This window comes from Pseudomonas sp. C32, from assembly GCF_030417915.1.
Taxonomy (GTDB): Bacteria; Pseudomonadota; Gammaproteobacteria; order Pseudomonadales; family Pseudomonadaceae; genus Aquipseudomonas.
This window is the reverse complement of sequence record NZ_JAUHUK010000015.1, coordinates 1-57,671: the sequence shown is the minus strand read 5'-3', so window position 1 is coordinate 57,671 and position 57,671 is coordinate 1. Positions and strand designations below refer to the sequence as shown.

General features: G+C 53.5%; 45 protein-coding genes and 3 pseudogenes (1 of these 48 running past the window's edge). 37 read left to right on the top strand and 11 right to left on the bottom strand.

Features of this window, described 5'->3' with window-relative positions; translation table 11 throughout:
- Together QYH43_RS18000 and QYH43_RS17995 are read left to right on the top strand one after the other, a co-directional pair.
- On the top strand, window positions 1–98 hold the 3' end of the coding sequence (locus QYH43_RS18000; protein ID WP_301157719.1) for a hypothetical protein. It extends 388 nt beyond the left edge of the window; the window shows 98 of its 486 coding nt (coding positions 389–486); the start codon falls outside the window, past its left edge; it ends in the stop codon at window positions 96–98.
- 8 nt (window positions 99–106) lie between these two features.
- The gene (locus QYH43_RS17995; RefSeq protein ID WP_301157718.1) at window positions 107–991 is read left to right on the top strand and encodes a hypothetical protein; all 885 of its coding nucleotides are present in this window, start codon (window positions 107–109) and stop codon (window positions 989–991) included.
- Between the two features lie 180 nt (window positions 992–1,171).
- Here the strand turns inward: QYH43_RS17995 and QYH43_RS17990 are convergent.
- From QYH43_RS17990 to QYH43_RS17980, 3 genes and pseudogenes are all read right to left on the bottom strand, one after another.
- Window positions 1,172–1,485 (bottom strand): annotated as a pseudogene (locus QYH43_RS17990) (JAB domain-containing protein); the annotation flags it as partial.
- A 15-nt stretch (window positions 1,486–1,500) separates the two neighbouring features.
- Window positions 1,501–1,704, bottom strand: a pseudogene (locus tag QYH43_RS17985) (integrase); the annotation flags it as partial.
- An 896-nt stretch (window positions 1,705–2,600) separates the two neighbouring features.
- Entirely contained in the window at window positions 2,601–4,286 is a 1,686-nt protein-coding gene (locus QYH43_RS17980) for a YfjI family protein (RefSeq protein ID WP_301157717.1), read from the bottom strand.
- Between the two features lie 235 nt (window positions 4,287–4,521).
- On the opposite strand from QYH43_RS17980, the gene QYH43_RS17975 reads away from it, so the two are divergent.
- Complete coding sequence (locus tag QYH43_RS17975) at window positions 4,522–4,734, top strand: AlpA family transcriptional regulator (RefSeq protein ID WP_301157716.1); 213 nt, start codon at window positions 4,522–4,524, stop codon at window positions 4,732–4,734.
- 361 nt (window positions 4,735–5,095) lie between these two features.
- Entirely contained in the window at window positions 5,096–6,055 is a 960-nt protein-coding gene (locus tag QYH43_RS17970; protein ID WP_301157715.1) for an inovirus-type Gp2 protein, read from the top strand.
- 224 nt (window positions 6,056–6,279) lie between these two features.
- Here QYH43_RS17970 and QYH43_RS17965 read toward each other — a convergent pair whose 3' ends face one another.
- Window positions 6,280–6,837: an amidohydrolase family protein gene (locus tag QYH43_RS17965; RefSeq protein ID WP_301157755.1), complete on the bottom strand. Its 558-nt coding sequence runs from the start codon at window positions 6,835–6,837 to the stop codon at window positions 6,280–6,282.
- A gap of 721 nt (window positions 6,838–7,558) precedes the next feature.
- Between QYH43_RS17965 and QYH43_RS17960 the strand changes: the two genes are divergently transcribed.
- From QYH43_RS17960 to feaR, 10 genes are all read left to right on the top strand, one after another.
- A complete protein-coding gene (locus QYH43_RS17960; RefSeq protein ID WP_301157714.1) occupies window positions 7,559–8,314 on the top strand; it encodes an HpcH/HpaI aldolase/citrate lyase family protein in 756 nt (251 codons plus the stop codon).
- Between the two features lie 52 nt (window positions 8,315–8,366).
- Window positions 8,367–9,731, top strand: a complete 1,365-nt coding sequence (locus QYH43_RS17955; RefSeq protein ID WP_301157713.1) for an MFS transporter — start codon at window positions 8,367–8,369, stop codon at window positions 9,729–9,731.
- 48 nt (window positions 9,732–9,779) lie between these two features.
- The gene (locus QYH43_RS17950; protein WP_301157712.1) at window positions 9,780–10,604 is read left to right on the top strand and encodes a carbon-nitrogen hydrolase family protein; all 825 of its coding nucleotides are present in this window, start codon (window positions 9,780–9,782) and stop codon (window positions 10,602–10,604) included.
- Window positions 10,605–10,617: 13 nt separating this feature from the next.
- Window positions 10,618–11,283: an RraA family protein gene (locus tag QYH43_RS17945; protein WP_367316903.1), complete on the top strand. Its 666-nt coding sequence runs from the start codon at window positions 10,618–10,620 to the stop codon at window positions 11,281–11,283.
- Between the two features lie 152 nt (window positions 11,284–11,435).
- Window positions 11,436–13,106, top strand: a complete 1,671-nt coding sequence (locus tag QYH43_RS17940) for a DUF1302 domain-containing protein (protein WP_301157711.1) — start codon at window positions 11,436–11,438, stop codon at window positions 13,104–13,106.
- A gap of 15 nt (window positions 13,107–13,121) precedes the next feature.
- The gene (locus QYH43_RS17935) at window positions 13,122–14,462 is read left to right on the top strand and encodes a DUF1329 domain-containing protein (RefSeq protein WP_301157710.1); all 1,341 of its coding nucleotides are present in this window, start codon (window positions 13,122–13,124) and stop codon (window positions 14,460–14,462) included.
- Between the two features lie 75 nt (window positions 14,463–14,537).
- On the top strand, window positions 14,538–15,563 hold the full coding sequence (locus QYH43_RS17930; RefSeq protein WP_301157709.1) for a YCF48-related protein: 1,026 nt from the start codon (window positions 14,538–14,540) through the stop codon (window positions 15,561–15,563).
- Between the two features lie 55 nt (window positions 15,564–15,618).
- The gene (locus tag QYH43_RS17925) at window positions 15,619–18,012 is read left to right on the top strand and encodes an MMPL family transporter (protein ID WP_301157753.1); all 2,394 of its coding nucleotides are present in this window, start codon (window positions 15,619–15,621) and stop codon (window positions 18,010–18,012) included.
- Between the two features lie 162 nt (window positions 18,013–18,174).
- Window positions 18,175–18,828, top strand: a complete 654-nt coding sequence (locus QYH43_RS17920) for a GntR family transcriptional regulator (protein WP_301157708.1) — start codon at window positions 18,175–18,177, stop codon at window positions 18,826–18,828.
- Between the two features lie 337 nt (window positions 18,829–19,165).
- Window positions 19,166–20,077, top strand: a complete 912-nt coding sequence (feaR, locus tag QYH43_RS17915; RefSeq protein WP_301157707.1) for a transcriptional regulator FeaR — start codon at window positions 19,166–19,168, stop codon at window positions 20,075–20,077.
- Between the two features lie 519 nt (window positions 20,078–20,596).
- Here the strand turns inward: feaR and QYH43_RS17910 are convergent.
- The 4 genes and pseudogenes from QYH43_RS17910 to QYH43_RS17895 all read right to left on the bottom strand — a co-directional run bounded on the left by QYH43_RS17910 (window position 20,597) and on the right by QYH43_RS17895 (window position 25,024).
- Window positions 20,597–20,929: a DUF6388 family protein gene (locus QYH43_RS17910; protein WP_301157706.1), complete on the bottom strand. Its 333-nt coding sequence runs from the start codon at window positions 20,927–20,929 to the stop codon at window positions 20,597–20,599.
- Window positions 20,930–21,208: 279 nt separating this feature from the next.
- Window positions 21,209–21,793 (bottom strand): annotated as a pseudogene (locus QYH43_RS17905) (transposase); the annotation flags it as partial.
- Window positions 21,794–22,550: 757 nt separating this feature from the next.
- The gene (locus QYH43_RS17900; protein ID WP_301157705.1) at window positions 22,551–24,029 is read right to left on the bottom strand and encodes a DASS family sodium-coupled anion symporter; all 1,479 of its coding nucleotides are present in this window, start codon (window positions 24,027–24,029) and stop codon (window positions 22,551–22,553) included.
- 47 nt (window positions 24,030–24,076) lie between these two features.
- Window positions 24,077–25,024: a lactate dehydrogenase gene (locus QYH43_RS17895; RefSeq protein ID WP_301157704.1), complete on the bottom strand. Its 948-nt coding sequence runs from the start codon at window positions 25,022–25,024 to the stop codon at window positions 24,077–24,079.
- A 1,119-nt stretch (window positions 25,025–26,143) separates the two neighbouring features.
- On the opposite strand from QYH43_RS17895, the gene QYH43_RS17890 reads away from it, so the two are divergent.
- From QYH43_RS17890 to QYH43_RS17880, 3 genes are all read left to right on the top strand, one after another.
- The gene (locus tag QYH43_RS17890) at window positions 26,144–27,067 is read left to right on the top strand and encodes a hypothetical protein (protein ID WP_301157703.1); all 924 of its coding nucleotides are present in this window, start codon (window positions 26,144–26,146) and stop codon (window positions 27,065–27,067) included.
- A gap of 53 nt (window positions 27,068–27,120) precedes the next feature.
- The gene (locus QYH43_RS17885; RefSeq protein ID WP_301157702.1) at window positions 27,121–27,348 is read left to right on the top strand and encodes an AlpA family transcriptional regulator; all 228 of its coding nucleotides are present in this window, start codon (window positions 27,121–27,123) and stop codon (window positions 27,346–27,348) included.
- Window positions 27,349–27,849: 501 nt separating this feature from the next.
- Window positions 27,850–28,551, top strand: a complete 702-nt coding sequence (locus QYH43_RS17880; RefSeq protein ID WP_301157701.1) for an inovirus Gp2 family protein — start codon at window positions 27,850–27,852, stop codon at window positions 28,549–28,551.
- Between the two features lie 347 nt (window positions 28,552–28,898).
- Here QYH43_RS17880 and QYH43_RS17875 read toward each other — a convergent pair whose 3' ends face one another.
- The 3 genes from QYH43_RS17875 to QYH43_RS17865 form a co-directional block, all read right to left on the bottom strand.
- Entirely contained in the window at window positions 28,899–29,972 is a 1,074-nt protein-coding gene (locus QYH43_RS17875) for an aromatic ring-hydroxylating dioxygenase subunit alpha (protein ID WP_301157700.1), read from the bottom strand.
- 74 nt (window positions 29,973–30,046) lie between these two features.
- The gene (locus QYH43_RS17870; RefSeq protein ID WP_301157699.1) at window positions 30,047–31,000 is read right to left on the bottom strand and encodes a PDR/VanB family oxidoreductase; all 954 of its coding nucleotides are present in this window, start codon (window positions 30,998–31,000) and stop codon (window positions 30,047–30,049) included.
- 556 nt (window positions 31,001–31,556) lie between these two features.
- Window positions 31,557–32,459, bottom strand: coding sequence for a LysR family transcriptional regulator (locus tag QYH43_RS17865; RefSeq protein WP_301157698.1), 903 nt, complete (start codon window positions 32,457–32,459; stop codon window positions 31,557–31,559).
- Window positions 32,460–32,709: 250 nt separating this feature from the next.
- Here QYH43_RS17865 and QYH43_RS17860 point away from each other — a divergent pair, with 250 nt between their 5' ends.
- The 20 genes from QYH43_RS17860 to QYH43_RS17765 all read left to right on the top strand — a co-directional run bounded on the left by QYH43_RS17860 (window position 32,710) and on the right by QYH43_RS17765 (window position 57,462).
- A complete protein-coding gene (locus QYH43_RS17860) occupies window positions 32,710–33,687 on the top strand; it encodes a fumarylacetoacetate hydrolase family protein (RefSeq protein ID WP_301157697.1) in 978 nt (325 codons plus the stop codon).
- Window positions 33,684–34,682, top strand: a complete 999-nt coding sequence (locus tag QYH43_RS17855) for a VOC family protein (RefSeq protein WP_301157696.1) — start codon at window positions 33,684–33,686, stop codon at window positions 34,680–34,682. Before QYH43_RS17860 ends, QYH43_RS17855 begins: the two co-directional genes overlap by 4 nt.
- Before the next feature lie 137 nt (window positions 34,683–34,819).
- Complete coding sequence (locus QYH43_RS17850; protein ID WP_301157695.1) at window positions 34,820–35,836, top strand: fumarylacetoacetate hydrolase family protein; 1,017 nt, start codon at window positions 34,820–34,822, stop codon at window positions 35,834–35,836.
- Window positions 35,837–35,865: 29 nt separating this feature from the next.
- Complete coding sequence (locus QYH43_RS17845; protein ID WP_301157694.1) at window positions 35,866–36,843, top strand: C-terminal binding protein; 978 nt, start codon at window positions 35,866–35,868, stop codon at window positions 36,841–36,843.
- Between the two features lie 29 nt (window positions 36,844–36,872).
- Window positions 36,873–38,168 carry a phosphopyruvate hydratase gene (gene eno, locus QYH43_RS17840; protein ID WP_301157693.1) on the top strand — a complete coding sequence of 432 codons (1,296 nt, stop codon included), beginning with the start codon at window positions 36,873–36,875 and terminating at the stop codon, window positions 38,166–38,168.
- Window positions 38,169–38,180: 12 nt separating this feature from the next.
- Window positions 38,181–39,194 carry a phosphotransferase gene (locus QYH43_RS17835; RefSeq protein ID WP_301157692.1) on the top strand — a complete coding sequence of 338 codons (1,014 nt, stop codon included), beginning with the start codon at window positions 38,181–38,183 and terminating at the stop codon, window positions 39,192–39,194.
- A gap of 29 nt (window positions 39,195–39,223) precedes the next feature.
- Window positions 39,224–40,357, top strand: a complete 1,134-nt coding sequence (locus tag QYH43_RS17830; protein ID WP_301157691.1) for an FAD-dependent oxidoreductase — start codon at window positions 39,224–39,226, stop codon at window positions 40,355–40,357.
- A gap of 152 nt (window positions 40,358–40,509) precedes the next feature.
- Entirely contained in the window at window positions 40,510–40,935 is a 426-nt protein-coding gene (locus tag QYH43_RS17825) for a nuclear transport factor 2 family protein (RefSeq protein WP_301157690.1), read from the top strand.
- A 49-nt stretch (window positions 40,936–40,984) separates the two neighbouring features.
- On the top strand, window positions 40,985–43,624 hold the full coding sequence (gene ppc / locus QYH43_RS17820; protein WP_301157752.1) for a phosphoenolpyruvate carboxylase: 2,640 nt from the start codon (window positions 40,985–40,987) through the stop codon (window positions 43,622–43,624).
- A gap of 50 nt (window positions 43,625–43,674) precedes the next feature.
- Window positions 43,675–44,874, top strand: coding sequence for a formaldehyde dehydrogenase, glutathione-independent (fdhA, locus tag QYH43_RS17815; RefSeq protein ID WP_301157689.1), 1,200 nt, complete (start codon window positions 43,675–43,677; stop codon window positions 44,872–44,874).
- A gap of 748 nt (window positions 44,875–45,622) precedes the next feature.
- Window positions 45,623–45,898 (top strand): hypothetical protein, encoded by a 276-nt coding sequence (locus QYH43_RS17810; protein ID WP_301157688.1) that lies wholly within the window; start codon window positions 45,623–45,625, stop codon window positions 45,896–45,898.
- Between the two features lie 148 nt (window positions 45,899–46,046).
- Complete coding sequence (locus QYH43_RS17805; RefSeq protein WP_301157687.1) at window positions 46,047–47,726, top strand: DUF1302 domain-containing protein; 1,680 nt, start codon at window positions 46,047–46,049, stop codon at window positions 47,724–47,726.
- A 12-nt stretch (window positions 47,727–47,738) separates the two neighbouring features.
- Window positions 47,739–49,127, top strand: coding sequence for a DUF1329 domain-containing protein (locus QYH43_RS17800; protein WP_301157751.1), 1,389 nt, complete (start codon window positions 47,739–47,741; stop codon window positions 49,125–49,127).
- 125 nt (window positions 49,128–49,252) lie between these two features.
- Window positions 49,253–50,341, top strand: coding sequence for a YCF48-related protein (locus QYH43_RS17795; RefSeq protein WP_301157686.1), 1,089 nt, complete (start codon window positions 49,253–49,255; stop codon window positions 50,339–50,341).
- Window positions 50,342–50,345: 4 nt separating this feature from the next.
- On the top strand, window positions 50,346–52,847 hold the full coding sequence (locus tag QYH43_RS17790; RefSeq protein WP_301157685.1) for an MMPL family transporter: 2,502 nt from the start codon (window positions 50,346–50,348) through the stop codon (window positions 52,845–52,847).
- A 283-nt stretch (window positions 52,848–53,130) separates the two neighbouring features.
- The gene (locus QYH43_RS17785) at window positions 53,131–53,721 is read left to right on the top strand and encodes a malonic semialdehyde reductase (protein WP_301157684.1); all 591 of its coding nucleotides are present in this window, start codon (window positions 53,131–53,133) and stop codon (window positions 53,719–53,721) included.
- Window positions 53,722–53,830: 109 nt separating this feature from the next.
- Complete coding sequence (locus QYH43_RS17780; protein ID WP_301157683.1) at window positions 53,831–54,814, top strand: fumarylacetoacetate hydrolase family protein; 984 nt, start codon at window positions 53,831–53,833, stop codon at window positions 54,812–54,814.
- Window positions 54,815–54,823: 9 nt separating this feature from the next.
- Window positions 54,824–55,834 carry an NAD-dependent epimerase/dehydratase family protein gene (locus QYH43_RS17775; protein ID WP_301157682.1) on the top strand — a complete coding sequence of 337 codons (1,011 nt, stop codon included), beginning with the start codon at window positions 54,824–54,826 and terminating at the stop codon, window positions 55,832–55,834.
- Window positions 55,821–56,606 carry a cyclase family protein gene (locus QYH43_RS17770; RefSeq protein ID WP_301157681.1) on the top strand — a complete coding sequence of 262 codons (786 nt, stop codon included), beginning with the start codon at window positions 55,821–55,823 and terminating at the stop codon, window positions 56,604–56,606. Before QYH43_RS17775 ends, QYH43_RS17770 begins: the two co-directional genes overlap by 14 nt.
- 121 nt (window positions 56,607–56,727) lie before the next feature.
- Window positions 56,728–57,462 carry a glutathione S-transferase family protein gene (locus tag QYH43_RS17765; RefSeq protein ID WP_301157680.1) on the top strand — a complete coding sequence of 245 codons (735 nt, stop codon included), beginning with the start codon at window positions 56,728–56,730 and terminating at the stop codon, window positions 57,460–57,462.
- Window positions 57,463–57,671 lie beyond the last annotated feature (209 nt).

Here is a 57,671-nt window from a genome sequence, read left to right as displayed (position 1 = left end):
GTGAACCTTATATCGCAGCATCGCAGTTGGCTAGGAAGTTCTTCGAGCTGATTCAATCGATTTTTCTATCCATCAAAGAATACTTTGCTGCGCCCTAGGAGACGTTATGGGGATTGATTCTTATCTGGCGCGGTTGAAGCGTGCCAAACAGACCGTTCAGGAGCGCATTGAAGCTGAGATTCCCCGCGCCAAAGAGTTGCTGGAGAAATCGGTATCAGCGTCGGCGGCGATAACGACAAAAGCTGCGGGTACCATTTCTGAGGGATGCTCCAACGCCACCGTAAGGGCGAAAGAGTTCATTGAAAGTGAGGAGGTTAAAGTCGCAAGCACGAAGATAAAGGACGCTGGCCAGCGTGCAAATCACTTATTGGCTGACACTGGAACTAAGGCCTTGGGTTACTTGAGGAAACCTACTTCCGCATCCAACAACTCTGCAGAATTTCCAGAAGCTGAACGGGACACCCGTCTGGCAATAGATAAGTTAAGTGCCCTAGATAAAGTCGGTGTCACTGGTGAAGGTCTTGCAACGCTTGGCGGTGCGGCTGCGGGAGTAGCTGCGGCGGGAACTATTGCGGGGGTGGCAGGTGCGACTACGCTTCTCGGCTCAACTACACTCGCCAGTGTTTTTGGTGGACTGTTCCTGACGACGACCCCTGTAGGTTGGGTGATAGGCTCGGCAGTGCTTGCGGGTGCTGCGGGCTATGGTATTGCCAAGATGGTTCGTTCCGGCAGTGAACAGGACCAGGTTCGCCGGGAAGTCATCCAGCGCCTGACCGGTCGACTTGCGGCTCTTCAAACAGATGCGATCACTACTGATACCAAGGCTGAACTGAATCAACTCCTTGCTTTAGTTGTTGGAACAGAGGCGATTACTGAAGAGGCTGCAGTCAGGATGGTGGGGCTAGTGGAAAACGGCTCTTTGAGACCTGAGCTTGCGTTGGAGAGAATCAAAGCAATCGCAGTGGCTAAGGAGGTGATTGAGGTGCTCTGATGGGGGATGACCTCCCTCTAGGCTTTTTTTCGGGCAGGTTTCAGCATTGCAGGGAAAAATGGCACTGGATCGTTGATTGCTATTCGTACAAGAAGCCGTGGCGATGAAAAACGTAGGACTCCAATGGCGATGACCGCACTCAGCCTGAGCCAGGGGTGACCATCAGCTTCATGTAGTTATCTATGAGAGTTCGATCAGCTGGTCGAGCGGGCATTTACCGGCAATGTTGAGGGCGTTCTGGAGGAGGGTAATGTCCGATCGCCTGGCTGGGCTCTGGGTCGCCGCAGAGATGGTTATGAGCCAGGCTTACGGCCGCCGCGTTGTGTTCCAAGGCGATCTCACCACTTTCCGAGGATGCACGCGTGCACCATCCAACGTGCCTCTGAACAGTTCTCTGAAACCAATCAGCCGGTGCTCGCAATCGATCAACAGCAAAGCAAAGACTTCGTGCTAGTGGTACTGCAGCGTGTTTGCAGGTAGATGAATACCTGCTTCGATACAAACAGTTTGATAAAGGCAAGGCTTTTCTTGGGCCAAGAACCTAGTGCTTGGTCGCGCTTGGCGCCATTCAACTTGAACTCATAACGAAGCAGAACAGTGATGCCCCGTTGCCCGACGCGAGCGCGCCCGACAATTCCGCCATCTTCTTGCAGTGTCAGGCCGCCATCATCAGCGGTAAGCGCTTCCAATTGCTTGACTTGGATTTTTGCCATGCCTCTCCAGTCTTTATATTTTTACCCCACTTTTACCCCACCAAAAACGCTGGCTTGTATTGCTGCGTTCTGGGCGGTGTTGGGCGGTAGATTTGCCTGAAGGTGTTGTATTTGTTAGGGTGTTCTGGATTTATTTGGTTTTATTAGCGTCCAGTGGAATCCGATCTATAATGGCATGGGGTGCTAGGGGTCGAGTGTTCGAATCACTCCGTCCCGACCATAATTTTCAATGACTTAGCCCAATCTGAAAAGATTGGGCTTTTTCATGTCAGCGATTTGGTCATTCTGGTAGTGAATTGGTAGTGAATTGATATTGTCTTGTGTGCATGTATGCACCTGGAGGTTGGTGCCTCAATCATCAAGATGCAACTCTATCAGTCCGGTAGGCTCGCAATATGGAAAGCAGGCAGTGCTGGAAGGCGCAGTGAGGAGGTTTTGCGTCTAGACATCGTAAGTGAGTGGAGCGTTGCTGTTGTGTCCTCAGCTGGGTTTACGGATATCGATACGTGTAGATGTGGCTCGGCATTGCGTGATTTCTTCTGAAACCTATCTCGGTCAACCTGTCTGATCGAAGGAGTCACTTTAGGTTCGTGTTGTTGCGCGCTACTGAGCAGGCGTTTTCCGGAAGGTGGATCGCCTCAGTTGGCTCATAATCCCCAATGATGTCCGAGAGCGTTCAAGTTCGGTCGTGCCGTCGATTTGGTAAGCTCCTTCGGTTGCTTCATTTACCTCGACCTGTTTCGGTGAATGCTGCCCGGTCGTCAGCGAGCTAAGTATTTATAGCGCTGTCGGCTGCCTGTACGGCTATGTTATATCATTGCGGTACCGTTTGACGATTTTTTAACCTGTGCTATTAGGCAGCGTTTTATTGCCTTCGAATTTTCCTCGATTGTCAGCTACGTTCGGATTTTTATGAAGTAGCCCGACACGTCTACCCATCTGTCGCGCCGCTCAGGCTTCCAATATTCCTGTTCACTGAACAGAGGTAACTCTTTAATTGTGAGAATTTCGCCGTTCTTAACTTCAGGTTCTCGGTTGAGCAAAACGGTTTCCTGAAAGTGATAGCGGCTTCCTTCCTTGACGATGTGCCCGAGCTGGATCAACAGCTTAATCGTCGCCTCGAGACGCTCGGCACTGGCTCGGCCTCTTAGGGTGCTGGGGCCGTATTGTTTTACTTGCGTCAATGTGAAATGCGTTTTTACCCCCGGCTTCAGGTCGCGAGGTCGTGGCGTATTAGCGGAGCCTCTGGCAGGGCTGGCGTCATTTTCGCGTACGGTTCTCCTTTCCTGTTCCACGGGGGATTCTTTGATGGCTTTTTGCAGCAGATAGTGCGCGAGATTATTGGCATCTGTAACGAGTTGCGGCTCGTTGGCCAGATGTTCGATGAAGTGTTTTGAGCAAATTTGCGCGAGCTTCCAGCAAAACTGCAGGGTCAGGTGATCAATCTCAGTATCGCTGTCCAGATCTCGCTCGAACGTATGCAGAATGGCTGCCAGGCGGCTGGTGTTTTCGAGCAGCTTAGAGGCGTGATCCTTCAGGTAGTAGTAGAGACCGTTCTCTTGCATCTGCTGTTCGAGGCCTCGGCTGTACTGGAGCCAGAGGTCCGCGGCTGATTCCGAAAAGCGCAGTATTTGACGGTCAGGCTTAACGGCGGAGGTCAGACGTTCGTGAATGCGAGCATTGAATGCCTGTTGCCGCGGCAATGCAGATAGTTTGACCGGGCTGCGTTGACCGGCCATTTGGCGCGGTTTGACGACGAGGAAGCGAGCGAGGAATCCCGTGCCCCGGGCTTCCTCGCCGCGTTTGCCCATGAAGCGGGCTATCACGCTCGGCTGCGCCATCAGCGAGAGTGTGAGTCGGGCATTTTGGAGGATAAAACCAGCTCTTGAGACGCGATCAACGATCACGTTACCGCCATCCCAGAGGGTGTTGAGTTTGTCGAGCTCGCCCAGGGCCTTACCACTAAAGATACTGTTGGCTTCGCTGGTCAGCAGGCAACCGTTCGGCGTGTTTTCATAGAGCATTTGTACGAGTGCTTGTGGGGTGGTGTCCTCGTAGAGAAATTTGCCCGAGCGCTCAGGTTGCGGTTCAGTCCTGACATGTTCGGCGACAGCATCCCGGGCAGCGAGCGTTACGGAGTCGTCTTGTTGAGAGGCACACTTGCTATAGGTGCGCTCCAATTGGCGTTTAAGCGTACCCCAGAGATGGTGCTGAACCTTGTACTCGGCTAAGGCTTCATGGTTCGCCTTATACGCAACATCGTTTTGCACGTTGATGGCTTTGAAGAAGTAATTCTGCGTCGTGGTCTTCCGCTCACCTGAATCTGCAATAGTCAACAGCATGAGTGAAGTCGGTACTTTATGCCCGGTGGGCATCTCGACATCAACATGCCCTTGGCAGGCAGTGGTCATGGCCCCGAAGGCGCACATTATCGCCATCTCTCGGTGAACCTGCAGCTCTCGCACTGCCTCTCTCACCGCCGCTTCCAGCAAGCTTTTTTCATGGAAACTCGGCCAAATGTCCTGCGAGACATCTGGGTCGCTTTCAATGTTGGTAGTAATTTCAGCATCAGTCGCATTCATTTCTATCTGCTATATCCGCTATTTATAGCGACAATAGCAGGCGAAATGAACAAAACCACTGTTTGTTATTGAATAATCGACGACGCAGCTCTGGAGCTCGCGTTGTCTTCGAGCCGGGCAGGTTTATGCGTTTTAGGTGGGGGAAGCTGCCTCAACGAAGTAGGTGCAGGAGCTCTGGGGGAGTCATTTTTTACTAGCTCCGCCATTCCTCTGAGCCATACAGAGGAGCCCGCTCATGCGAATCATCCGCCTGAAACAAGTCATAGATTCGACTGGCCTGGCACGGTCGACCATCTACAAATACGTCGCGGAAGGTACCTTCCCGAAACCGGTATCACTCGGCGACCGCTGCGTCGGCTGGGTAGAAAGCGAAATACACGAATGGATCCTGGCAAGAATCGAGGAGCGTGATCTGGCTAGAAAATGGCCACCCGAGTTAGTCGCCTGAGTATGGGCCGGCTAGGAATCACCATAGGCGCCATGACCGGTTGGTAGCGGGTCATGGCGTTTATGCCGCTTGGAGAGGCGTGCATTCTCAGCCAACTCCCGCAGGATCCCAATGAGTAAATCTCTCGGCAGGGGCGGTGATATTGATCTGCCTCACTCTGTTCGGCCGGGACAATCTGACTGGGTCATGGTTGGTTTTATTTATATAGGCTATGGGCTGCCTGTACCCATACCTATCTATTATCAATCAGTACCCCATGCCAAGTGGATACCAACTACTACGAGACCAAACAAGGCATGTGGTCAGTTAAAAAAGTCCACATCCCGTATCTGGTATGTCTTAACCAACCAGGTACATCCTCATGAGCAAGCGCGCTCCCCACACCAGTCTGTCCCAGTCCGATATCGCCATCCAGATTGAGCGGCTCGTACAAGCGATTGAAGATACGAACATCCCGGAGTTCAGGATCACTCGACTCAGACCTGGGCAAGTGCGTGTACAGACGACCAGGCTCTCAGCGTATTTCGACCACATCCAGCAGATGGTGGGTCTGTTCGAGGGCCGGCATCCTTACGACTATAGCGAACATCTACAGGTGTTCTGGCAAGCGGCTCAGGACATCGGCTTGGAGCTGAGTCCGGTAGGGCTGACATGCTTTCATGAAGTCGAGGTCCGATACCTCAGTACCGACGAGACGCTCAATATACTGACTGATCGCATCCGTCGGCTGACAGGTGCAAAACGGTATCAGCGTGGGAAGGTAGATCGTCGTTACCAGGCCAAGGAAAAACAGGCCAAGATCACCGAATACATTGATCGAGTGCTTAACCGTTACTCCCGTACCGTAGTGGTGCGGATCGACCTGCATTACCTCTCTGTGGTGCACGCTCGGTTGCGTGTCGAGGAGGTATTTGCAGATCAGGCTAGGCTGGCCAGGGAAATTGAACGCAATTCAATCTTTGACCATCTGACCGGATACATCTGTAGCGTCGAGCAAGGGGAGGAGAGGGGGTATCACATCCATGCTGCCTTCTTCTTTAACGGCGCAGATGTGCGCAGTGACTTTGCTAAGGCCCGACAGATTGGTCAGCTATGGGAGCGCATCACCCGAGGTCAGGGGTATTACCACAGCTGTAACGATGACAAGGATAGTTACGGTGATGGACTGGGTATCGGTGTCATTCGGCGGGATGATATGGGTATTCGGCCGAAAGTCCATTACGCGATGCGCTACCTGGGCAAAGACACTCAGCATCTTCGGCTCAAGCCCATGGGGGCGAAGTGTTTGCGCAAAGGTACGTTGCGCAGGCTATCTGTTTGAGATCAGTACAGGTATCAGCCTGCACCTGCGGTGGATCAGTTGAATCGGTACGGCCCCCACCTTGACCATCGCCGCTGTATGAGGGGGCTGGTTGCACGGATCCGCCAGATATACACGCGCCGTAGCGACGTGGTGACAATTCCTCTGTTCAAGGATTGCTTGCCGGCTGAATGACTGGTTTGCCTTATAACACTGAGCGTGGCTTTACCACCTTGTAATCCTGCTCAATCACGATGCTTATCGTCGAGCGACGCGAAGTTGTTCGCGCCGTAGGCCACGCGTCCTCCGACCATGGTCAGGTCGGAGGTGAGGACAGAAATTGCGTCCTCGAGCACCGTGAAGTAGTCGCTGCTCGGCACAATCAGGTCGGCGAACTGACCTGCCTGGATACGCCCCCGTTTGCCTTCGTCGTTGGAGAACCAGGCGGCGTTCTCGGTCCACATACGCAATGCCGTCTCTTGGTCGAGCAGATTGCGCTGCGGATAAAGGTGCAGTCCGGCCACCGTCTTGCCTGGCATGCTCCGGGACAGCGACACCCAAGGGTTGTAAGAGGCCAGCGGGTGGCGTCGGTACAGGCGAAGACCTTCACGCCTTTCTCCAGCATGCGCTTGATCGGCGGGGGGGGCGTAGCGCTCGACGAAGTATTCGCCCCGGTAGGCCATACGGTGCTGCACGGCGAGGCCGCCGCCGAGCGCCGCTATACGGTCGATGGACTTCTCCGAGATAGTTTCGGCGTGATCGAAGAACCAGTTGATTTCCTGCGGCGGGATGTCCTGGTTGATCTTCTCGAATACGTCCAGGACGCGCGTGATGGTTTCGTCGTAGGTCGCGTGCAGTCGTCACGTTAGCGCGTGACGTTGGCAGCCCGAGCAGAAAAAAGAGGAGATCCAAGGAAAAAAATAATGGAACGCTGCAGGGTGAATCGAGTTGGTGTGAAGGATCTCATAGCGTTCTCTGATCATTATTTATAGATACAAAAAATGAATCAAATTATTAGAATACGTATCATTTTGTGGGGGCTGTCATTGATGGATTTTCCTTTTCCGAACGATATCAGCAGCATGCTGACAGATCCAATGGCCAATGATGTTCTCGGCCGTTGATTGCTAAGCTTTTGCATTTCGGCCCTATCGACTCGAGTTTCTATCAATTTCGGCTCCGATTTTGATCAATCAAGCTCCCTTGAGATGCAGGGTAACAAAGCAACTGCATGAGAAATTCTGTGGTAGTGGCTGAGCAAAGCGCCGGAGATGAGCATCCCTCGGGGCACTCACAATGGATGGGTTCGAGGTACTTCCTGGGGCAAAAAAGCTGGCGATGGATTGTGGCGATGAGTTGAATGTGCTCGCCTAGAACGTGATACAAGCCAATAAAATAATCGGTTAAAACAGTTTCCTAATGATTAGAAATCGTCCTTGACGCCCTCCAGACTAGTCGATAGCATTCGTCATGCATACAGCACGTATACATGACGTATAGATGGAATTCAGAGGAGAGGAACAATTGACTAAACGCTTAGGTGCTGAGGATCTCGGGCTCTGGTTTACCGGGCCAAACATCGGGATGGCCGAGATTGCAAAGATGATTGGCTACCGGGTTGCAATCTTGGATGTCGAGCACGGGATATTTGATCTCGCTGCGTTGGACAGCTTCATTCCGTTTCTGAAGGCCCTTGGGTTCGAAGTGTTCGTCAAGACCCTCGGTCCAACTCGGGAAGCAGTACAGCAGGCTCTGGATTTTGGGGCGGATGCGGTGGTTATTCCGCACGTCAATAGCGTGGCAGAAGCACAGCGTGTCTGTGGTTACGCCAAGTTACCGCCGCTGGGTGATCGCAGTCTTGCCGGCGGTCGCACCACTCAATTCGCCTATCCAGCGGACGAGTGGATTGACCTGCAGAACGTCAATACTCGTTGCTATCCGATCATCGAAGACGCGCAGGCTCTCGAAGAGATCGACGCCATTCTCGCACTACCTGTTGTAGATGGAGTTTTCATCGGCCCTACTGACCTTTCTATCCGTCGCAACCGGGGTATCTATAAGAAGCAGCCAGGTGATTGGGAAGACATCACGACGATTGTCACGGCAGCTAAATCCGCCGGGAAGCCGTGGATTTTTCCCGCTTGGAGTCCGGAAGAAAAGGCCTTCGCATGCCAGCATGGCGCAGATCGCATCTTCGTCGCCATGGAGCAGTTCGCATTGGCTGCCGGGTTGCGTCAACTTTGGGATAGCTCCGTAAAGCTGTTGCACGAGCAGGGTTGAATCCAGGTGGGCGGACAAGCGTAACCGAATCATTCGCACAGGAGGCCCTGACGTGGCCGTTATTAACACGAAGGCAGCCAAAGCCCCTACATACACTTGGGCTTGGATCACGACAGGCATTCTTGCCATCGCGATGGTCATTTCCTTTATCGATCGATTCGCGCTCTCGCTACTAGTGGAGCCGATCAAGTCTAGCTTGGCCATCAGTGACACCCAAATCGGCCTGCTGCATGGCCTCGCATTTGGTTTGTTCTACTCGATTCTGGGAATTCCGTGTGGTTGGTTGGCGGATAAGTGGTCTCGCACAGGGACAATACTGCTGGGTATGTTGGTGTGGTGTCTGACCACAGCGGCCTGTGGCCTGGCCGGTAGTTTTGCCGGTTTGCTGTTCGCTCGGATGCTGGTCGGAGCAGGAGAGGCCGCATTGGCACCGGCTGCCTATGCACTGATTTACGAGCGGTTTCCCAAGGCAATCCTCAATAGGGCGCTGACCCTGTTCCAGGCTGGCGCTGTCGTTGGCGCGGGAACTGCTTTTTATATCGTTGGAGATATCTACGATTGGCTTGAGCCCATAGGAGTCATCGACTTCGGCTTCCTCGGAAAGCGTGATCCTTGGCAAACGACGTTCTTGATCGTTGCTGTGCCTGGGCTGGTGCTTCTCCCGATACTTTGGTGGGTGTTGAATCGTCCCATTGATACCGCACTCAGCACGCCTTCAGAGCCCTCAGAACCCGTTGTTGATTCAAGCCGTATCGGTATGAAAGTTATCCCGTATCTGATCGAAGATCGGGCCTGCATCGCTGCTGTTTTCTTCGGAATGTCTGGGCTGCTCACCATGAGCTATGCCCTGCTTACCTGGATACCGGCCATATTCGTGCGAGAGTTCCAATGGGCGCCTGGTGAGATCGGCCGCATCTATGGAGCCGTAGTACTGTTTTCAAGCATTGGCGGCATGTTTGTCGCCGCCTGGATCGCAGATCGAATTGCGAATCGTGTGGGCTCAGTCTTCTCATCTTTGCGCGTGCCGCTCTTCGCAGGAGTGTTGGCTCTCCCTGCAGCGGTAATGTTCCTGCTGGCGTCCGGACCTGTTCAAGTGCTGGTCGCCTGCGGTGCGCTGCATGCGCTCTGCACCAGTTCGATCGGCATCGTACCGGCGTTCATCCAAAGGCGTTCGCCTCAGGAAATCCGCAGCCGGGTTTCTGCCCTCTACGTCATGGTTGTGAACATTTGCGGATTGGCTGTCGGGCCGATTCTCGTCGGTAGTGTTGTCGCGCTATTGGGTGGCAGCGCAACAGCCCTGAGAACCGCAGTATTTATAGTTGGTGGGGGAGGAATGGTTATTTCGGTAATAACGTTGGGTTTGTTTCTGCGGAGGCCTTCTCCTTCAAGAAGCGTTCCTGCGCGAAGACCCGTTTGAATCCCTATATCTGTCTGAAGCGTTGATAAAAACAAGAGGAACAAATAAGTGAAAATTACAGTTATCCAGAAAAATGTTTCTGACGACAAGGGTGCCAATCTCAACTCAGTGGCAGCACTCGTCGAGCGGGCAGTGGAAAAAGATAAACCGGACTTTGTGATCCTTCCGGAGATGATTGCCTGCATTACCGGCTCCCCGAAAGTAATGCGAGAGTCCGCCGAATCTTTTCCGGGTGGGGATACTTTCGAGTTTTTCTCCAGTTTGGCCAAGCGCCTGAATGTGAACCTGCACATCGGCAGCGCTATGGAGTTGGATGGTGATGAGGTCTACAACACTTCCCTGGTGTTCGGTCGCGATGGCAACTTGCTAGCCAAGTATCGGAAGATTCACCGCTTTGACGCAGTGTTGGCCGATGGTACCGAGTTGAAGGAGTCCGCCCATGTTGCCGCAGGCAAGGACATTGTTTGTGTTGATGTCGACGGAGTCCGTGTTGGACTGGCAATTTGCTATGACTTGCGTTTCCCGGAATTGTTCCACGCACTTTGCGAGGCCGGGGCGGACATTATCGTGGTTCCGGCAGCATTCACGTTCCAGACAGGTGCGGACCATTGGGAAGTGCTCCTCAGGGCCCGAGCTATTGAATGCCAGTGCTATATCGCGGCACCTTGCCAGGTGGGCACCTTCGACAATGGCAAGTACATGAACTGGGGACACTCGATGATCATCGATCCGTGGGGGCAGATCATGGCGCAAGTCTCGAACTCCGAAGGTTTCGCAACGGCAAATATCGATCGCAAGTATCAGGAGGCAATACGCACTCGGATGCCGTTGAAGAGCCATCGTCTTCTCGCCAACCAATTTGTAGCCCACTAAGGGAGCGACGCTAATGTTCACAATTTGCGCTATGCCGGAACAGATGCCTGCAAAACTGCTCTCGCGTGCAGTGGAGGCTGAACCTGCCACGATCGGGCACTTTCGGTTAATGGGCTTTCCCAATGGCGCGATCCGTCCAATGCATTCGGTCCCTAGAATCGCAGGCCCAGCGGTTACGCTGGCATTACCGGCTGCCGACTCGAGCCTATTGCACCATTCGGTGGGGATGTTGCGTCCGGGGGATGTAGTTGTGATCGATCGTCTGGGTGACAAGCACCATGCTTGCCTCGGCGGCGGGGTTGGCTACGCGCTGGCTAAGGCGGGGGTGGCAGGCGTCATCATCGATGGACCCATTGCTGATCCAGGTGAACTACTAGACGCCGGCCTCGCTGTTTGGGCGACGGGGGTCGCCAGTATCACCACCCGCCTACAGGGGATTGGCGGGTTGATGAACGTTCCGGTCTGCTGTGGTGGGGCAGTAGTTCAGCCGGGTGACCTGGTAATTGCTGACCAAGGGGGGGTGGTCTTTATCCCTCGTAAGGAAGCATCGGAGAATATCGAGCGGGCCATTGGACTCCAGGAAATGGAAAAGAGGGGACTTCCACTACTAGGCGTTCATAAAACATTAGGGGAGCTAACAGGTGCTAGTGCCTTGGTAATGGCCAAGCTTAAAGATTAAGCAAATTCGTATATAAAACTATTACTTCTGTGGGCGTGACTTTTAAAAGTCTACGCGCGTGGGCGGTCTTTGCGCTGAAACAGGCGCGGTATTATTTGCGCGCTTGGCTCAGTCGATAAAAATTGAGGTGAGTAATGATAAAAATAAAAAGCATGCCGAAATTGTTAGGTTGTGAAAGGAAGTTTGTTCCATTAGCTGGGAGTGGATTGGCATCGATCTTGGTGTTGGCCTGTGCGAACGTTAATGCAATGGAAATTCCTACGGGGAATGAAGATTGGCAGGTGCGTTGGGATAATACGCCGCGATATACCCTAACTCAGCGAGTTGAGTCTCAGGATAAGGCAATCCTAAACGCCGCGAACAATAATGATGGTGATCGAAATTTTGATCGCGGAATTGTTTCTAATCGTCTTGATTTACTGTCAGAATTTGATGCTATTTACCAAAATAAGTATGGCGTGCGTGTATCCGCAGCCGGTTGGTATGACTACCAGTACAATCAGGACTTGGATAACAACACGCCTTCTACTTCAAACTACGTGAAGAATGGCGTTCCCACAGTGGGATTAACCAGATACACCGATCGCTATTTTGCTGGACCAAGCGGTGAGCTTCTCGATGCCTTTGTTTTTGGCGGGTTCGACATCGGGGAGGTGCCTCTGAATGTCAAAGCCGGTCGTCACAGCATCTACTGGGGTGAGAGCCTTGGCCTTACAGCGCTCATCAACGGTATTGCTTACGCCCAGATGCCATTGGATATCGGCAAAGGACAGGCAATGCCAGGTATCGAAGCAAAGGAACTGTTCCGGCCGCTGAACAACATCTCTTTCCAGGTGCAGCCGACTGATTCCCTGTCAATCGCGGGCCAGTACTTCCTGGACTGGGAGAAGAACCTGTTCCCAGAAGGTGGCACTTATCTGGGCTCCAGTGACGTAAATATTGGGGGGAACACAGGATCGCTGATTGCTGGGCCAAACCGCTTCCTTAAAGGGAGCGACGTGGAGCCCGATAAGAATCGTGACTGGGGGTTGTCGGCACGCTGGTCGCCGGAATGGCTCCAAGGAACGCTAGGTGTCTACTACCGTAACTTTTCCGACCGGATGCCGCAGTTGTTACTCGAGGGAGCTCCCCCTGCTAATGGTGTGGCGGGCAAATATCACTTTGCCTACGCGGAAGATATCGATCTGTTCGGTCTGAGTCTTTCGCAGAACTATGGTGGTGTTTCCGTTGGGGCTGAATTGTCCTACCGCCACAATATGCCGCTAATCAGTACTGCAGTACCGATCAGTGCTATTCCGCGTGATGGTGAAACGGCGGGAGCTCGTGGGAATACGGTTCACGGTGTGCTGAACCTAGTCGGTGTCATGAGTGGTAACGCAATCTATGACTCTGCCTCCTGGAGTACTGAACTTGCGTGGAGCCATCTAGCCGACGTCATCAGTGGTCAGCAGTTCTACAAGGGCCGTGATGGGTACAACCTGATCGATCAAGCTGACCGCAATGCATTCGTCCTGACAGCGAATTTCACGCCGACCTGGTTGCAGGTATTCCCGGGTGTCGACCTTTCGACGCCGATGGTAATTAGTTCGGGTCTTAGTGGTAACTCGCCCGTTTCAAACGGCGGTAACGAAGATGCCGGCAGTTACAGCTTCGGTGTTGCTGCTGACATTGTGCAGAAGTACAAGGCCGACCTTAAGTACGTCGATTTCTTTGGAAAATATGACAAGGACCCTCGAACCGGTGCAGTGTCCGTGGCGAACGGTGGATCCGCATTACTGAAAGATCGCGGCATGTTGACCCTAACCCTTAAAACAACCTTCTAAGGCGAGAACTTTGACATGATCAAAAGATATCTGCTGATAGGAATTGCGTGTGCTGTGGCGAGTTCCGTAAATGCCGCCGTAACTCAATCGGAAGCAAAGCAACTGGGTACCCAGTTGACAGCGGTCGGCGCAGAGATGGCCGGTAATGCGGATGGTTCGATTCCACCTTATACCGGTGGGCTTACGACTCCCCCCGCAGGTTTTCAAAAAGACTCGGGTAGACGCCCCGATCCGTTCGCACAGGAAAAGCCGCTATATTCTGTAAATGCGAAGAATATGGATAAATATTCCGGACACCTTACCGAGTCAGTGAAGGTGTTGATGAAGCGCTATCCGACCTTCCGCATCGATGTCTATCCGACGCATCGGACTATGGCTGTACCGCCGCAGATATTAGCGAACACTGCGGAAAACGCGCTGACCGGGGAAACGATTGATGGCGGTCTGGGGGTGAAGAACGTCAAGGCAGGCTTCCCGTTTCCCATCCCCAAGGACGCCTACCAGGTCATGTGGAACCATCTACTACGCTACAGCGGCGAAGCGATGGAATACCGTTACAAGAGTTGGAACGTTGACGCATCGGGACGTGCCATTCTGGCTACCGAAGGGGTCAATTCGGATGACTTCCCCTACTACCATTCGGCGGGGGGGGATATCTTCTGGCGCCTGAAAGTGAAGTATCTCGGACCAGAGCGGCGTAACGGCGAAGCCATCATGCTGAAAGATGCCATTGATGTTGTTGGCAAAGGCCGGAGCACTTGGCAATACCTTCCGGGCCAACGCCGTGTGCGACTGGCACCGTCACTGAACTTCGATACCCCCAATCCAGGGACCGGTGGTGCCACGACCTACGATGACGCCTTTGTCTTCAATGGATCGATGGAACGGTACGATTTCAAATTAATCGGTAAGAAGGAAATGTATGTGCCTTACAACACATACAAGATGACCTACGAAACCAAACCGGAAGATTTGCTCACGCCGAACCATCTGAATCCGGATTTTGTACGCTGGGAGCTTCACCGTGTCTGGGTCGTGGAAGCCACTCTGAAGGAAGGTAAGCGCCACATCTACAGCAAACGGGTCTTCTATGTCGATGAAGACAGCTGGGCAGCGCTGGCAAGTGACGAGTATGACGGCCGAGGCCAATTGTATCGCACCGTCATCTCTGCTCCGACGCAGAGCTACGATGTCGTCGCACCTTTTACCAGTTCCTATTTTGCCTATGACCTGATCGGCGGGATCTACGCCATGGTTGTGCACTTAGGCGATGAAAAAGGCTGCTTGAAGTACATCAAACCACTCTCGGAGCGGGAATGGAGTGCTGACTCTCTAGCCGGCAGTGGCGTGCGCTAATCAAGGCAGAAGGCCTTCCTGGCGCCTAGCGTCAGGAAGGGTTTTTATTGGGCAAATTTTAGGAGCAATCAGTAAATGAAGGCTCAATCCCTTCTTGCCTCGATGTTGATAGGGGCCATCAGTCTCCAAACGATATCAGCATCGGCAGATAACAATTTTCGAGATGTTCTGGATATTCCTGCTGCCATTACTGAACTGGCTTCTAAACAGTTGATCACGGGACTGACTTTGGCCGGAGAGCGCATCGTAGGTGTAGGTCGTCGCGGACACATCGTGTACTCCGATGATGGGGGTGGCACTTGGCTTCAGTCCAAGGTTCCGGTTTCATCCGACCTCAATGCGGTTCATTTTCCAAGTCCTAAGGTAGGGTGGGCGGTCGGCCATGATGGCGTCGTACTCCGAACAACGGACGGAGGGTTGTCTTGGGAAAGGAAGCTTGATGTGCGAATGGCTCAAAAGTTATTCGCGACACCTGAGCAAGCTGACAGCGACCAAGCATCAAAAACGGAACTGTCGTTTCTAGGCGTATGGTTCGAGACGCAAGAGCGCGGGTTTGTGGTGGGCGCCTTCAATCAGATATTCCGCACGACAGATGGCGGGAATTCTTGGGAACTATGGTCTGAAAGGGCCGAAAACCCGATGGGACTGCACCTCTATGCCGTCCGGGCGATAGGGGAGGATGTGTACATATGTGGTGAGTCTGGTTTGGTCATGAAGCTAGATCGTCAGGCTGGACAGTTCAGATTGCTGGATACCGGATATGGCGGCACTTTCTTCGGTGTGACAGGCACTCCTGGTTACATCTTAGCCTATGGACTTAGAGGTAATATTTTTCGCTCCATTGATGGAGGTAAGAATTGGCGAAAAGTCGAGGGGAACATCTCAACATCCCTCGTTGCCGATGGCGTGACGCAGACTGGCGAAGTTCTTCTGCTCAGCACGGATGGCCAAGTTATAAGGAGTCCTGTTAATGGCGAGCATTTCAGAAAAATCCCCGGTTTGAGTGCTGTTCCAGTGGCCGCGTCGATTGTTCCACTAAATGACGACAAGTCTTTCGTTGTGGGCGGTGGGCGGGGCTTGAGCAAACAGGCGCTTCGTTGAGCGAAACCGTGAGTGGAGAATAATTGTGGCACTTTCTGGTAATAAAAGTAGTGAAATGCCGATTGTTTCTGATCACAAGTTGTTTGATCGGGCGTCTGGTGGATGGCTTGAGCGCATGGTATTCAATTATCGGATACTCATGGTCTTATTCTGTGCGGTACTTACACTAGCGTTGGGCTATCAGCTAAAAAACGTCAATATCAATGCCAGTTTCGAGCGGATGATTCCGCAAGGCCATCCTTATATCAAGAATTTCATCGATAATAAGAGTGAGCTCCGCGGACTCGGTAATACGATTCGAGTCGTTGTCGAAAATACAGATGGAGACATTTTTAATCCTGAGTATTTGGCGCTCCTGCAACGGATCAATGACGAATTGGTTTTGGTGTCTGGCGTCGATCGTGCTTGGGTAAAGTCCATCTGGACTCCAGCGGTCCGTTGGATGGAGGTCACCGAGGAAGGCTTCACCGGCGGGCCGGTGCTACCCGCTACTTACGACGGTTCTTCTCAGCAGATTGAACTTCTGCGTCAGAATATCAACCGCGCCGGTATTGTCGGTAGCCTAGTTGGTACGGACCTCAAGTCAGCGATGATCGTAGTGCCGCTGCTGGATGTGGACTCGACCACCGGCGGGAAGCTGGATTATCGTGTACTGTCGAAAACGCTGGAAGAGCGGATCCGCAGCTACGAAACTCCCGCTATCAAGATTCACGTGATCGGGTTTGCCAAATTAATGGGCGACCTGATTGATGGGTTGATCCAGGTCTTTTTTTACTTTGCTGTCGCCGCCATCATCGCGTCGCTCATCATTTATGCATATACACGTTGCCTGCGAAGCACCGCATTGGTCATTGTTTGTTCGATAATCGCTGCGGTATGGCAGCTGGGGATTGTGACCATACTTGGGTTCGACCTTGATCCCTATTCGATGTTGGTGCCTTTTCTCGTCTTTGCCATTGGAGTTTCTCATGGTGTGCAGAAGATGAACGGCATCATGCAGGATATCGGGCGAGGCACACATAAGTTCGTTGCGGCGCGTTATACCTTTCGTAGGCTGTTCCTTGCTGGGGCGACCGCACTGTTTGCGGACGCTGTCGGGTTCGCTGTGTTGATGGTAATCGACATCCCGGTAATCAAGGACTTGGCCTTGACTGCCAGCATAGGTGTGGCGGTTCTGATTTTTACCAATCTGCTCCTGTTGCCGGTGTTGCTTTCGTTTACTGGTGTGAGTGAGACCGCCGCACGCCGTAGCCTCGCTGCAGATGGCCACAAGAGTGTCGGATCCGTGTGGTCGTACCTGGATCGATTTACCACTCGGCGTTGGGCGGTCTTCGCGATTCTTGGAGCCTCTGCGCTAGTGATAGTCGGATTCGGGATCAGTCTGAATCTGAAGATCGGCGACCTGGATCCCGGGGCGCCGGAGTTGCGGTCCGACTCACGTTACAACCTGGACAATGCCTACATCACTAGCCATTACTCTTTGTCGAGTGACCTATTTGCCGTGATCCTGAAAACCCCGGCAAACGGCAGCTATAAATACGAAAGTTTGGTGGAGGCAGATCGCCTCGCTTGGGAACTGCAGCGTATCCCGGGCGTGCAGATGACGACATCATTGGTGGACGCTGTTCGCCAAGTGACCAGTGGCACCTTCGAAGGTAGTCCAAAGTGGCTAACACTGTCTCGGAACCAGGATATCCTCAACTACGGCAGTCAAGTCGCATCGGTCAATAGCCCTGAACTGTTCAATGGAGATGCTTCGGTAATGCCGATCATCGCATTTCTGACTGATCATAAGGCGGAAACCTTAGACCGGGTGCTGAAGGTATCCGAAAAATTCCTCACCGAACACAACACTGCCGACAGGACCTTCATGCTGGTAGCTGGTAGCGCGGGCATCGAAGCGGCAACCAACATTGTCGTACGGGATGCTAACAGGACGATGCTCTTGTATGTTTACGCAGCAGTGATCCTGCTGAGCTACATCACTTTCCGCAGTTGGAGGGCGGTTTTGGTCGCTGTCATTCCACTGATCATGACCTCGGTTTTGTGCGAGGCCCTGATGGTGATGTTGGGCATAGGCGTCAAGGTCGCGACTTTGCCGGTAATCGCACTTGGCGTTGGCATTGGTATTGATTACGCGCTTTATTTATTAAGCATCCAGTTGGCCCGGCAGCGTCAAGGTGACTCATTGGTCGATGCATACAAGTATGCGGTCACTTTCACTGGAAAGGTGGTTGGGTTAGTTGGGGTAACTCTGGCGATTGGCGTAGTAACCTGGGTATTTTCTCCGATTAAATTTCAGGCTGACATGGGGATACTTTTATCGTTCATGTTTATCTGGAATATGCTCGGAGCGCTGATTCTCGTACCTGCGCTCTCCCATTTTCTGCTCACGGATAAATCGTTCAGAGCCGCTGAGTCGTATGTCGATAAAGAAGTCTGTGCATAGCTATGTACCAAGGAGGTTTACGGTAGGAGTTGCATTGGCTCCTGCCTATACTTCATGCATTTTTCATGTATACTTCGCCCGTGGACCCTTTCACTCCAAAGGCGCCTTCTCACTAGCGCTCCGGGTTCCTAAGGAACGGTTCACATCAATTGCGAGATTACCATGAATAAAAAAGTTTCTGAAAACGGTACGGATTCCATCAAAAAGAAGACATACGAGTATATTCGCGACAGTATTTTGCAAGGAAAGTTTATATCCGGCTCTTTCGTTGAGGAAGGGGTCATTGCCAGTGACATAGGCGTTTCCAGAACACCGATCAGAGAGGCGTTCAACAAACTCAGCTCTGAGGGTTTCGTTGAGCTTATCCCTAGGCGTGGTGCAAGAGTTCGTGCAATCTCTCCAAATGAAATGCATGAATTCTACGAAACTCGTATGGTCATAGAGACTTACGCTGCCAAGCGTGTTTGCTCCATTCGTCCTCCTATTCCAGAGCGTGTTGACGAGTTAATCAGCGAAATGGAGACGTTGACACAGTTTGTCATGGCGCATGAAATCGCGCAGCTCGACAGGGAACTTCATAGAATTATCGTAGCGTTGTCAGGTAATCAGGTGTTGCTGGAGCTTTATGACTCCTTGCAATTCCGGCACCTGCTGGCCTGCTCTTCCGTTCCAATAGATTCAAAATTGTTGAGCGTGGTTCTGCAAGAACACAAAGAGCTCGTAAGTGCGCTAAAAAATTATGATGAGGAAGGTGTGCTCACCACTCTTTCAAAGCATTTGGATCCGGATCTTGTACTTCGATTCAGAAGATTTTGATAGCGTTACTTCATTAACCTATAGCGTAGCTGGACCCCAGTAGACTGAGTTTCGTTACCCTGCGGACAGGCAGCTGTTCGCAGTTTTAGTTATGCATAAAGTTGCCGTGCTTTTGCGCTCTCAGTGCGCAAGTGGCTTTTCCATTACTAGAGCGTGTTTCCGGTTAACACCAGTGGGCATCCTGTCTTCTATTTTTTGTAGTGTCCAGGGTAACGGCTTTATAGCCGCCGATGCCCACACTGCGCAGTAAAAGCTTCTACCGGCGTAGGGAGATAAAAACTACGGCCCAAGAGGAAACTAGCGTAAAATAACAGTGCTCGTGCGCAGGGTGACCATAATGAATCCTGGCTTACAGGTTCGCGAACGTTTAGATAATTGGCTACGCAGCATCAACCAAGTCTGTGGCACTTTCGATGCCGAGGCACTCAGTGCGGAGTTCTACGGCAACATTAGCGAGTTCAGAAACGGCGCGCTAAATCTCAGTATCGTAGAAGCATGCCAAGTCAAGCTGTATCGAAGCGCTCGCGAAGTGGCCGCGGGTGACGGCGGTAAGTATTTCGCCGTATTCCAGCAAGAAGGCCGCGCGATGGTGGCGCAAGGGGAAAATCAAGTTGTGCTGAGCAGTGGTGACATCACCCTGATCAATGCTGATCAGCCATGTGATTTGACTTATAGAGAATACTCCAGACAGTTGTCGTTGATCCTGCCCCAGACTTTGGTCGAACAGGGGCTGCGTTTTTCGCAGGTACGTTGTGGTGAGAAAATCAGCGCGAATTCGCCCATGGCCGTACTATCGCACCGTTTGATTATGAGTGTTACTCGTCAACCGATTCTAAGCCGGGCGGAAAGTGAAGCAACGATGGACGCGATCATCAGCTTGTTGCGCCCAGCAATTGGTCGCGCTCAGGAGGAGGTTTCCCCCCACGAGCGCATCATGCGCAAGTCATTAGCCTTTATCGATCTGCATATTTGCAATGAAGAACTTTGCCCGGAAATGCTAGCCAGGGAAATGGGCGTATCGGTACGAGGGCTCTATCGCCAGTTCGCCAAGAGTGGGCTAGTGGTAGCGCAATACATCAAGAATCGCCGCCTGGATTTTTGCGCCGAATCCCTGCGCCAAGGAAGTGCCGATATAACACTCTCGTCGCTTGGGTATGCCTGGGGCTTTTCCGATTCAAGCCATTTCTTCTTTGCATTCAAATCCCGTTTCGGGATGGCTCCTGGGGAATATCGCAAAAAGCACGCTTAATTGTGGTAATGGACGAATAACCATTGAAACGAAAAAGGAAATAGATGAAGTGGTGTCGTCACTCTTTGATCTTGGCACCTTTGCGATGAACATCGCCTGGCACGTGCGTTATCGCAAGACCTATACCACCAATGGTTTCGGCAATTGTTAGTGGGCTTGGGAGCTGACGGGTCGTGATACCAATGTTCGAACCGGTAAAAAGTGCCAATCGGCCGTGCTTCCAAGGAGATCCACCGGATTCACTTGAGTTTCTTCTGAATGAACTCCCAGTGTAAGCGCGCCATGAACCCCACATTCAAAGCCATCCTCTGATCCTCGACAAAGAGCGGGAACGGTTAGCCTGGTGATTCAGAATCCAATATTTTTTTGCCAATCAAATAAATAGTGTTTCACACCATTTTCAATATTGGATCGATATAGGATCAGTTTTTTGACGACTCGCCCTAACCGAGGTCAGGGCGGCCCCACTAGTTGCCCAGGCGTTCAAGGCGAAGTACTGAAAGGTCTGCCTGGTCGCCATTAGCCAATCAGGTTCATGGCTTTGTATTTTTCCCAGTCCATGCCGAGGCTGCCGGCGATTTGACGATGGTGGTCAAGGTGCCATGCCTGAGCCTGCTCAGGTGAATCGGCCAGCAGACGAATCACAAGTTCGTGGATTTCCAAACCTCGATCGACGGCCTCAGCGGCAAAAGCTTCCATCTGCCGCAGCTCACGCTCTTTTTCAACCGTGCTGCCTACCGCGTGTATTTCAGCCAGGCTACCGGCAATGGCGACTTCTATTTCCAGTTCAAGGGCTGGGTTCTGCGCAAAGTATTTAGCGCTCGCTGCGTTGTACCGACTTTCAAAATCCATTGAGCTGTTCCATTACGTTGGGGTTTAGTTGTCGAAATTCCCGGTGGATTGAATCGGTACATGACCATTTTTGAGCTCACTGTGGGGCTCATTCATGCCGGGGTTACTTACGCAATGCGAGCACTCATAGGCGTAAAGAGCAGTGATTCAATCATCCCCTCAATCGCATTACGTGCTCAATCAATACGCTTTCACCACGTAGTTGAGCTTGATGTGCATCAATGCAGACTCAACGGTCATTCAATATTCACAGCGAATCAAACATATGGTATTTCACACCATCTTTTCTTTCAGCCGCTCTGCTTTGGCCTCGGCCACTTCGGGCGTTGCCCGATCCGCCGAATCCATCGCCGCCAGATATCGATCAATGCTCTGTTCGATCTGCTGCATGCGTGCCTTCACTTTGCCTTGGGTGAAGTTACGGTCGCGATTATTGACGGCTTTGAATTTACTGCCGTCGATGGCGATGATTGATTGGGAGAAGAGATTGAGGTTGCGGCAAAGTACTACGAATTGTCGGCAGACGCTGCGAATGGCTTTGCCATTGTCTTTGCGAAAGTCGGCAACGGTTTTGAAATCTGGAGCCAAGCGCCCCGTCAGCCACATCAACTCGACGTTACGTTGGGCCTCACGCTCAAGCCGGCGGCTGGACTGAATCCGATTGAGGTAGCCGTAGATATAGATCTTCAGCAACACCGCTGGGTGATAGGCCGGACGACCAGTTGCGGCAGGATCGACACCCTCAAAACCAAGTGCGCCCAGGTCGAGTTCATCGACGAAAACATCGACCACGCGCACTGGATTTTCTTCGGCTACCTGCTCGTTCGGTAACGGTGAGATGAAGGCGGCCGTGAGTCTTTTTATCGTTTTAAATCCTCGCGTATGGTTGTTTCTCGAAAGGCCTTGCAGCCCTTACGCGGCGTGGCTTGCAGGGCATTACCAGAATCTCCCGATCTAAAGCCGGTCAATCCGTGAATGAGGGAAAAGCCCTTCCGGTCTACCTGAGCCGTGACCGAACAGGGGAGCTTCGGGAGGACGTTAAAAGCGGCCCCGGGGGCCGTTTTGAATCCTCATCTATGGTTGATTCGTGAAAGGCCTTGCAGCCCTTATGCGGCATGGTCTCCAGCGGATTACCCGAATTTCTGTTTCAACCGTCCTTCAACCCGTGAATCAGCGAAAAGACCTTGGCGGCTGAATGGCAGTCCTTCGGCTCGTGCAGGTGTACGTTCTGCGAGAGACTGAACGTGAGGAGACGGGTTGGCAGAACCAGGTGCAGCTGTTGTACCCCGCCAAGGGTTGTTTTCACTGTGTGCGAGCTGCGAAATTGCGCTCCACTTGACCACTCGTTTGCATTCGACTTGACCTGCGATTGCATCGGATTTGATCAACACGCGTTGTAACCATGATCGGCAGAGAACAGCGATAAGTGGTCCTTCGCAGGAGGTGGTTAACCGCAAATAACAGTCGCTCCAGAGACTCATGCAGGCCGTTACACAGATATCTGGACACCCGCCTGGCCGCTGAAGCGGCCCTTCGTTGGGACATGCCCTCCGGCAGGTCATTGGTGAGTACGGGGCCATCAATCTGTGCCGTACGTGTCCTGATTTCTGTGCCCTGTATCTCAGACATACCCAAGGATTTTCCACCAAAGCGGGCCGATGACCAGCCAGACGACCATATAGATGAGACTCATCAGCAAGCCAGCCTTCCACCATTCCTTCTGTGTTACATAGCCGGAGCCAAACATGACTGGGCCGGAGCCAATACCGTACTGGGTCAGAGAACCATTGATGCTGCTCAGAATACCTAGGGCAATCGCTGCGGTGAACGGTGGAATCCCGGCGGCCACCATCAGCGCCATGGAAAGGGGGAAAAGAGCACTGACATGCGCAGTGGCGCTGGCGAAAAAGTAGTGGATGTAGAAGTAGATCACCGCCACCATCATGTAGACGGCGAGTCTCGGGAGGCCAGCCAGATGTGCGCCGAACTCCTCTCCGAACCAGGCAACCATGCCGTACTCGTTGAGTTTTGACGCCAGCATAACGAGCAGGCCGATCCAGATCATCGTGTCCCAGGCGGTTTTCTCATTAAGGGCATCCTGCCAGGTCAGCACTCCGGTGATAAACAGTAACGAGACGCCGAGAGCCGCTGCCAGCGTCGCGCCGATGCCCAGTTCCTTGCCAAAAATCCAGAGCACCAGCAAGGCAAGGAAAATGACCGCCATGACCTTTTCCTGCATCGAAATGGGCCCCATGGCAATCAGCTCTCTCTGAGCCAATGCTGTCGCATCGGGCGTCCGGCGAATCTGCGGCTTGGCAAGCCACAGCATGGCTACTGGAATGATGGCAAGACAAAGCAAGCCCGGAACGGACGCTGCCACTGCCCAGTCGAGCCAGCTGATCAAAGCACCTTGATCCGCAGCCAGCTTGACCACAAGTGGATTGCCCGCCATCGCTGTGATGAACATGCCCGCAGTGATGATATTCGCGTGAAAGGCGCAGAGGATCAGATACCTGCCCACCTTGCCACGGGATTCCGGATCATCTGCATGGCTGCCGAGAACTTCCGCCATCGATCGGGTAATGGGTAGCATCACCCCGCCGGCGCGGGCAGTAATGCTCGGCATGGCGGGTGAGATAAGTAGTTCCGTGATGACCAGGCCATATCCCAACCCCAGGGTCCGCTTGCCCAGCAACCGCATGAACAGGAGCGCGATGCGTCGCCCGAGGCCCGTCTTGATCACACCGCGCGAGATAAAGAAGGCAAGCATGACCAGCCAAACGAGATCCGTGCCGGTCGATCGGGTAACATCGTCAAGAGACACGACACCAACAAGGACGCCTACCGTGGAGCCAATAATGGCTACAGCCGACATCGGTAAAGGGGCGGTCATGATGCCCGCGATGGTGGCGACGAACACGGCAAACATGTGCCATGCCTTCCCATCAAGGCCGGACGGTGCCGGCAGGAACCACAAGGCGATGCCGATAATCACCGGGACGAGAAATCTCCAAGCATTTCCGAGATCCCCTAACGGGGAGCCTGGTTTCGGCGCAAGCGAGCTTGTCGGCAGTGAATCCTTGTCAGATGATACAGCCATGACATACCTCCTGATGGCGTTGTTCGGTTGACGCGTAGGCAATGTTTCTACCGTAGAGTGAGAAGCACATTGTCGGTGGCTTCCTTGACAATCCGCGCGCTGCCCTGCAGGGCCTCTCGCTCGTTAGCGTTGAAGTCCGGATAAGCCAGCAAGTGCGCTCCGCGGCCATTGACTACCATGGGCAGCGACACACACACCTCTGATACACCCTCGACTTCAGCATGCACGATGCCGACCGTAAGGATGAGGTCGGTGTCATGCACGATGGCCTGACAAATTCGTCCAATCGCACTGGCGATCCCGTAGTGAGTAGCGCCCTTGCCTTCCTTGATGAGTCTTGCGTCGTGGACGGAGCGCAGGACCCTATCTCGGCTGGCCGGCCCCAGCTCCTTGCCGCTTCTGGCCAGAAATATTTCGAGGGGCATGCCGCAGACCGTTGCGCCGGACCAGTCGATCAGCGCGGACGTGCCGTGCTCGCCGAGTACGTAGGCGTCAATCGCTGGTGCTTCGACGCCCAGCCGCTGGGAAAGAAGCGATCGCAGTCGCCCGGTGTCGAGGGAGGTGCCGGTGCTGATGACGCGCTCCCGGGCGCAGCGCAGTCGGTCAAAAACGACGCCGGCCAACACATCACAGGGGTTGCTCGCGAGGAGGTAGATCGCATCTGGAGCCAGTGTCGCGGTGCGATCAACAATTTCCAGCGCGACTTGCGCATTGGTACTCGCCAAATCCAGACGGGTCTGCCCTGGCTTCACACCTACGCCGGCAGTGATCACTATGATGTCCGCGTCGCGCGCGCTCTCATAATCGCCGGCATAGAAGCGGTTGTGCCCCCAGAATGCTGCGGCGTGGGCGAGGTCCAGCGCCTGCCCTTCGGCGTGCCCTCGGGCCAGATCGACGATGATGATCTCTGCACTCGGAATGGCCACGGCCGCGAACAAGGCCGCCGACCCGCCCACCAGTCCAGCACCAACGATTACGATCTTCGGCTGTCGCATTGCTTGCCCCTCCCTTGTGCCCAGCATGGTTAAAAACCACACTAAAGCCATGGATTATAAGCGGCTGAGCGTTGCATATTATTGCTACAGAACAGTAGAAAGCCTTCTGTAAGGTTTCCAAGGCAAGGACTCAACCACGCGGGAGATGACTTCCCGGAGTCTTGGGAGCGATCCGAAAGTGCACGACGTTCAGTCGCGAAGCGCCTCGCAGATGGATCGGGACTGAATGTTTCGCTGCGACAGAGGGCGTATGGCGAGCGGCTCCTGTGCGGCTCACTGCAGCAGGTGATCGCATACGACCTCGGTTGTTAAATGGCCGCTGCTTCTCGGAAGCTGCCATTCATGTCGAGATAGCCTCAACGGCCGGAGAGGGTCGGTTACTGCCCTTTGCGACAGGCAACAACCGGCCAAAAGCGGTCATTCGTGAATGGCCGTATTCGGCCAAGAGCGGATTGTAGGCCCTCTCCCGACAACTGCCCGAGCGACTTTGAAGGCGCCTCGCCTGGCTCGTAGGTCTCTCTCTTGATCGACTTGTTTAGAGAGTAAGCTCGGGGTCACCATCGGCCACTCAGGCAAAGAGTGTTTTAAAGCGAGGACTCACCGCAAAGGTCACTCATCGCTGATTTTGGTGCATGGGCCTGACCCGAATATGACCTGCTACGGTTTCGAGAGAGCCTTCAATTTCCATGACACTGGGGGAGCTGTCGGCTAAAATTTAATCGCGGAAAGCGCTCTAGCTAATGTATGGCGTGCGATGTTCTTCAGGATTCCAACGAGCACACTGTCTACAGCGGCAAGGTGCTAGCTAAACAGCTTCAGCTTTCTGAAACGCTGGTCAGTGCCGCTCTAGCTGAACTCGTGTCAGTCGGTCTAGTGTGTCGGTTGTCGCAATTGGTCGGACGTGGCCGGCCGACAATTCGTTACCTACTTGCAGCGGGAGCGATCGCTTCGTTGAGGGCCAATCAACGCCCATACGGGCTCCACTCCCAACACCTACAACGGCTCTTTTCTGGCGCCGCAATGGTGACGGAGAGGTTAGGAGAGGCTCAGGAAGGACGGAAGGAGAGGTCGGCCCTTACCAGGCAGGGTAAGCCCGCACCCCATGGTGCTCGCGGTCAATTGAGTGCCTGTAATCGTTTATTGCTGGGTGTTTTGCTGGCGCATGCGGACCGCTTTGGCATGGTTCAGGGGATAGGTAACGTCGATTTACGCCGTGCCACCGGGCTCAATACCGATAGCCTAAGGTATCGACTTCAGCGGTTAGTCGCCTTGGGGTTGGTCCGTCGGTGGGTGCCGGGATTATCCAGTTCGGTGTTTGGCGGTGGGAAGATCAGCAGTACGTATTACCTCAATCTGAATCATTCGATATTCGCTGTGAAAAACAGTACTGCGGTAATGGTGCATGTGACCAGGGACTGGGATGGCAAGCGTATTGATCACGGGGAAGTTCTTCGGCGGGATATGCAGGCCCACAGAAGTAGGCACGGTGAAGCTCAGTCTAAAACTCCCGGTGCGGTGATTCGATTTCTAGCAGGGCAAAAAATCGAAGTTTTCGAGCTGCTTCAGCACATGCTGTTGCGCCATGCCTCTGATCTGCTTTCTCGGCATTGGCTTGACCTTGATCGTGTTCAGCCAATTGACGCTGGCTGGCTGTTGGCAAATATCGCTGCGGCACTGCGCAAACCATCGGCACTCGAAGATGGGCCAACGAATACTGAGTTAGGGGCGGTGGTCGAGCATTTTTGCCGTCTGGTGTTTGATATAGCCCGGGAGTTCAAGGTGAGGTTTGATCAGGTGACTTGGATCGGGTTTGAACCAGGATGCCTGAGCATCCTGCCGGCATCCGCGAACGCGGGTTATCAAGTCATTACATTGGTGCTGCAGCCGCCCCCGCTGGGCGCTCCTGAGTGCATGGTCCTACGGGAAGCAAGGCATAGCGTGGTTGAGCCTCAAACCTGGGAAACCGAGGCAGAGATGTCGCTGCAGGATCGACAATTCTGTGGGCTGGCCTCGTCTCCCGCGAGACGGCTGGTGAAGGGGTAAGTCATTTTTTACTAACCCCGCCATTCCTCTGAGCCATACAGAGGAGCCCGCTCATGCGAATCATCCGGCTGAAAGATGTCATCGATTCCACCGGCCTAGCACGGTCGACCATCTACAAATACATCGCGGAAGACACCTTCCCGAAACCAGTATCACTCGGCGAGCGCTGTGTCGGCTGGGTTGAAAGCGAAGTACACGACTGGATCCTGGCAAGGATCGAGGAGCGTGATCTGGCTGAGGGAACGGCGATTCGACCTAACCGCCTGAGTATGGCCGGCTAGGAAGCCACCATAAGCGCCATGACCGGTGGATAGCCGGTCATGGCCGCTTATGCAGGAGGGCCGTATATCCACTTTCGGACGCCCTGTGTAAACCGAGCAATGCTACTCCTCATTGCTCGGTCCACTGGGAGGCAGGAGGCTAGGCTTCTGGCTGTGCCATGGTGAATGATCGATGGTTTATCACCGGAGTAGATCAGTGAGTGAAATTCACGGTGTGGCCGTGAAAAACCACTCGACGATCACGGTGCAGTCGAGAGCGTCATTTGCGGCACGGGTATTATGCTTTTACTAGCTCTTCTACCAGCACTAACTCACTTCCTACTTCAGTAAGCCCTTCTATCAGCACTAATTCCTCCTACCCATAGGGATCACAGAGTTGCTGAGGCATGAGCTGCAAGCACTGACCAGGATATGCAGTCCAAGAGCGTCAGGTAGCCAGTACGAGAGTAAAAAAATACACATGATGGAGATCGGTATGAAACTCAACCAGGAGTCATACCCATGCTTCGTCATTCCGATAACACGAGCCACCGCCTGCTTCGTCATCCCAGCAACACCAACCTCCACCTGTACCACCAGCCGGCCTACCATGGCCTTCCCTTGATGATCGAAAAGGGGCCATTCGTAGAAGAGTACTTATCCCGTCTCCATCGTGTTATCGAGCGCGCACTAATCCATTATCCGAGGGTCATGGCATTTCGGGTGGACCTCAACCTGCCGAGAGATCTCGAACTGTCTGACTACGCTGACACCAACAAAGTCATCAGCAGGTTCATCGAGTCCTTCTGCTCCAAGATCGAATACCACCGCACTCAGCTACGTGAGCAAAAGAGGGATACTCGTGATTGTAAGGTTCGTTATGCCTGGGCAAGAGAAGTAGGGGAGAGGGGACGGTCGCATTACCACCTTGTAATCCTGCTCAATCACGATGCTTACCACAGGCCGGGCCGGCTGCAATCTACGAGACGAAATCTCGTATCGCGCCTGGAGGAGGCGTGGGCTAGTGCGTTGGGGTTATCGGTCGATCAAGTCCAAGGACTGGTGAATATCACTGACAATGCTACCTATCGGATATACCGGGACGTCCCCGGCGGCAAGGTGGATGAACTACCGGAGTTATTCCGGCGGGCCAGTTACCTGTGCAAGGTCGCTACCAAGTCTTACGGGGATCGTCAGCGAGGGTTCGACACCAGTAGGGGGTAACCTACCAATTCACATGCATGGTAAGGGGTCGATGCGTACAGAGCTGCTCTTGCGCCCTCTGTCTGAGGACTATGTGTTGGCGCTGACGCCGAATTTCCCCAGTTGCCGAGATGTCACTGACCCAGTCTTATTCCTCGAACAACATTGCCTGCGCAGAGTTCGTGCCGATTTAGAGGTGGGGCAGTCTTGCGTCGGCACGTGGGTCAACTCGGCATCGGCCTCAACACTATTCGCTCTCCGGTAGTGGGAAAAAGGTCAGAGAGCAGAAAAACTTCAGGTCGGCGATGGAACGAACGAGCAACACTGTTGCTATGCCGCGATCACTCCAAAGCCACGTTAGTACGGTGTTATAGGTTGTCTTTCAAAAGACGCTCAACGATACGTCGGGCCCGGTTCGGACCCACGTCAACGTGGATATCGATCATCGATTTTGCACCGAAGCGGCACATGTTTGCGTATTGAGCTTCGATGATTTGTTTGTCTTCATCGAAAGTCAGCGTGGTCTGCTCGATGACTTTACGTTTGGTTTCCTCGGGGTCCGAAACCGGATTGGTCGCCATCGTCCAGAAGTAGTGGCAGGTCGTCTCAGTTTCAGGGGTGATTCCGTGGAACCCGCGCATGTGAAAGCCGCCCCGATCCGGGGCCGTCACCGACTCGCTTCCAGCGTCCACCGCACCTGTCCAAATCAAGAGGTGTGACAGGTGGAATTCAATTTCCTGCCACCGATCGATCCGACCTTTGAAGGGATATGCCGCTGTATAAGTGGGTGGGGGTTCAGAGTCAGGCATATGCCGCACAACCCGGACAGAGTTGTCATCGGCGGTGACCTGCATCTGCGCGTTCATATGAATTTTCGCGTTCCCGCCGATAGTGCGTAGATGCACGTAGCCCAAATGGCTGAGATCCAACAGATTGTCGTGAATGAGCTGCCAAGGTGCTTGGTAGTGATACACGTCGCCGTCAAAGAGATACTTTCCGCTGGAGTGATGCGGATACTCTGGCGGTTCACTCCCGGGCGACTCCGCCGGTTTTTTCCCATGCCATAGCCAAATGATTTGATCGCGCTCGACAACGTGAAACGCGCGCACTCGGGCTCCACCAGGAACCTTCACTTGGCCAGGAATTTCCAGGCACTGGCCTTCGCCGTTGAAGAGCAGGCCGTGATAACCGCAGCGGATCGCTCCATCTTCAAGTGTTCCAAGGGAGAGAGGCACGGCGCGATGGCAGCAGCGGTCTTCAAGTGCAGAGGCTTTGCCATCTTTGTCACGAAAGAGCACGAGCGGTTGGCCAAGGAGCGTGCGGGCGACGGGCTTGTCAGCCAGTTCCCAGGAGAAACCTGCCACATACCACTGATCCTGTGGAAAGCCTCCCTGCGTGGAATTGCTCTGTGGATCGAACTGCTGGATAGTCGCTGTTTTCACGGTGTGTCTCCTTTTTATTGTTCGCTTTCGGGATACTGGCGGTGGCAGTCATAGCGGTGCGCTGGAGTTTTTTTTCAAATGTCCAGGACGAGCAATGGCGACTTTGATCGAGAGCAGCAGGGTGTGAACTGATTGTTCGCAGCGTGCTCCGAGTCAGTCATGAACATGTCGCGGTGGTCCGGGGTGCCCTGGATGATCCTGGTCATGCACGTTCCGCAAATGCCTTGTTCGCAGGACAGGGGGATGTCGATACCCGCGTCGATCAGTACTTCAGCGACGCTTCGGTCGGCCGGGATAGAATACGAAGTACCGCTGCTGGCGAGCTTTACTTCAAAACTGCCGTCATCATCTTTGGCGACCACGTTTGCGCTGAAGTATTCGCGATGGAGCTGACTTTCTGCCCAGCCGTACTTTCGCGCTTCGCTGAGCACAAACTCCATGAATCCGCCGGGTCCACACACGTACAGGTGGTCCTGAGGACTAGCACCGGCGAGAACGGCTTCTGTAGATAGTTTCTGAGCCGCATCACCATCGTCGAAATGGATGTGAACATGCTCGTTAAAGGGTGAGTTACGAAGGCGCTCGACGAAGGCAGTTCGTTCTTCGGAGCGGGAGCAGTAGTGGAGTGTGAAGTTGGCATCAGCCTGTGTTAGCCGTTCTGCCATACAAAGAATGGGCGTTATGCCTATGCCTCCGGCAAAAAGAACCGATTTGGCTGCAGCACCTTCCAGAGGAAACAAGTTTCGAGGTTCGCTAATTTTTAGGCGGCATCCCGCATGAACCTGCTCATGCATGGCGCTCGAGCCGCCACGGGAGGCTGGATCGAGCAACACGGCAATCAGGTAGCGGTGTTCTTCGTTGGGCGAATTGCATAGAGAGTATTGGCGAACCAAACCGTCTGGCAGGTGAACGTCTACGTGTGATCCGGCACTGAAAGGTGGTAAGGATGACCCTTCTACAGCTACCAGTTCAAAGCTGTAAATTCCCTCAGCTTCTTTCGTTTTTTGACTGACAATGACATCTAACATGCGTGTAATTCCTCGGGTGATGCACGACTCACCTGCAGTGCGTAAGAGGAGCCGTTTCCCTAGCTGATCTGAAATTTTTGGTTTCCAGTCATGGCCACGGGATATGTCTGCTGCACCCATCAACCTGTGAATGCGTGTCCCCGTTTGAATCTGATGATTCAATCGAAAAAGGGATACTCGGCCATAGGCATTGATTTTTGTTGGAGGCGTGCAGGAGCGCAGAAGCCAAGCACGGTCTGACTGGCGCAGTGGTATTTAGCCGTGCCGTGATCTTTAGAAGAATGCGATGTATTGCGGGTACGAGATCGTCCGCACTTATCTTATTTTTATTCATGTCACTTCCAGCTCATGAAGAACATGCCGCTTTCATTGGGAGATGAAAGTGCATAGGCCGACTGGACTTGCGACCTTGGAAGAAGGTTAGGGAGGGGATGGTGTATTTATCAAATCGTTTGTCTGGATGCGAGGTATCCTTGGGGTGGATACCTCGATCCGTGATAAGTTAGCTCTTCAAATCGGTCGGTGAGAAACCTTCGAGGCATTTGAATCTGCAGTGTCAGACCTTGCTGGCTTCTTCTGCCAGGACATCACATACCCACATGAGGCCAGGATCACTTGAGCGATTTTTGTGCCATTGAAGCATCTGATTTAGCGGCGGAATATCGATGGGTGGCGGCAGGATTCTAATGGGTAAATATTCCGCTGCTTTTGCGGCCAGACGTTTATGAACTGTCGCAATACGCTGTGTCCCTACCACGAGCAAGGGAGGGAAAGTCAGGTTCGAAGTCATGATCTCCGTCTTGCGTAAAACCCCGTAGTGGTTGAGAAACCAGCCATCGAATGCAGGAATGTGATTTGGGCCATGTTGAACCGTCACGTGACCCGCTTCGATGTACTCTTCAAAACTTAAAGTGTCGCCGTATCGGTCATTCTCGGACCACACCACACACTCGTAACTCTCTTCATAAAGTTTGCGTCGCGGATGCTCCGGAGCGAGAAACTGTTCGGGGATTAGCATCAGGTCTGCCTCTCCGCGTTCGAGCATTTCCTGAGGGGTGTGCTGGGCGATTAGCTCGATTTTGATCAGCGGAGCTTCGTGAGCCAGCCGCCGAACAACCGTGGGTATGAGCAAGAGCATGGTCAGTTCGGAAACGAGAATTCGGTAGGTCCTCTCGTCTGTCGCTGGATTGAAGTCCGGACGAGTAACGATTGTTGAATCTATCGACATCAAAACTTCGCGAACGGGTATGACCAGAGATTCAGCCAGCGGTGTCAGCACTAAATTTCTGCCCACCAGTACCAGTAAATCATCCTTGAAATATTCCCTTAGCCTGCCCAGAGCACCACTCATCCCCGACTGACTCAGGTTTACGCTGTCCGCAGCATGGCTGATGTTTTTCTGTGCGAGCAAAACATCCAATGCCACGAGCAGATTCAAGTCCAAGCCTTTAAAACGCATCGCGCCTCCAGGTATCCATGTTAGCGATAGCAACAAACCGAATTAACCATTTTACAGAGTGGTCGCTCGAAAAATAGTCTTACCTCAACGGGACGAAGCACGCTAGCAGCAGCATCGGGCTAGGCGACTTAAGTGCTTCCTCAAAAACAATAAGATGAGGATATGGCAGATGAGCCATGTAACAGCGCCTTTACCCTTTGCGCTAGGGACATTCTCAACGGCAGGGGGGCCCACATTTCCTGGACTCGTTTTGAACGATGAGGTAATCGCGATTGAGGCATTGCGGACGTTGTGCCTCGACCTCGGATGCGGTTTGCCTGAAAGCTCCGGAATGTTTGAACTCCTGCAGGACTGGAGCACGACCATAAGGGCTCTGACTGCTGCAGTTAATCGATTGGTCCTCTCCCAGCTGGATACCGCTGATATTCGAGCGAAGTTTATTCCAGTGGAGCGCTTGCGCGTCCATGCCCCCCTGGATCGTCCGCGGCAGGTTATTTGTTCTGGCGCTAACTACTTCAAGCACGTAGTGGACCTGATTGTTGCGGCGGGTCCAGGTGATAGTCCGGACACTCAGGGCTTTACTCCCGAACAGCTGCGGGCACACGCCGAAAACATCATGAAGGAGAGGTCTCTAACCGGCGATCCCTACATGTTTAGTAAGCCTGCCGCCTGTATTACTGGCCCGTACGATCCTATCTTGATTTCTCCTCACACGAAGAAAGCAGACTGGGAGCTCGAGTTAGCCGTCGTGATAGGCAAAGCAGGGCGGCACATCAGTCGGGAGGATGCACTGAGTTATGTCGCGGGATACACCATTGCTAACGACATTACCAACCGCGACCAGATTTGGCGTCGAGACGACATGAAGGCAATGGGGACTGACTGGATTGCCGGGAAAAGTAGCCCTACTTATTTGCCCCTTGGTCCATATCTGGTTCCCAGCGCTTTTGTGGAGGACCCACAGAATCTGCGCCTGACGCTGAAGCTCAACGCTGAAGTGAAACAGGACGAAAGTACCTCCGACATGATTTTCGATGTTGCGAGGCAAATCGAATATTTGTCCAGCCTGGTTCAGCTGAACCCTGGCGACATTTTGTGCACCGGATCGCCTGCCGGAAACGGTGCTCACTTCAATCGCTTCCTCCAACACGGGGATATTGTCGAGTCGACTATTAGCGGCTTGGGAATTCAACGAAATACATGCTTAGTAGAAGGAACAGATAAATGATCAACGGTATTGAGACAGTCTTATATGGCGTTGATGACGTCGAGCTTTGCACTCGCTATTTTGTCGATTTCGGGCTGCCTCTTGTTGAGAGTTCGAGTGAGCATGCTCACTTTCGTTTGGACGAAGGATCGAACGTAATCATCCGCTCTATCAATGACCCGCTTATCCCTAAAAGTAGCATCGTGGGTATTGGTGTGCAGGAAGTGATCTGGGGAGTCGACACTCCACAGAACCTCGAGAAGCTGCTTAAGGATCTTGCTCGAGACAGAGAAGTACGATTCGACGAGGACGGCACCGCTCACTGTTTTACGGATGACGGCCTGGCTATAGGTTTCAAGGTTTTCACCAAGATTCCGGTGGTATCTGCGCCAAGCCCTTCGAACTCACCTGGCAACGTCAATCGCATCAACCAGCACCGTAAATGGATCGTTAAGGCTCGCCCCAAGACCATTCAACACGTGGTTTTTCAAACGCCAGACGTGGAGAAAAGTTGGGCGTTCTACCGTGATCGCCTGAATTTCCGAGTGTCTGATATTCAAAAAGGCTTCGGTATCTTTGGTCGCGCATCTGGTGCTCATGATCACCACAACATCTATTTCCTGAACGCCAACCTGCCGTTCAAGGGTCCGGATGTCTGGGGTATGGACGGTCAGCTTCGCTTTGATCACGTCAACTTTGGTGTTGATGATGTCGATGAAGTGATGGTTGGCGCGAACCATATGCAGCGTCAGGGATGGCCAAAGTCGGCTTGGGGCTTGGGTCGTCATCGCATTGCATCTTCACTGTTCCTTTATCTGCCATGTCCTACAGGTGGCCAGGCGGAGTACGGCGCGGACTCTGATCATGTGGATGACAGTTGGGTGCCACGTGTTTGGAATCCGATGTTTGGCTTCTTCAGTTTTGTCACCAACATGGCGCCTTTTATGTTGGACGCCGCGCCATGGGAGTACGAATACGCTCCGGGCTACACACCTGAGAAAAAGCCACAAGCGTAGTCGCCTCATAATTCAGTCAGATAACAGCGTCACTAAATTCGACAGGTTTTTCTCGAGCGCAGCAGCACTTGGGTGAGAGCGTTTTGGTTATTGATTTGTTATCTGGCTGGGAATCGCGGATTTAAGGAGAAATGTTCGTGCACAGTTCCATTGCGAGCTCATGCCGAATTGGCAATGTATCAATGGCGGGTTGCCCTCCATTTCCAGCGTTGATTGTGGGCGAAAACGCAATTGCCCTGACGGCACTTAAAGCGTTCGCTATGCAGTTAGGTTTCCCTTTGGTTGGGACCGATTGTATGGGCACGCTCCTTGAACATTGGGAGGGTAATCAGGAGGCGTTGATGCAAGTGTCGGCTCACTTTGATTCGTCTGGATTGGATGGGCTGGTTATCCCGCAAAGCGTGCTCAAGTTGCATTCACCCGTACAACCAGGGCAAGTGTTTTGCACCATCGGTAACTATCGTGCACAGGTGACCGAAGCAATTCTCGACGCTGGGCTATCTCAACGAGGTCCCTCATCTGAAGAGCCCTCTGAGGCGGTACTGCTTGAGAAGGCGAAGGCGTTCATTGCTCAACGTGAAAAAGGCGTTCCGTACGTCTGTAGCAAATCCCCAACGTCTGTCACAGGGCCCCACGATACTCTGCATTTACCGGTTACGACTGACCAAGTCGATTGGGAGGTGGAGCTTGCAGTGGTCATTGGTAAGCCTGCGAAAAACGTCCCTGTTGAGCGAGCACTTGAACACGTAGCTGCATTCACCGTAGCCAACGACATCACTATTCGTGATCGCGTTTTTCGCGCAGAACCCGCTGGGTTCGGTACCGATTGGCTGCAGGCAAAAAACGCCCCAGGCTTTCTTCCCTTAGGGCCTTACCTGATACCTGCGCGTTGCGTAAGCGATCCTGAAGGTTTGCGGTTGAGCTTGTTGCTCAATGGTCAGCTTATGCAGAGCGGGGTTGTCGAAGACATGATCTTTGGTATCTCGCAGCAACTTGCCTATATCTCACGCCACGTCCAGCTATCACCTGGTGACGTGATTTGTACAGGGTCTCCTGCCGGATTTGGAAGCCACCACCAACGATACCTGCGACCAGGTGATCGCCTGCACGCATCTATAGGTGGTTTTGGCAGCCAGGACACGTTGGTCCAATAACCACAGCATTAATAATAAGGACAAGTGAAATGACTTTGACTGCCGATGTTCATAGCGTGTTGCTCACGGACTTCGCCTGGCCAGATGATAGTGTTGAGCGCCAAATCATTGAGTCAGCCGGGTTCAAATTAGTCAGCGGCCCGGCTAAACCGTCTTCCGCTGAGGAAATTGAAGCGCTGGTGAAACAGCATCAACCTTCGGCAATCCTCACGTGCTGGGCGCCGGTCTCTGCTCAAGCGATCGCCGCGTCAGAGCAACTTCAGATCGTTGCTCGCTTAGGCGTCGGACTCGACAATATCGCAGTAGACGCCGCTACGCAGCGCGGCCTTTGGGTCACAAATGTGCCGGACTACTGTGTCGAAGAGGTCTCCGATCATGCCGTTGGATTTGCGATCGCCTGGACGCGTGGTCTAGTTCGTTTTGATCGTGATGTCAAAAACGGTTCTTGGAACCCTGCGAGCGCGAAACTTCGTCGTCTGCGTAATCTGACCTGCGGCATTGTTGGATATGGTCGAATTGGCCGGCGCACTGCTCAGAAGCTTTCGGCATTCAACACTCGTGTTTTGGCTTACGACCCCTATCCGCCGAAGGAAGAAAGTCAGGTCGAGTTTGTCACCCTCGATAAGCTATTGAGTCAGTCAGACATTGTGATCGTGCATGCACCTCTGATGGAGGGCACCCATCACCTGATCAATCGCTCAAATCTGGCAACGGTTAAGCATGGCGCACTACTGATTAACGTGAGCCGTGGTGGGGTTGTCGATACTGACGCGTTGATCGAAGCCCTTCAGAGCGGCCGATTGGATGGCGTCGGATTGGACGTCCTTGAAAGTGAGCCGGAGGTACCGGCAGCGCTGCTCGATCACCCTGGCGTGATGCTCACACCACACGTTGCGTTCTCCTCAGATGCATCGCTTCTCGAGCTGCGCCGCCGCGCAAGCGAGGAAGTGGTTCGCGTATTGAAAGGTGAAGCACCTGAGCAGGCTCGTAATAAGCCGAACGCCTGACCCTCTCCAATTTAATGAGTTCTAATTCCATGACTACCCGTGCTATCAAATCACTCCACGCTCGCCAAATTCTCGATTCCCGCGGGCGTCCAACCGTCGAGGTGGATGTACGCCTGGTCGATGGCAGTCTGGGTCGCGCTGCCGTTCCTTCGGGTGCTTCCACGGGTGCCGCCGAAGCTCACGAACTTCGTGACGAAGATGCAAACCTATACGAGGGTCGTGGAGTCCTTCAGGCTGTCAAAAATGTAAATGTAGAAATCAATAATGCCTTGAAGGGCGCGGATGCTCTGGATCAGGAGGCTATCGATTCTGCATTGCTAGCGCTTGACGGTACCTCTCAACTCAGTCGCCTTGGCGCCAACGCAATCCTTGGGTGCTCTCTGGCGATCTGTCGGGCGACTGCTCTCAGTACCGGGCAGGAGCTGTATCAGCGAATTGCGGAGCTTGCCGGTTGCTCGGAGCTAACGATGCCGATGCCGATGGTAAATATCCTGAGCGGCGGTTTGCATGCTGGGCGCGGCATGGACGTACAGGATTTTTTGGCAATCCCCGCGAGCGCGGAGTCGTCAGAAGAGGCAATTCATCTCGTATCGAGAATTCGTAGCGCGGCAACTCGCGTTATGGCCAAGCGTGGCCTAACTACATTGCTCGCGGATGAGGGTGGATTATCGCCTGGATTCGCCACCGGCCGTGAAGCCTTGGAGCTAATGGTTGAAGCTACCCTTGAGGCTGGCCTCGAGCCAGGCAAGGATATGCTCATTGCAATTGACGTCGCGGCTAGCTCACTGAAGGGACCTAACGGAACATACCGTTTTGCGCGTGAAGGACGCGACTATCAAAGCTCTGAGGTTATCGATCTGTTGGATGGCTGGGTTCGCGACTTCCCCATTGCCTCCATTGAAGACGGTCTTGATGAAGAAGATTGGGCAGGCTGGGCAAAGCTGACGTCTCGTTTAGGCGCGAAGGTGCGCCTTATTGGTGATGACCTTTTTACTACCAACCTTGCGCGTGTGCGTCATGGCATCTCCAGTGAGGTGGCAAACGGGGTGCTGGTGAAGGTGAACCAGAACGGCACGTTGACCGGCACATTGAATGTGATTGCAGAGTCTCGTCGAAACGGTTACGCCCCCGTTGTGTCAGCACGTTCGGGTGAGACTGAAGACAGTTTCATCTCGGATCTTGCTGTTGGTACAGCCGCAGGGCAAATCAAGATTGGCTCCGTACGTTGCTCGGATCGACTCGCCAAATACAACCAGCTGCTTCGAATCGAAGAACAGAGCGGTGCTCGGTTTGCAGGTCTTTCCGCAATTGCTCTGAAGCGCTGAAGGGGATAGCTCATGGCCGAGAATAATGTGCATGTTGCCCCCGAGCTTCAGGATTTTCTGATTAATTCGGGGCTGTCCAGTGCTGGAGTCGTTGGTCGCTGGATTCCCCTGACTGGCGGAGTGTCTTCTGACATCTGGAAGGTGGAACTACCGGATTGCACGTTATGTATTAAACGGGCGCTCCCAAAGCTGAAGGTGGCAGACGATTGGGAAGCCCCAGTTTCCCGAAATGCCTTCGAATGGGAGTGGCTAAAGTTTGCGGCAAAACAGGTTCCTGCTGCAGTACCGACACCCATTGCCCATGACGTTGAGGCTGGTTTGTTTGCGATGGAGTTTTTGCCAGTTGCCGAACATCCAGTTTGGAAGCAGCAATTACTCGATGGCTTGGTTGAACCTTCGATTGCGCTAGCGCTAGGTAAGGTGCTAGCCAAGCTTCATTCGGCAAGTTCCAACTCTTCAGTACTGGCTAAGGCGTTTGCCACAGATGAGAGTTTTTTTGCGATCCGTCTTGAACCCTATTTGCTGGCAACAGCGAGACGTCATCCTGGCCTCGCGCAGCGCCTCGAACAATTGGTGGAAACAACCGCTGCTCATCATGAAGCCCTGGTTCATGGGGACATTAGTCCGAAGAACATTCTAGTTGGACCGAATGGTCCGGTGATACTAGACGCCGAGTGTGCCTGGTATGGCGACCCCGCATTTGATGTTGCCTTTTTCCTCAATCATATGCTCCTCAAGTGCCTGGTAAACCCGCATTTGAAAACACTCTATTTGGCCTGCTACGGCGAATTTTTCGATGGCTACTTCTGCAACGATGGCATGGAGGCAATCGAGCAGCGCGCTGCTGCACTCTTGCCTGCCTTGCTTCTTGCGCGGGTTGATGGGAAATCTCCGGTCGAATACCTGGTATCCGAGCAGCCAAAGAGGCTGATTCGAGATTTCGCTCCACCTCTCATATTGGCTCCCCCGCTGAAACTCGCACGTATCGCGCAGTTGTGGAGCGAAGCATTAGATTCACTCGTGTGAATGTAAAATTTGACTGAGGAATCCCAACAATGAATAACAAAAAAGCTCAAAGCATCCTCATCGTGGGCGGTGGAATTGGTGGCCTATCAACTGCCATTGCGCTTCGTCAGCAAGGCTTTGATGTTGAGCTGATTGAGCTGAACCCTGAGTGGACGGTATACGGAGTAGGCATCATTCAACAAGGCAATGTGGTTCGCGAGATGGCCAGGCTCGGTGTCGCCAATGACTGCATGAAACACGGTTTTTCATTCGACAAGGTTCGCCTTTGTGATGGGGCGGGCAACCCGTTAGCGATCATTCCAGGTGCCCGCGTGGCGGGCCCGGACTATCCGGTCAACATGGCACTGCCTCGTATTGCTCTCCATACGATTTTGCTGAATAAAGCGACGGAGTTGGGGACCAAGATCACCCTCGGACTGACCGTCGATAGCCTCGAAAATGGGGAAAATAAAGCGTTCGTTAAATTCAGCGACGGTCGCGATGGCGAATATGACCTGGTCATTGGCGCAGATGGGATTTTTTCAAAGATTCGTGCCCTGCTTTTCGGCTCTCACTTAAAGCCGAAATTCACTGGTCAAGGTGGGTGGCGCTGCAACATGCCACGCACGCAAGAAGTCGATTGTCTCACCATGTACCGCGGAAGAAATGGTGGTCAGGCAGGTTTTTGTCCTCTTACCAATGACTTGATGTATTTGCTGCAGACAACCTCTGAACCAGGTAACCCATGGTTCGATCAGGACAAGCTGGATGTCCTGTTCAAAGAGCGTTTGGCGGAATTCGAAGGCCCCGTTGCACGAGCAAGGGATGAGTTTATAACCAATCCCAAGCAGGTTATTTACAAGCCATTCGAGACGATCTTTCTAGAGGCTCCTTGGTATCAGGGACGCTTTGTCTTGATCGGCGATGCAGCCCATGCAACCACCCCACATCTTGGGCAGGGTGCTGGTATGGCAATTGAAGATGGCATCGTGCTTGCCGAGGAACTCAAGGCCAAGTCAGTGGACCAAGCGCTTGAATCCTTCATGACCAGGCGTTTTGAGCGTTGCAAGTTCATAGTGAACTCTTCACTGCAAATAGGCACGTGGGAGTTGGAGCGCAACCACACAGCGGACTTCAACGGTCTGGTGCAAAAAATGGTTGAGGTTACCGCTCAGCCTATTTAGGGCAAAACCTGCGGGCAGTTACCACAAGCGTATTCCTTGGCCGCGTTCCAGCGGCCACGGGTTCGTGCTGCCTGATTTTTTAAGACGGAAAGATACCTGCCGGCATTTTCAGCGTTGCAAACAGCGCTCGAACCCCTTTGGAAGTCCTATCAATGACTACATCCTATTCAGATCAGCAGTCCGATCACCAGAAGCTGCTTGAGCGTGAGCAGCAACGATGCCATGCATTGGTCAACGGAGCGTTTGACCTGTTGGGAGAGGTGCTTTCCCGAGACCTTTTGCATACGCATACCAGGGGAAATAGCGATAGCTATGACAGCTACCTGGAGTATGTGCAGCAAAAGCTTGAGTTGCTTAATGTCGAGCGAGGTGAGTTGCGTATTCGTAACTATGGCTCTGTTGCTGTTATGACCGGAATCCAGGTGAATACCGCGCGTCTTCGCGGTGGCGACGGAGTGGTGATGCGAATCGAGTCAAAGGTCGTCCAGGTCTGGGCCAAAGAGTCGGATGGGCAATGGAGGGTGACCGTTTTCCAAGCGACGGCGCTGGGTCCTCCAACCCCCGTCAACGCTCAGTGAACAGGAGATTTCGGTGAATATTCGCGCCAACGCTCAACTCGAGTCGCCTCTGCTACTAATCGATCCTCGCTTGCGTCGGAACGTGAATGAATTAGGTACGTTACTGGGCAACACCATTCAGGATGAGTTCGGCACGGACCTTTTGCAGAAAATTGAAGCGATTCGCCAAGGCGCCAAGCGAGCGCGAACGGGCGAGGCTCTAGCTCAGAACGATTTACTCCTTCTACTTCACAGCCTCAAAGACGAGGAGCTTCTACCTGTCTCGCGCGCCTTCAATCAGTTCCTGAACCTCGCTAATATCGCAGAGCAGCACCATCAGGTTCGCAAGCGCACGCCTGATGAGGCAGCGAGATTTGCAGACAGCTGTTTCTCTGAACTGATAAGCCGGCTCCGCCTACAGGGGTATTCCCCTGAGCGGATACACGAGCAGGTTTCAGAACTGAAGATTGACCTGGTTCTGACTGCTCATCCTACCGAGGTCACCCGTCGAACACTGATTCAAAAGTACGATGCAATTGCTCACTTGCTCGATCAGTCGGACCGAGACCTTAGTAAAACCGAGCGCAAAACGCTCGACCAAAATCTTGCTCGCCTGATCGATGAAATCTGGCACACAAGTGAGATCCGCAAAACTCCCCCGACACCCATCGATGAAGCGAAATGGGGTTTTGCATTAATCGAGAATACACTGTGGGAGGCGCTGCCTCAGTTCCTTCGCTCACTTGATAGCGAATTGGAGTGTGCCACTGGAAACAGGCTTTCTCTCTCCGCTGTTCCGGTGAGGTTCTCGTCCTGGATGGGCGGCGATCGTGACGGTAATCCCAATGTGACTGCGGCTGTTACCCAAGAGGTTTTGCTCTTGGGACGGTGGATGGCGGCAGATCTCTACTTGCGCGATATAGACGCGCTCTGCGCGCAGCTTTCCATGTCACGTGCCAGCGAAGAGCTGTTGCTGCAGGTAGATGCTGCGGCCGAACCGTATCGGGCTGTATTGAAACCCGTCCGCCACCGACTGCACCTTACACGGGAATGGGCTCAGGCCTCGATTCGGGGAGATTCAAGCTACGCCCAACGCGTTTTTCAGAGCTCCGAAGAGCTAATTGCGCCACTGGAGTTGTGTTATCGCTCGCTTTGTTCTCAAGGCCTATCAAGAATCGCTGATGGCTTGTTACTCGACACTATTCGTCGCGTTCGTTCGTTCGGCCTTGGGCTTGCACGTTTAGATATTCGGCAGGACAGCGATTTGCATTCCAGGGCGCTTACGGAGCTCACGGAATATTTATCACTGGGCCGCTATGAGGATTGGGATGAGCAAGCACGCAGAACTTTTCTGCTTACTGAGTTACAAACTCAACGGCAGCTTATTCCTGAGGGCTGGGAGCCATCAGCCGAAACGACTGAATTGCTTGCGTGTTGCCGCGCTGTAGCTTTGCAACCAGATGAACTGATCGGCTCTTACGTTATATCGATGGCGAAAAGAGTTTCCGACGTTCTTGCGGTGAAGCTGCTGTTGAAAGCGTGTGGATTGTCTCGGTCGATTCCAGTGGTGCCATTATTTGAAACGCTGGATGACCTCAAGTACGCATCTACGTGCATAGATCAACTTCTTGAAATCGATGGGTATCGAGCACAGCTCGTAGGCTCTCAAGAGGTGATGATCGGTTACTCCGATTCTGCAAAAGATGCGGGAACCCTTGCTGCGGCCTGGGCGCAGTATCAGGCGCAGGAAAATTTGGTAGCCGTATGCCAGAAACACAACGTGGGTCTGCGTTTGTTTCATGGCCGTGGGGGCACGATTGGGCGTGGAGGTGCGCCGGCCCATCAGGCCATTCTTTCCCAACCACCGGGTTCGGTAGCGGGGGAGTTGAGGGTGACAGAGCAAGGGGAAATGATTCGGTTCAAGTTTGGGGTGCCTGATGTGGCAATCCAGAGTCTTCGTCTCTACTTGAGTGCCGTACTTGAGGCTCAACTGATTCCTCCGCCATCGCCTTGTGACGACTGGCGTCAGTTAATGGATTTACTCGCCGATGATTCGCTACTGAGCTACCGAAGCGTTGTTCGTGACAATCCCCAGTTCATCGATTACTTCCGACAAGCAACGCCTGAGTTGGAACTGGCAAAACTGCCACTTGGAAGTCGCCCGGCCAGGCGTCGACACGGCGGAGGTGTTGAGGGTTTGAGGGCTATCCCTTGGATTTTCGCGTGGACCCAAAACAGATTGCTTCTGCCTGCCTGGCTTGGCGCTGCCTCGGCGTTAGGCATTGCAATTTTGCAAGGGAAGACAGCACTCATGAAAGAGATGATTTCCGGCTGGCCATTTTTCAAAACGCGTATCGATATGCTGGAGATGGTCCTCAGCAAAGCTGATATCGACATCTCTCGATTCTATGAGCAGTGCCTTGTTGAGCCAAAGCTTCTGTCGCTTGGCCTGCAGTTGCGAGCGATGCTCATCGAAGCAACAGGCGTTGTACTGGAACTCAAAGGGATCACTCGACTTCTTGAGGAGAACCCTGAGCTCAGCGAGTCGATGAGTATCCGCAATCCCTATACCGATCCGCTTCACCTACTGCAGGCTGAATTGTTGAGCAGGTCACGCGCTCAAGGATCCGTTGAGCCTTCTACACATGTCGAACAAGCGTTACTCGTTACTTTTGCCGGAGTCGCTGCTGGTATGCGTAACACCGGCTGAGTGCCGACCTCGTTTTAAAGATGACTGCTTCACCAACAAGAGGAATAACAATGTCCGGTAATCGTGGTGTCGTCTATCTAGGCGCAGGCAAAGTCGAAGTGCAAAAAATCGACTATCCAAAAATGCAGGATCCGCGCGGTAAGAAAATTGAGCACGGTGTGATTTTACGAGTGGTATCTACAAATATTTGCGGATCCGATCAGCATATGGTGCGAGGTCGAACGACCGCTCAGGTAGGACTGGTGCTCGGCCATGAAATTACTGGCGAGGTCATCGAAAAAGGCAGCGACGTCGAGAATCTCAAGATCGGTGATTTGGTCTCCGTACCCTTCAACGTCGCCTGTGGCCGTTGCCGCTCCTGCAAGGAACAACATACCGGCGTTTGCTTGACGGTCAACCCGGCCCGCGCAGGGGGGGCATATGGCTATGTGGATATGGGGGACTGGACCGGTGGGCAAGCTGAGTATGTCTTGGTTCCCTATGCAGACTTCAATCTTTTGAAACTGCCTGACCGCGATAAGGCCATGGAAAAGATCCGTGACCTGACTTGCCTGTCAGACATTTTGCCAACCGGGTACCACGGGGCTGTTACCGCTGGCGTGGGGCCGGGTAGCACTGTTTATATCGCGGGTGCGGGGCCGGTAGGTCTTGCTGCCGCCGCATCAGCTCGCCTACTGGGGGCGTCCGTCGTCATAGTTGGCGACGTTAATCCTGTTCGCCTGGCGCATGCGAAAGCTCAGGGTTTTGAGATCGCTGATCTGTCGACAGAGACACCCTTGCACGAGCAGATCGCTATTTTGCTGGGTGAGCCTGAAGTGGATTGTGCGGTTGATGCCGTGGGGTTCGAGGCACGTGGACATGGCCATTCCGGGGCACAACACGAAGCTCCTGCGACGGTGCTGAACTCATTGATGGGGGTCGTGCGTGTCGCAGGCAAAATTGGTATTCCGGGTCTCTATGTCACCGAGGATCCAGGTGCAGTGGATGCTGCGGCAAAGATTGGTAGCTTGAGCATTCGATTTGGTCTTGGTTGGGCGAAGTCCCATAGTTTCCATACCGGCCAAACGCCGGTGATGAAATACAACCGCCAACTTATGCAAGCGATCATGTGGGATCGAATCAATATTGCAGAAGTCGTCGGTGTCCAGGTCATTGGCTTAGACGAAGCACCGAAAGGCTATGGTGAGTTTGATGCAGGAGTACCGAAGAAATTCGTAATCGATCCTCACAAACTGTTTAGCGGTAAATAGTCGCCTGCGTCGATGTTCTGGTGCGAGCAGCGCCTGAGCATACCAAAACAATAATTTCGGAGTGGTCGTGCACCCGTCACCAGACGGGTGTATCAATACGGCAGTCAGGCATTTTCAAACATGATTGAACTGGGGGGCAGTTGATCAACCCATGTTCTTCGAAGTTCCTGACGGTTTTCGTGCTCGTGCTCGTGCTCGTGCTCGTGCTGGTGTTTGGTTTGTGGGTTGGACTCTCTAGATCTGAGGGCTTCGTTTATCGCGAAACTGAAACGAGCATCAAGGACGCTACTGCGGAGTATATTTTAGACCTCCACCATGAGTGAGTTTGAGGCGCTTAACTCTGGAAACTCAATGCATTTGCAACAAGGCTACGAGTCAGCCGTTTCTATGCTCCATACCCAAGGATTCAGGGCTGTGCCCGAGTCCTTGCATATCATTTTCTGAGGGTTTCTCAACCGAGAAAGCAGGGTAAATAGCTCCTGTTTTCGGTGTCAGGTTCACTCACCAATTCGCACTATCTTCCGTCGGCCTTTCATTTGGTGACCCTCTGACTCTCCCTCAGATGTCTCTGAAGTTGTGTCTGCGGCGTTTGAATCAGCTACCGCTTCTAGCGATACATCGCATCCTTACAAGCGATTTCCCAAATTCTTACGACTGCTACAAGCTTACTCACAACGCAACGCCATCCACCTCAATTCAGGATTTAGGTTGTAGGTGGCAGGTGATCGCAAGATTCGTGGAGCTAATAATGAATAAACAATCCATGCAGTCCTCCGCCTTTACAAACGCCTTGCTTGTCGACAGCACTGCCCGTGAATGCATCCATTCTCAACCTGCTGCGCATGTTTTCTACGAAATTGCCAACCCTGAAAGATCTGGCCGCCGAACCCCATTTTGCGGTCTCGGACATGCACGGCTGTCGCGCTCGTCGCACCCAGAAATTTGTGTTGCGCCAAGCGTGCAGGAGAGAGGGGCAGCGCTCACTTCTGTTCGGTTGTTAGCAGGGATTCATTTCCGCTCCTGATTCAGATGAGCACCTGAGCGTCCTGGTTGATTGGCTCGCTCATGGGTAACGGAATAACCAAACCAATATTGACCTGATGTTCTCGGTTGGTTCGGTTGCGCAAGAAAATGCTGACACACACACAAGAATAATAAAGAGGGTTAATTCGATGGTTACTCGCAAACCGGCGGCCCTGCGACGCGCGCCTTTCACTCTAACAATAGCGGCCGGCTTAGTGCTTGGAATGCCAGTTGCCCAAGCCTTTCAGGTGGATACCGGCAATCCGGATTTCAGCCTGCGTTGGGACAACACCGTCAAGTACAGCGCCGCATGGCGCGCCCAGGATCCCAGCAGCAAATTGACCGAAGGGCGGGTGTCGCTCAATCAGGACGATGGCGATCGGGCGTTCAAAAAGGGCTTGATCTCCAACCGCACAGACATCCTTTCCGAGCTGGACATGTCGTTCAAAAACGTCGGCGCGCGCCTCAGTGGCGCCGCCTGGTACGACACTGAATATCAGCACGACAACGATAACGACGATCCGGCGCGTGCCAACGCCCGTTCCGTGGCCTACGACGAATTTACCGATGACACCCGTCACCTGCATGGCGGTGACGGTGAATTGCTCGATGCATTCGTGTACTGGAACGGCGAGCTGGCCGATCACGCCACGTCCGTGCGCGCCGGCCGCCACGGCTTGATCTGGGGCGAGAGCCTGTTCTTCGGGGCCAACGGCATTGCCGGTGGCATGGCGCCGGTCGACGTGGTGAAAGCGCAGTCCGTACCCAACACCCAGTTCAAGGAAATCACCCGGCCGGTCAATCAACTGTCGGGGACTTTCCAGCTGACCGATGACGTCTCGCTCGGCGCCTTTTACCAGCTGGAGTGGGAGGAGACGCGCCTGCCGGGTGCGGGCAGTTACTTCTCCACCAGCGACACCATTGGTGAAGGCAACGAACGCTTGATCGTGGGCGCGCCATTTCCCCCATTCCTCGGCGGTAATCCCGGCAGTCCGGCGGCGTTTTTCCACGGCAATGACAAGGCGGCGAAGAGTTCGGGGCAGGGCGGGCTGCAGTTGAAGTACAGCGCGGAAACCGTCGAGTACGGTCTCTACGCGATTCAGTACCACGACAAAACCCCCAAGCTTTACCTCAAGCCCTCCAGCGGTGCACCGAATTTCAGCACGGGCCAGATCGGCGAGTACTACTGGGTTTACCCGGAAGACATTCGCGCATTCGGTACTAGTTTTTCGACCACCGTCGATGAGTACAGCTTCGCCGGTGAAGCGTCGATGCGCTGGAACATGCCGCTGGTTTCCAACGGTCAAACCGTCTTGCCGGGCGTTGTCGCCGATAACGATGACGATGCCCTGTACGCCGTCGGCCGTACCGCCCACGTCAACCTCAATGTGTTGGCTTCGTTCGGCCCCAACTTCATTGCCAGGGAATCGGGACTGGTCGGTGAGATCGCCTGGAACCGACTGCTGAGCGTCACGAAAAACCGTGCTGCGCTTGACCCCGGCGCCACCGATGACGGCCTCGGGTTCAAGGTGGTTTACACCCCGACCTACCGCCAGTTTTTCTCCGGCATCGATATCAGCATCCCGGTCGGCATCAGCTACTTCCCGTTGGGCAAATCGGCCGTTGTCAGTTCCTTCGGTCCGGACAACGGTGGCGATATGAACATCGGCATTACCGCAACCTATCTCGACCGCGTCACTGCCGGCTTGACCTACACGCATTACTACGGCGCAGAGGACACCAACCTCAACGCGGCAAGCCAATTCAATTACAAGCAATCGTTGAAAGACCGGGACTACCTGGCTTTCTCCGTCAAGACCACGTTTTAAGAGGAATTGCGCATGACCAACAACAAAAAAAGCGGCGCTTTCACACTCAAAGCCTTGTGTTTCGCACTGCTCGGCACCTTCTCAATGGCCAGTCAACTGACTCTGGCAGCTACTGCTGCAGAAGCAGCCAAACTGAACACCAGCCTTACGCCTTTTGGTGCGGAGCGTGCCGGTAATGCCGATGGCACCATTCCCGCATGGGACGGTGGTTATACCAAGGTTGACCCATCGTTCAAGGAGGGCGGCAAGCGTTCCGATCCGTTCGCTGCAGACAAACCGCTGTTCAGCATCACCTCGAAAAACCTTGCGCAATACGCCGGCAAACTAACCGATGGCACCAAGGAGATGTTCAAGCGCTATCCGGATACCTATCGCGTCGATGTCTACCCTACTCGCCGAACAGCAGCAGCACCGCAGTGGGTTTATGACAACACGTTGAAAAACGCTACCCGCGCCAAACTGGTCGATAGCAGCGCTGGCCCAGTTCCGGAAGGCGCCTTTGGCGGCATCCCGTTCCCGATCCCGCAAAATGGCGCCGAAGCCATGTGGAACCATCTGCTGAACTGGCGTGGTACGTCAGTATCGATGCATATCCGTCATTACCTGATGACCGCTGATGGCAAGCAGGTGATGACCACTGAAGGCCAAGCCATCCAGGAAATGCCTTATTACTACCAGGACGGGAAGCCAGAAACATTTACCGGTGATTATTGGCTGTTCCGGTTGCTCAACGTTGGACCACCTATCCGTGCGGGCGAGCAAATACTTGGGCGCACCAACATCAACGGTGATTTGTCTCAGGCGCACGTATACCTGAGCGGCCAACGCCGCGTGCGCAAACTGCCGAATGCCTGCTGCGATACACCGACACCGGCAACTGCCGGGGTGATGTCGTTCGATGAGTTAAGCGTGTTCCAAGGCCGTATGGACCGCTTTGACTGGAAGCTGGTCGGTAAGCAGGAGATGTATATCCCTTACAACACCAACAAAGTGCAGACCGCCAGTAAGCCTGAACTTCTGTTCTCTGATCACCACATGAATCCTGACTACGTGCGTTGGGAATTGCATCGAGTTTGGGTGGTGGAAGCTCAACTCGCACCAGGTAAGCGTCACCAACTGCCGAAGGGCCGTTACTACCTCGACGAAGACACCTGGCAAGCCGTGTTGGGTGATCGATGGGACGCCAACGGCCAATTGGCCAAGACGCTATGGTCGTTGCCAGCGGTGATGCCTGATCTTCCAGCACATGCACAGTTGTCTGCCGGTTTTTACGACCTGACCTCCGGATCTTGGTTTATCCAAAGCGTTTATGCCGGCATGAATGATCAGTACAGCGTGGTTGATCGATTCAAACCCGCGGAGTTTTCTCCCGCAGCTATGGCCGGTGCAGGTGTTCGCTAGTCGCACTTTCTAGTCTGGCGCGATCCAGGGCGTATCTGCTGAGCAATACGAACTGAGTTGAAGAGAGTTGAGCTTGAACGGGTTGCTTCGAAGCAACCCTTTTAAATGTTTTCTCGAGGTTGGGAATGAACAGAATCTGTCAGGCAGGCCGTTTGTTGTGGCTGATGGTCTTTATGCCGCTGTGCTTTGCCGATGCTGCCGTGAGCGACGCTTTGCACACTCCAGCCATGCAGGTGCCGCAGGCGCAACATGCAGTGCTGCTGGATTTGGCTCGTGCTGAAAAACGGTTAGTAGCGGTCGGCGAACGTGGCACTGTGCTGCTCTCTGATGACAACGGTTTAAGTTGGCGCCAGGTTGAAGTACCGGTTTCAGTCAGCCTCACAGCTGTACAGTTTGTTGATGCTAACCATGGTTGGGCAGTTGGCCATTCAGGTGTGGTGTTGGCCAGCCAGGACGGTGGTGAACACTGGGCTTTGCAGTTGGACGGTCAAAGGGCTGCGCAATTGGAGTGGGATGCGGCCAGGCAGCAGGCAGATACCGCTATTGACAAGGATGCTGCTGATGCGCGCGTACAAACGGCTGAGCGTTTCCTTCAAGAGGGCGCCGATAAACCTTTCCTCGCGTTGCGGTTTACCGACGCTCAGCACGGCTTGATTGTCGGTGCTTACGGTCTGGCTTTTCAGACCGACGATGGTGGCGACACCTGGCATTCCGTGATGGGGCAAATCGATAACCCCGCAGGCCTTCATTTGTATGCGATCGCACGCCAGGATGCGCACTGGTTTCTCGCTGGCGAACAGGGTTACCTGGCTCGATCGAATGATGCAGGTAAAACCTACACCCAACTCACAAGCCCCTACGCGGGCAGCTTTTTCACCTTGCAAATCGCTCAGGACGGCACATTGCTGGCCGCGGGGCTGAGGGGCAATGCGTTTGTCTCCAGGGACCTCGGCAATAGCTTCGTTACTGCGCCAGTTCAAGTGCCCGTCTCGTTCAGCGATGCCATCCGCACCGCTGACGGCCAACTACTACTCGTCAATCAGGGCGGTGCGCTGTTTCGGACCAGCAGCCAATCCACTTTGCTGATGCCTTATGGCAAGCCGCTGGGCATGCCTGTCTCCAGTTTGATCGAAGCCGCCGATGGCAGCTTGGTGCTGGCTGGTTTCACCGGTGTGCTGCGCGTTGCACCACCTACCGTTACTGCTTCGGAGTGAGATTATGAAGTCTTCTGGTAATTCCATTTCGAACCAGGATGAGGTTAGCCAGGCTACGACGAGCCTTGCCAATTTCGACCCGCGCTCTGGCTCGGTGGTGGAACGGATTCTGTTCAATCATCGCCTATGGGTGCTGCTGGTATGCGTGCTGACGACCTTGGTGCTTGGCTACCAGGCAACCCGGATCGAGTTGAATGCCAGCTTTGAAAAAATGATTCCGACTCAACATCCCTATATCGCTAACTACCTTGATCATCAGAAACAACTGAGTGGTTTGGGTAATGCCTTGCGCATTGTGGTGGTCAACAAAAATGGCGATATCTACGACGCGCAGTACCTGAAAACCCTTCAAGCGTTGAGCGACAAGCTATATCTGCTGCCTGGTGTCGACCGCGCCTACATGAAGTCGCTGTGGACACCGGCCACCCGCTGGGTCGCGGTAACCGAGGATGGCCTCGACGGTGGTCCGGTAATTCCTGATGACTACAACGGCAGTCCAGGCAGTCTGGATGACCTGCGGCGTAACGTGCAGCGTTCAAACGAGCTGGGGCAATTGGTGGCCTTCGACCAGACCTCAACGATCATTTATGTACCTCTGCTAGCTAACACTGCAGATGGCAAAGCGCTGAACTACTCAACGCTGTCCGATCAACTTGAGGCACTGCGCAGCACTTATCAAAACGACAAGATCGATATTTACATCACTGGTTTTGCGAAAAAAGTCGGAGACCTGATTGCCGGTTTGAAACAGATTCTGCTGTTCTTTGCCGTCGCGATCCTGATCACCACAGTCGTGCTGTTTTGGTACACCCGTTGCCTGCGCAGTACGCTGCTGGTTGTGCTCTGTTCGCTGGTGGCGGTGGTCTGGCAGCTGGGTTTGTTGCCGCTGTTGGACTATCAGCTGGACCCTTATTCTGTGCTTGTACCTTTCCTGGTGTTTGCCATCGGCATGAGTCACGGCGCGCAGAAAATGAACGGCATCATGCAGGATATTGGCCGTGGCATGCACCGTGTGGTCGCTGCACGCTTCACCTTCCGGCGTTTGTTCCTGGCAGGCCTGACAGCGCTGCTATGCGATGCCGTTGGATTTGCCGTGCTCATGATTATCAAAATCCAAGTCATCCAGGATTTGGCGGTGATTGCCAGCATTGGCGTAGCGGTGCTCATTTTCACCAACCTGATTCTGTTGCCGGTGCTGCTCTCGTATGTTGGTGTTTCCCCGCGCGCTGCGCAGCTGAGCCTCAAAAGCGAACAGGCCGAGGAGGCCGGGCAACGTCGCCATGCTTTCTGGCGCTTCCTTGATTTGTTCACTCACCGACGCGCGGCCAGCCTGTGCATTGCTGTCAGCCTGGGCTTGGCGGTGATGGGGTTCATCGTAAGTTTACAACTGAAAATCGGCGATTTGGATGCCGGAGCCCCAGAGCTTCGTCCAGACTCGCGCTACAACCAGGACGATGCGTTTCTCACCCGTCATTACGGTGCCAGCAGTGACTTGTTTGCAGTGATGGTGCAAACCCCGGCCAGCAGTTGTTCGCGGTACGACATTCTGGCCAAGGTTGACAATCTGGACTGGCAATTACGTGCGCTGCCGGGTGTGGACTCGACCAACTCCTTGGCGCTGCTGAACCGCCGCATGCTGGTGGGCCTCAGTGAAGGCAACGCGAAGTGGTACGAGCTACAGAACAATCAGGCAATGCTGAACATGATCACTGCCAGTGCGCCACGTGGTCTGTACAACGAAGATTGCAGCTTGCTAACGCTGTATGCCTACCTCACCGACCATAAGGCGGAAACCCTTACACGGCTCGTGGATGTCGTAGAGAAATTTGCCGCCGCCAACAATACGGACGAAGTGAAATTCCTCCTCGCCGCTGGCAACGCGGGTATCGAAGCAGCAACCAACATTGTAGTCAAACAGGCTAACCGCGAGATGCTTTTCTGGGTCTATGGCGCGGTGATCTTACTGTGCCTGATCACCTTCCGTTCGTGGCGTGCAACGCTCTGCGCGGTGATTCCGTTAATGCTCACGTCCATCCTTTGTGAAGCATTGATGGTCTGGCTAAACATCGGTGTGAAGGTTGCCACGCTGCCGGTCATAGCCCTGGGTGTGGGTATCGGCGTCGACTACGCACTCTACGTGATGAGCATTTTACTAGGGCATCTGCGCCAAGGCGCGAGCCTGTCTGAAGCCTATTACCGTTCTCTGGTTTCCACCGGCAAGGTAGTCATGCTCACCGGCATCACCCTCGCCATCGGTGTCGCTACCTGGATGTATTCACCAATCAAGTTCCAGGCCGACATGGGCGTGCTACTGGCCTTCATGTTCATTTGGAACATGGTTGGCGCCTTGGTGCTATTGCCTGCACTGGCTCATTTTTTGTTACCGGTGAGCCGTGTGGTCACCTGTGCGCAAGCTACGACGAGTGCGGTCAAAACGGCTAGCGCAGATCCAATAGAGGTTCATCACAAGGCCGTGCAGTCGACGGTCACCGGGTCGGCCGTCTAAGGAATCCGCCAGGTAAGGGGAGGAGCACTTATGTCGATCATTCGCCATCTTGCTGACATGTGGTACCAGGGCATTAGCGCCTATGGCGCAGCGATCTGTGCGGTAGAGATCAATCAGGTATGCAGGAGGGAGAACCAGAGTGATGGCAAAGTACGTTGATAATGCTGAAACAGGTTCGACCGGTCCGGGGGCATTAATGCGCGTTGGTACAACAAAGTTTTCTTGTCTGGATGCTGTGGTTCCTGATCCCAACTCACTGCATCGACTCGAAAGGAATTAGCTCATGTCTTTTGCATTGGATTCATCTTCTATCGATCAACTTTTTTTGCAGGCTCGGTCACATAACGCCTGGCTCGACACTCCTGTATCGGACCAGCTTTTGCGTCGGCTTTACGACACTCTTAAACAGGGGCCGACCAGCAATAACTGCTGCCCTGCACGTTTCGTATTCGTACGAAGTGATGTGGCGAAGCAGCAGTTGCTACCTGCATTGAAAGGCCACAATGGCGAAAAAATGCTGGCAGCGCCTGTCACTGCAATCGTCGCGTACGACTCGCAGTTTTACGAGCATTTGCCTGAGCTTTTTCCTGTCTACGACGCTGGCGCCGCTTACCGCGATAACCCACAAGCGGCCGCTATAGCAGCTTTGCGCAACGGTAGTTTACAGGGGGCTTATCTGATCCTCGCTGCTCGTGCCTTGGGTCTTGACTGCGGCCCGATGTCTGGATTCGACAATGGGTTGGTAGACACGAGTTTCTTTCCAGATGGCCGTTGGAAATCCAACTTTCTGTGCAGCCTTGGCTATGGCGACTTTGCAAGGCTGCGCCCGGTTGGACCACGCCTTGAGTTTGACCAAGCATGCAAATTGGTTTGAAGGAATTGGCGCTGCTGATGGGTGGGGTAACTCCTGGGGATTTTGATATTTGCCCCCTGCGACGAGGCTTGGTCCCCGAGAAAAAAAACAATAGTCAAGGAACCGCGAAATGAAACTGGCAACGCTCAAAGATGGGAGTCGGGACGGCCGCCTGGTTGTTGTCTCTCGTGATTTAACCCATGCGATAGCTGCTGTGCATATCGCGCCTTCCCTGCAGTTGGCAATTGAAAATTGGGGGGGGGTAGAGCCTGAGTTGCAAGCGCTTTACCAAGAGCTTAACAACGGGCGTTTAAAAGATGCTTTCACTTTCGATCCGACAGTGGCGATGGCGCCGTTGCCACGTGCTTACCAATGGTGCGATGGCTCAGCATTCCTGAGTCACGGTCATCTAATGGAAAAAGCTTTCAATATCGACCCGGTTGAAGGGGCCGATGTCACGCCACTTATGTACCAGGGTGCTGGGGACGACTTTATCGGTGGGCGTGATGATGTGGCGTTGCCTTGTGAAGCCCACGGCATCGATTTCGAGGGCGAGTTTGTTGTGCTAGTGGATGATGTTCCGCTGGGTTGCTCTGCAGAGCAGGCTGGTGAACACATCAAGCTTATTTTGCAAATAAACGATGTCAGCCTTCGCGTTTTCGGGCCTAGAGAAATGAAGACTGGCTTTGGTTTCCTGCATGCCAAGCCGTCCTCCAGCTTTGCCCCAGTCGCCATCACGCCAGACGAACTCGGCGACGCTTGGAGCAATGGCCGAGTGAATTTGCCACTTCAGGTGGAATGGAATGGTGAGTGGTTCGGCAACCCGCACGGTAGTGCAATGCATTTCAGCTTCCCGCAACTGATTGCTCATGCCGCGCTCACTCGGCGACTCGGCGCTGGCACCTTAATCGGCTCGGGAACTGTCTCGAATAATGATCGCCAAGTCGGATCAGCTTGCATCTCCGAACGCCGGGCAATCGAAACGATTGAGCACGGAGCACCAAAAACAGGATTTATGCACTTTGGAGATCGCGTTCGCATGGACGTGACAGGTAGCGACGGCCAGTCTGTTTTTGGGGCCATTGATCAACGCATCGTATCTGCATCTACGTAAGGAGAGCGTATGCGTGTAATGGTCACAGGCGCCAACGGATTTATCGGACGGGCACTGGTAAAGCAGTTGCTCGAACAAGGAACGCTTGGCCTTCGCACCATCAATGTTTTGATGTTGCTCGACAAGGAGCTGGTTGGATTTCCCGAGGATAAACGCCTGCGTCGTCTCTGCGGGAATATTGGCGACCCCACATTTATACGCCGAGCACTCGCAGATGGGGTTGACGTAGTTTTTCACTTGGCTTGCATCCCGGATGGTACTGCCGAAGAGCAATACGCGCTGGGGTACCAGGTCAATCTTTTGGCTAGCTTGGAGTTGCTCAGTCAACTGCGCTGTCTGCCCGTCGCTCCGACATTGGTTTATGCCAGCAGCATCTCGGTTTATGGCAGCCCCGTGCCAACTCGTATGGATGAGTCCGCTTGCTTGGACCCTTCAATCAGCTCCGGGGCCCACAAGCAAATGATCGAAGTTGCCATCAATGATCTCGCCCGGCGCGGCGAAGTAGATGGTCGGGTCCTCCGCCTGCCTGGAGTGGTCGCCAGACCGCATGGGGCGAGTGGGTTGTGTTCAGGTTTTATGAGTGACCTGATGCGCCATTTTGCCATGGGAGAGTCTTACACATGTCCTGTTTCACCGCAGGCTAGCGTCTGGTGGATGTCGGCAAGCTGCTGTGTGGAGAATCTGCTGCTTGCAGCCGAACTTGAGGCGTCGAAGTTGGGGCGGCAGCGCGTTTGGCAATTGCCCGTGCTGCGGCTATCGATTGCCCAAGTGATCGATGCACTTGCCGTGATCTTTGGTCAGGGCCGACGTGAGCTAATCGATTTTGTTCCGGACGTTCGGCTGGAGTCTTTATTCACCTCCTTCCCGGCAATGAAAACACCGCTCGCACAGTCCTTGGGCTTTCGTCATGACGGGACTGCCGCTGCTCTTGTTCGTAACTCCCTCAATCCGTTGTCTTCTGCACATCGTACGCGTGTATCGAAGACTGTATCGCGAGTGACTACTGATGAAATCAACTAAACGCCGACTGGTGGACCTCTCTGTAACGTTGGATAACAACCCCTATACCGATCCACCACCTCTGCTACCGAAAATCGATTACATCGATCACCAACAAGGCTGGCCGGAAATGGCGGCGATGTTTCCAGGGCTCTCGATGGACCAACTACCGGGTAATGAATCCTGGGCTGCCGAGCGTTTGCAAATTACGACCCATAGCGGCACACATATGGATGCTCCATGGCACTACGCGTCGACTACCGATGGCGGCAAGCCTGCATTTGGTATCGATGAGTTGCCGCTGGACTGGTGTCTGCAACCTGGAGTGAAGCTGGATTTTCGTCATCTTCCCGATGGTCACGTAGTCGCGGCAGCAGAAATCGAAGCGGAGTTGAAGCGCATTGGGCACGAGCTCAAGCCCCTGGACATTGTCCTGATCAATACGCGAGCAGGCGCATTGTTCGGGCAGCCTGGGTATTTGGATGCGGGCGTAGGTATTGGGCGTGAAGCGACGCTCTATTTGCTCGAACGTGGCGTGCGTGTGGTGGGCACTGATGCCTGGAGTTGGGACGCACCATTCAAATACACGCGCGAACGTTTTGCCACAGACGGCGATCCTTCAATTATTTGGGAAGGGCACAAAGCTGGACGTGACATCGGCTATGGCCAGATGGAGAAACTCGCGAATTTGGACACTCTCCCCGCTAACGGATTTCAAGTGTCCTGCTTCCCTTACAAGATCAAACACGCATCAGCCGGATTTGTTCGGGCGGTTGCCATTTTCGAGGATTGATCCCTGGGGATTACGCATCTGGATTGGTTTTCGATTGCGTAACTGCGTAGGCATTTTTTTCCACGCTCTGCATGGCTGTGTGGTCGATTGCAGTAGCTATCCAATCAGTTAGGAGTTGGTTATGAGTACCCTTGAACTCTACAACGCTGGTGTTTCAACCTGCAGCCAGCGTGTGCGTTTTGTCCTTGCTCAAAAAGGGCTGGCGTATACCGATAAACGTATTCGTCTCGAAAAAGGGGAGCACCTGACCCCTGAGTATTTGGCCATAAACGCTAATGGATTGCTGCCTGCGTTGGTTCATGACGGCCGAGCAATCGTAGACTCGAGCGTGATCAATGAGTATTTGGAGGAAGTGTTTCCTGAAGTCGCTCTGATCCCAAAAAATCCGTACGAGCGAGCGCAAATGCGTGCTTGGGTCCAGTACCTCGATGAGGTCATGACTCCTGCAATTCGTTACCCATCTTTCCAGAAGTTTTTCGGTGGCGGACTTCGTGCCATGTCCTCCGAACAGCGTGAAGCATTCGCTAATCGCCTACCACTGCGTAAACACTTCGCCTTAGAAGTCGGGTCCGAAGGTTTTCCACAAAAGAAACTGGATGATGCGATGGAGCGGATACAGCAGTCTCTGCTGCGTATGGAAACAGCGCTTCAAAAGACTCAGTGGATTTCGCATATCGATTTGACGTTGGCTGATATCGCAATGATGCCGAGCATCGTTCGTCTTGAGGATCTTGGTTTGGCTTCACTATGGGCCGATATGCCCAACATCGCTGATTGGTATGCGCGGTTACAAATGCTTCCTGCATTTGCAAAAGCCTATTCTCCAGGCTCGCGGTTGGGTGTCGGCGCCAATTAAAAACCCTTCAATCGTGAACCCGTCAATTCAGAAGGTGCGGTAATGCGATACAGCCATTTGATGTGCAGTCTTTTGCTTGGCTTATTTGTGCAAGGAACCGCTTGGGCTGCTAACCCATCAACGCGACCCAATATCCTTTTGATATTGGCGGATGACCTGGGTTATTCGGACCTTGGGTCTTTTGGCGGGGAAATAAACACTCCTACCTT

What these genes read in the sequence shown, in the direction of transcription:
- QYH43_RS17880 (WP_301157701.1), top strand. Translation starts at nt 27,850, where the DNA reads ATGCTTCGTCATTCCGATAACACGAGCCACCGCCTGCTTCGTCATCCC.
- eno (WP_301157693.1), top strand. Translation starts at nt 36,873, where the DNA reads ATGACTACCCGTGCTATCAAATCACTCCACGCTCGCCAAATTCTCGAT.
- QYH43_RS17830 (WP_301157691.1), top strand. Translation starts at nt 39,224, where the DNA reads ATGAATAACAAAAAAGCTCAAAGCATCCTCATCGTGGGCGGTGGAATT.
- QYH43_RS17870 (WP_301157699.1), bottom strand. Translation starts at nt 31,000, where the DNA reads ATGTTAGATGTCATTGTCAGTCAAAAAACGAAAGAAGCTGAGGGAATT.
- QYH43_RS17900 (WP_301157705.1), bottom strand. Translation starts at nt 24,029, where the DNA reads ATGGCTGTATCATCTGACAAGGATTCACTGCCGACAAGCTCGCTTGCG.
- QYH43_RS17940 (WP_301157711.1), top strand. Translation starts at nt 11,436, where the DNA reads ATGCCGAAATTGTTAGGTTGTGAAAGGAAGTTTGTTCCATTAGCTGGG.
- QYH43_RS17885 (WP_301157702.1), top strand. Translation starts at nt 27,121, where the DNA reads ATGCGAATCATCCGGCTGAAAGATGTCATCGATTCCACCGGCCTAGCA.
- QYH43_RS17920 (WP_301157708.1), top strand. Translation starts at nt 18,175, where the DNA reads ATGAATAAAAAAGTTTCTGAAAACGGTACGGATTCCATCAAAAAGAAG.
- QYH43_RS17910 (WP_301157706.1), bottom strand. Translation starts at nt 20,929, where the DNA reads ATGGATTTTGAAAGTCGGTACAACGCAGCGAGCGCTAAATACTTTGCG.
- fdhA (WP_301157689.1), top strand. Translation starts at nt 43,675, where the DNA reads ATGTCCGGTAATCGTGGTGTCGTCTATCTAGGCGCAGGCAAAGTCGAA.
- QYH43_RS17805 (WP_301157687.1), top strand. Translation starts at nt 46,047, where the DNA reads ATGGTTACTCGCAAACCGGCGGCCCTGCGACGCGCGCCTTTCACTCTA.
- QYH43_RS17795 (WP_301157686.1), top strand. Translation starts at nt 49,253, where the DNA reads ATGAACAGAATCTGTCAGGCAGGCCGTTTGTTGTGGCTGATGGTCTTT.
- QYH43_RS17790 (WP_301157685.1), top strand. Translation starts at nt 50,346, where the DNA reads ATGAAGTCTTCTGGTAATTCCATTTCGAACCAGGATGAGGTTAGCCAG.
- QYH43_RS17930 (WP_301157709.1), top strand. Translation starts at nt 14,538, where the DNA reads ATGAAGGCTCAATCCCTTCTTGCCTCGATGTTGATAGGGGCCATCAGT.
- QYH43_RS17845 (WP_301157694.1), top strand. Translation starts at nt 35,866, where the DNA reads ATGACTTTGACTGCCGATGTTCATAGCGTGTTGCTCACGGACTTCGCC.
- feaR (WP_301157707.1), top strand. Translation starts at nt 19,166, where the DNA reads ATGAATCCTGGCTTACAGGTTCGCGAACGTTTAGATAATTGGCTACGC.
- QYH43_RS17855 (WP_301157696.1), top strand. Translation starts at nt 33,684, where the DNA reads ATGATCAACGGTATTGAGACAGTCTTATATGGCGTTGATGACGTCGAG.
- QYH43_RS17975 (WP_301157716.1), top strand. Translation starts at nt 4,522, where the DNA reads ATGCGAATCATCCGCCTGAAACAAGTCATAGATTCGACTGGCCTGGCA.
- QYH43_RS17865 (WP_301157698.1), bottom strand. Translation starts at nt 32,459, where the DNA reads ATGCGTTTTAAAGGCTTGGACTTGAATCTGCTCGTGGCATTGGATGTT.
- QYH43_RS17770 (WP_301157681.1), top strand. Translation starts at nt 55,821, where the DNA reads ATGAAATCAACTAAACGCCGACTGGTGGACCTCTCTGTAACGTTGGAT.
- QYH43_RS17895 (WP_301157704.1), bottom strand. Translation starts at nt 25,024, where the DNA reads ATGCGACAGCCGAAGATCGTAATCGTTGGTGCTGGACTGGTGGGCGGG.
- QYH43_RS17785 (WP_301157684.1), top strand. Translation starts at nt 53,131, where the DNA reads ATGTCTTTTGCATTGGATTCATCTTCTATCGATCAACTTTTTTTGCAG.
- QYH43_RS17995 (WP_301157718.1), top strand. Translation starts at nt 107, where the DNA reads ATGGGGATTGATTCTTATCTGGCGCGGTTGAAGCGTGCCAAACAGACC.
- QYH43_RS17980 (WP_301157717.1), bottom strand. Translation starts at nt 4,286, where the DNA reads ATGAATGCGACTGATGCTGAAATTACTACCAACATTGAAAGCGACCCA.
- QYH43_RS17825 (WP_301157690.1), top strand. Translation starts at nt 40,510, where the DNA reads ATGACTACATCCTATTCAGATCAGCAGTCCGATCACCAGAAGCTGCTT.
- QYH43_RS17775 (WP_301157682.1), top strand. Translation starts at nt 54,824, where the DNA reads ATGCGTGTAATGGTCACAGGCGCCAACGGATTTATCGGACGGGCACTG.
- QYH43_RS17780 (WP_301157683.1), top strand. Translation starts at nt 53,831, where the DNA reads ATGAAACTGGCAACGCTCAAAGATGGGAGTCGGGACGGCCGCCTGGTT.
- QYH43_RS17935 (WP_301157710.1), top strand. Translation starts at nt 13,122, where the DNA reads ATGATCAAAAGATATCTGCTGATAGGAATTGCGTGTGCTGTGGCGAGT.
- QYH43_RS17945 (WP_367316903.1), top strand. Translation starts at nt 10,618, where the DNA reads ATGTTCACAATTTGCGCTATGCCGGAACAGATGCCTGCAAAACTGCTC.
- QYH43_RS17765 (WP_301157680.1), top strand. Translation starts at nt 56,728, where the DNA reads ATGAGTACCCTTGAACTCTACAACGCTGGTGTTTCAACCTGCAGCCAG.
- QYH43_RS17810 (WP_301157688.1), top strand. Translation starts at nt 45,623, where the DNA reads ATGAATAAACAATCCATGCAGTCCTCCGCCTTTACAAACGCCTTGCTT.
- QYH43_RS17835 (WP_301157692.1), top strand. Translation starts at nt 38,181, where the DNA reads ATGGCCGAGAATAATGTGCATGTTGCCCCCGAGCTTCAGGATTTTCTG.
- QYH43_RS17925 (WP_301157753.1), top strand. Translation starts at nt 15,619, where the DNA reads ATGCCGATTGTTTCTGATCACAAGTTGTTTGATCGGGCGTCTGGTGGA.
- QYH43_RS17970 (WP_301157715.1), top strand. Translation starts at nt 5,096, where the DNA reads ATGAGCAAGCGCGCTCCCCACACCAGTCTGTCCCAGTCCGATATCGCC.
- QYH43_RS17800 (WP_301157751.1), top strand. Translation starts at nt 47,739, where the DNA reads ATGACCAACAACAAAAAAAGCGGCGCTTTCACACTCAAAGCCTTGTGT.